58 protein-coding genes, 1 tRNA gene and 1 other RNA gene (2 of these 60 cut by a window edge) are annotated in these 56021 nt (G+C 62.5%); 24 read left to right on the top strand and 36 right to left on the bottom strand.

Features of this window, described 5'->3' with window-relative positions; translation table 11 throughout:
• Together CYG48_RS15605 and CYG48_RS15610 are read left to right on the top strand one after the other, a co-directional pair.
• Positions 1–38: the 3' portion of a MarR family winged helix-turn-helix transcriptional regulator gene (locus CYG48_RS15605; RefSeq protein WP_118851210.1), read on the top strand. It extends 478 nt beyond the left edge of the window; only the last 38 of its 516 coding nucleotides appear in the window; its start codon lies beyond the left edge, outside the window; it ends in the stop codon at positions 36–38.
• Between the two features lie 30 nt (positions 39–68).
• Positions 69–998, top strand: a complete 930-nt coding sequence (locus tag CYG48_RS15610) for a glutaminase (RefSeq protein ID WP_118851211.1) — start codon at positions 69–71, stop codon at positions 996–998.
• 71 nt (positions 999–1069) lie between these two features.
• Here the strand turns inward: CYG48_RS15610 and CYG48_RS15615 are convergent, their stop codons facing one another.
• From CYG48_RS15615 to CYG48_RS15630, 4 genes are all read right to left on the bottom strand, one after another.
• Complete coding sequence (locus tag CYG48_RS15615) at positions 1070–2587, bottom strand: tripartite tricarboxylate transporter permease (protein ID WP_118851212.1); 1518 nt, start codon at positions 2585–2587, stop codon at positions 1070–1072.
• 21 nt (positions 2588–2608) lie between these two features.
• Positions 2609–3103, bottom strand: coding sequence for a tripartite tricarboxylate transporter TctB family protein (locus CYG48_RS15620; RefSeq protein ID WP_118851213.1), 495 nt, complete (start codon positions 3101–3103; stop codon positions 2609–2611).
• Positions 3100–4044 carry a Bug family tripartite tricarboxylate transporter substrate binding protein gene (locus CYG48_RS15625; RefSeq protein ID WP_118851214.1) on the bottom strand — a complete coding sequence of 315 codons (945 nt, stop codon included), beginning with the start codon at positions 4042–4044 and terminating at the stop codon, positions 3100–3102. Before CYG48_RS15625 ends, CYG48_RS15620 begins: the two co-directional genes overlap by 4 nt.
• A gap of 215 nt (positions 4045–4259) precedes the next feature.
• Positions 4260–5330: an ABC transporter substrate-binding protein gene (locus CYG48_RS15630; RefSeq protein WP_118851215.1), complete on the bottom strand. Its 1071-nt coding sequence runs from the start codon at positions 5328–5330 to the stop codon at positions 4260–4262.
• On the opposite strand from CYG48_RS15630, the gene CYG48_RS15635 reads away from it, so the two are divergent.
• From CYG48_RS15635 to CYG48_RS15645, 3 genes are all read left to right on the top strand, one after another.
• Positions 5329–5988, top strand: coding sequence for a DUF1993 domain-containing protein (locus CYG48_RS15635; RefSeq protein WP_245450353.1), 660 nt, complete (start codon positions 5329–5331; stop codon positions 5986–5988). The two genes, CYG48_RS15630 and CYG48_RS15635, sit on opposite strands and share 2 nt — an antisense overlap.
• Before the next feature lie 68 nt (positions 5989–6056).
• Positions 6057–6734 carry a response regulator transcription factor gene (locus CYG48_RS15640; protein ID WP_118851217.1) on the top strand — a complete coding sequence of 226 codons (678 nt, stop codon included), beginning with the start codon at positions 6057–6059 and terminating at the stop codon, positions 6732–6734.
• Entirely contained in the window at positions 6731–8122 is a 1392-nt protein-coding gene (locus tag CYG48_RS15645) for a sensor histidine kinase (RefSeq protein ID WP_118851218.1), read from the top strand. Before CYG48_RS15640 ends, CYG48_RS15645 begins: the two co-directional genes overlap by 4 nt.
• On the opposite strand, the gene nagA is transcribed toward CYG48_RS15645, so the two are convergent.
• The 4 genes from nagA to CYG48_RS15665 are packed head-to-tail and all read right to left on the bottom strand — an operon-like array spanning position 8123 to position 11988.
• Positions 8123–9295, bottom strand: coding sequence for an N-acetylglucosamine-6-phosphate deacetylase (nagA, locus tag CYG48_RS15650; protein ID WP_118851219.1), 1173 nt, complete (start codon positions 9293–9295; stop codon positions 8123–8125).
• Positions 9292–10323, bottom strand: coding sequence for an SIS domain-containing protein (locus CYG48_RS15655; RefSeq protein WP_199925159.1), 1032 nt, complete (start codon positions 10321–10323; stop codon positions 9292–9294). Before CYG48_RS15655 ends, nagA begins: the two co-directional genes overlap by 4 nt.
• A 16-nt stretch (positions 10324–10339) precedes the next feature.
• Positions 10340–11104, bottom strand: coding sequence for a GntR family transcriptional regulator (locus CYG48_RS15660; RefSeq protein ID WP_118851220.1), 765 nt, complete (start codon positions 11102–11104; stop codon positions 10340–10342).
• Positions 11101–11988, bottom strand: a complete 888-nt coding sequence (locus CYG48_RS15665; RefSeq protein ID WP_118851704.1) for an N-acetylglucosamine kinase — start codon at positions 11986–11988, stop codon at positions 11101–11103. The genes CYG48_RS15660 and CYG48_RS15665 overlap by 4 nt, the downstream gene beginning before the upstream one ends.
• 206 nt (positions 11989–12194) lie before the next feature.
• Between CYG48_RS15665 and CYG48_RS15670 the strand changes: the two genes are divergently transcribed.
• The 7 genes from CYG48_RS15670 (at position 12195) to CYG48_RS15700 (ending at position 18858) form a co-directional block, all read left to right on the top strand.
• Complete coding sequence (locus tag CYG48_RS15670) at positions 12195–13109, top strand: N-acetylmuramic acid 6-phosphate etherase (protein ID WP_118851221.1); 915 nt, start codon at positions 12195–12197, stop codon at positions 13107–13109.
• A gap of 23 nt (positions 13110–13132) precedes the next feature.
• Positions 13133–14383: an ABC transporter substrate-binding protein gene (locus CYG48_RS15675; RefSeq protein WP_118851222.1), complete on the top strand. Its 1251-nt coding sequence runs from the start codon at positions 13133–13135 to the stop codon at positions 14381–14383.
• Between the two features lie 199 nt (positions 14384–14582).
• Positions 14583–15533 (top strand): carbohydrate ABC transporter permease, encoded by a 951-nt coding sequence (locus tag CYG48_RS15680; protein WP_118851223.1) that lies wholly within the window; start codon positions 14583–14585, stop codon positions 15531–15533.
• A 12-nt stretch (positions 15534–15545) separates the two neighbouring features.
• Positions 15546–16385 (top strand): carbohydrate ABC transporter permease, encoded by an 840-nt coding sequence (locus CYG48_RS15685; RefSeq protein ID WP_118851224.1) that lies wholly within the window; start codon positions 15546–15548, stop codon positions 16383–16385.
• Positions 16382–17443 (top strand): Gfo/Idh/MocA family protein, encoded by a 1062-nt coding sequence (locus tag CYG48_RS15690; RefSeq protein WP_118851225.1) that lies wholly within the window; start codon positions 16382–16384, stop codon positions 17441–17443. Before CYG48_RS15685 ends, CYG48_RS15690 begins: the two co-directional genes overlap by 4 nt.
• Positions 17444–17457: 14 nt before the next feature.
• A complete protein-coding gene (locus tag CYG48_RS15695; protein ID WP_118851226.1) occupies positions 17458–18468 on the top strand; it encodes an ABC transporter ATP-binding protein in 1011 nt (336 codons plus the stop codon).
• Positions 18469–18561: 93 nt separating this feature from the next.
• On the top strand, positions 18562–18858 hold the full coding sequence (locus CYG48_RS15700) for a hypothetical protein (protein ID WP_118851227.1): 297 nt from the start codon (positions 18562–18564) through the stop codon (positions 18856–18858).
• Positions 18859–18869: 11 nt separating this feature from the next.
• Here CYG48_RS15700 and CYG48_RS15705 read toward each other — a convergent pair.
• Both CYG48_RS15705 and CYG48_RS15710 read right to left on the bottom strand, forming a co-directional pair.
• Positions 18870–18945: transfer RNA gene (locus tag CYG48_RS15705), tRNA-Ala, on the bottom strand.
• Between the two features lie 158 nt (positions 18946–19103).
• On the bottom strand, positions 19104–19490 hold the full coding sequence (locus CYG48_RS15710; RefSeq protein WP_118851228.1) for a TIGR02300 family protein: 387 nt from the start codon (positions 19488–19490) through the stop codon (positions 19104–19106).
• Between the two features lie 225 nt (positions 19491–19715).
• Here CYG48_RS15710 and CYG48_RS15715 point away from each other — a divergent pair, with 225 nt between their 5' ends.
• From CYG48_RS15715 to rpsA, 3 genes are all read left to right on the top strand, one after another.
• Positions 19716–20357: an FMN-binding negative transcriptional regulator gene (locus tag CYG48_RS15715; RefSeq protein ID WP_118851229.1), complete on the top strand. Its 642-nt coding sequence runs from the start codon at positions 19716–19718 to the stop codon at positions 20355–20357.
• Positions 20358–20378: 21 nt separating this feature from the next.
• A complete protein-coding gene (gene cmk / locus CYG48_RS15720; protein ID WP_118851230.1) occupies positions 20379–21005 on the top strand; it encodes a (d)CMP kinase in 627 nt (208 codons plus the stop codon).
• Between the two features lie 139 nt (positions 21006–21144).
• Entirely contained in the window at positions 21145–22851 is a 1707-nt protein-coding gene (rpsA, locus tag CYG48_RS15725) for a 30S ribosomal protein S1 (RefSeq protein WP_118851231.1), read from the top strand.
• A gap of 78 nt (positions 22852–22929) precedes the next feature.
• Here rpsA and CYG48_RS15730 read toward each other — a convergent pair whose 3' ends face one another.
• From CYG48_RS15730 to rimP, 12 genes are all read right to left on the bottom strand, one after another.
• Entirely contained in the window at positions 22930–24627 is a 1698-nt protein-coding gene (locus CYG48_RS15730) for a hypothetical protein (protein WP_118851232.1), read from the bottom strand.
• A gap of 171 nt (positions 24628–24798) precedes the next feature.
• Positions 24799–25674: a hypothetical protein gene (locus CYG48_RS15735; protein ID WP_150132732.1), complete on the bottom strand. Its 876-nt coding sequence runs from the start codon at positions 25672–25674 to the stop codon at positions 24799–24801.
• Between the two features lie 89 nt (positions 25675–25763).
• Positions 25764–26387 (bottom strand): ribonuclease D, encoded by a 624-nt coding sequence (locus CYG48_RS15740; protein WP_118851234.1) that lies wholly within the window; start codon positions 26385–26387, stop codon positions 25764–25766.
• Positions 26388–26775: 388 nt separating this feature from the next.
• Positions 26776–27765 carry an Ldh family oxidoreductase gene (locus CYG48_RS15745; protein WP_118851235.1) on the bottom strand — a complete coding sequence of 330 codons (990 nt, stop codon included), beginning with the start codon at positions 27763–27765 and terminating at the stop codon, positions 26776–26778.
• Between the two features lie 53 nt (positions 27766–27818).
• On the bottom strand, positions 27819–28814 hold the full coding sequence (locus tag CYG48_RS15750) for an energy transducer TonB (protein WP_118851236.1): 996 nt from the start codon (positions 28812–28814) through the stop codon (positions 27819–27821).
• Positions 28811–29314 carry a TonB system transport protein ExbD gene (gene exbD, locus CYG48_RS15755; protein ID WP_118851237.1) on the bottom strand — a complete coding sequence of 168 codons (504 nt, stop codon included), beginning with the start codon at positions 29312–29314 and terminating at the stop codon, positions 28811–28813. Before exbD ends, CYG48_RS15750 begins: the two co-directional genes overlap by 4 nt.
• A 6-nt stretch (positions 29315–29320) precedes the next feature.
• Positions 29321–30430, bottom strand: a complete 1110-nt coding sequence (gene exbB, locus CYG48_RS15760) for a tonB-system energizer ExbB (protein WP_445304308.1) — start codon at positions 30428–30430, stop codon at positions 29321–29323.
• 143 nt (positions 30431–30573) lie between these two features.
• Positions 30574–31335, bottom strand: a complete 762-nt coding sequence (gene kduD, locus CYG48_RS15765; RefSeq protein ID WP_118851239.1) for a 2-dehydro-3-deoxy-D-gluconate 5-dehydrogenase KduD — start codon at positions 31333–31335, stop codon at positions 30574–30576.
• 78 nt (positions 31336–31413) lie between these two features.
• Complete coding sequence (infB, locus tag CYG48_RS15770; protein ID WP_118851240.1) at positions 31414–34137, bottom strand: translation initiation factor IF-2; 2724 nt, start codon at positions 34135–34137, stop codon at positions 31414–31416.
• 103 nt (positions 34138–34240) lie between these two features.
• Positions 34241–34924, bottom strand: a complete 684-nt coding sequence (locus tag CYG48_RS15775) for an RNA-binding protein (protein ID WP_199925160.1) — start codon at positions 34922–34924, stop codon at positions 34241–34243.
• A gap of 17 nt (positions 34925–34941) precedes the next feature.
• Positions 34942–36552, bottom strand: a complete 1611-nt coding sequence (nusA, locus tag CYG48_RS15780) for a transcription termination factor NusA (RefSeq protein WP_118851242.1) — start codon at positions 36550–36552, stop codon at positions 34942–34944.
• 66 nt (positions 36553–36618) lie between these two features.
• Positions 36619–37215, bottom strand: a complete 597-nt coding sequence (gene rimP / locus CYG48_RS15785) for a ribosome maturation factor RimP (RefSeq protein ID WP_118851705.1) — start codon at positions 37213–37215, stop codon at positions 36619–36621.
• A 245-nt stretch (positions 37216–37460) separates the two neighbouring features.
• On the opposite strand from rimP, the gene CYG48_RS15790 reads away from it, so the two are divergent.
• Together CYG48_RS15790 and CYG48_RS15795 are read left to right on the top strand one after the other, a co-directional pair.
• Positions 37461–39092: an MFS transporter gene (locus tag CYG48_RS15790; RefSeq protein ID WP_118851243.1), complete on the top strand. Its 1632-nt coding sequence runs from the start codon at positions 37461–37463 to the stop codon at positions 39090–39092.
• Between the two features lie 5 nt (positions 39093–39097).
• The gene (locus tag CYG48_RS15795; protein ID WP_118851244.1) at positions 39098–39553 is read left to right on the top strand and encodes a GNAT family N-acetyltransferase; all 456 of its coding nucleotides are present in this window, start codon (positions 39098–39100) and stop codon (positions 39551–39553) included.
• Here CYG48_RS15795 and CYG48_RS15800 read toward each other — a convergent pair whose 3' ends face one another.
• On the bottom strand, positions 39554–40828 hold the full coding sequence (locus CYG48_RS15800) for a lytic murein transglycosylase (protein ID WP_118851245.1): 1275 nt from the start codon (positions 40826–40828) through the stop codon (positions 39554–39556).
• 15 nt (positions 40829–40843) lie between these two features.
• Entirely contained in the window at positions 40844–41449 is a 606-nt protein-coding gene (gene recR, locus CYG48_RS15805) for a recombination mediator RecR (RefSeq protein WP_118851246.1), read from the bottom strand.
• 69 nt (positions 41450–41518) lie between these two features.
• On the opposite strand from recR, the gene CYG48_RS15810 reads away from it, so the two are divergent.
• The gene (locus CYG48_RS15810; RefSeq protein WP_118851247.1) at positions 41519–42130 is read left to right on the top strand and encodes an MOSC domain-containing protein; all 612 of its coding nucleotides are present in this window, start codon (positions 41519–41521) and stop codon (positions 42128–42130) included.
• Here the strand turns inward: CYG48_RS15810 and CYG48_RS15815 are convergent.
• Together CYG48_RS15815 and CYG48_RS15820 are read right to left on the bottom strand one after the other, a co-directional pair.
• A complete protein-coding gene (locus CYG48_RS15815) occupies positions 42127–42738 on the bottom strand; it encodes a LysE family translocator (RefSeq protein ID WP_118851248.1) in 612 nt (203 codons plus the stop codon). The two genes, CYG48_RS15810 and CYG48_RS15815, sit on opposite strands and share 4 nt — an antisense overlap.
• A gap of 55 nt (positions 42739–42793) precedes the next feature.
• Positions 42794–43375, bottom strand: coding sequence for a TetR/AcrR family transcriptional regulator (locus CYG48_RS15820; RefSeq protein ID WP_118851249.1), 582 nt, complete (start codon positions 43373–43375; stop codon positions 42794–42796).
• A gap of 84 nt (positions 43376–43459) precedes the next feature.
• Here CYG48_RS15820 and CYG48_RS15825 point away from each other — a divergent pair, with 84 nt between their 5' ends.
• Complete coding sequence (locus CYG48_RS15825; protein WP_118851250.1) at positions 43460–44350, top strand: alpha/beta hydrolase family protein; 891 nt, start codon at positions 43460–43462, stop codon at positions 44348–44350.
• 4 nt (positions 44351–44354) lie between these two features.
• Here CYG48_RS15825 and CYG48_RS15830 read toward each other — a convergent pair whose 3' ends face one another.
• From CYG48_RS15830 to ffs, 3 genes are all read right to left on the bottom strand, one after another.
• Positions 44355–44678, bottom strand: a complete 324-nt coding sequence (locus tag CYG48_RS15830) for a YbaB/EbfC family nucleoid-associated protein (protein ID WP_118851251.1) — start codon at positions 44676–44678, stop codon at positions 44355–44357.
• A 15-nt stretch (positions 44679–44693) separates the two neighbouring features.
• Positions 44694–46568 carry a DNA polymerase III subunit gamma/tau gene (locus CYG48_RS15835; protein WP_118851252.1) on the bottom strand — a complete coding sequence of 625 codons (1875 nt, stop codon included), beginning with the start codon at positions 46566–46568 and terminating at the stop codon, positions 44694–44696.
• A 75-nt stretch (positions 46569–46643) separates the two neighbouring features.
• An RNA gene (gene ffs / locus CYG48_RS15840) (signal recognition particle sRNA small type) lies at positions 46644–46740 on the bottom strand.
• A gap of 87 nt (positions 46741–46827) precedes the next feature.
• Between ffs and CYG48_RS15845 the strand changes: the two genes are divergently transcribed.
• Positions 46828–47238 (top strand): HIT domain-containing protein, encoded by a 411-nt coding sequence (locus tag CYG48_RS15845; protein ID WP_118851253.1) that lies wholly within the window; start codon positions 46828–46830, stop codon positions 47236–47238.
• Positions 47235–48194: an NAD(+) diphosphatase gene (nudC, locus tag CYG48_RS15850; protein ID WP_118851254.1), complete on the top strand. Its 960-nt coding sequence runs from the start codon at positions 47235–47237 to the stop codon at positions 48192–48194. The genes CYG48_RS15845 and nudC overlap by 4 nt, the downstream gene beginning before the upstream one ends.
• Positions 48195–48305: 111 nt before the next feature.
• On the opposite strand, the gene CYG48_RS15855 is transcribed toward nudC, so the two are convergent.
• Positions 48306–49169: a prephenate dehydratase gene (locus CYG48_RS15855; protein ID WP_118851255.1), complete on the bottom strand. Its 864-nt coding sequence runs from the start codon at positions 49167–49169 to the stop codon at positions 48306–48308.
• Positions 49170–49187: 18 nt separating this feature from the next.
• Positions 49188–49946, bottom strand: a complete 759-nt coding sequence (locus CYG48_RS15860; RefSeq protein ID WP_118851256.1) for a 3-deoxy-manno-octulosonate cytidylyltransferase — start codon at positions 49944–49946, stop codon at positions 49188–49190.
• A 161-nt stretch (positions 49947–50107) separates the two neighbouring features.
• On the opposite strand from CYG48_RS15860, the gene CYG48_RS15865 reads away from it, so the two are divergent.
• A complete protein-coding gene (locus CYG48_RS15865) occupies positions 50108–50686 on the top strand; it encodes a c-type cytochrome (RefSeq protein ID WP_118851257.1) in 579 nt (192 codons plus the stop codon).
• Between the two features lie 71 nt (positions 50687–50757).
• Here the strand turns inward: CYG48_RS15865 and CYG48_RS15870 are convergent, their stop codons facing one another.
• Complete coding sequence (locus tag CYG48_RS15870; protein ID WP_118851258.1) at positions 50758–51702, bottom strand: AEC family transporter; 945 nt, start codon at positions 51700–51702, stop codon at positions 50758–50760.
• A gap of 230 nt (positions 51703–51932) precedes the next feature.
• On the opposite strand from CYG48_RS15870, the gene CYG48_RS15875 reads away from it, so the two are divergent.
• Entirely contained in the window at positions 51933–52925 is a 993-nt protein-coding gene (locus tag CYG48_RS15875; RefSeq protein ID WP_118851706.1) for an adenosine kinase, read from the top strand.
• Between the two features lie 18 nt (positions 52926–52943).
• Here CYG48_RS15875 and CYG48_RS15880 read toward each other — a convergent pair whose 3' ends face one another.
• Positions 52944–53468 (bottom strand): SH3 domain-containing protein, encoded by a 525-nt coding sequence (locus CYG48_RS15880; RefSeq protein ID WP_118851259.1) that lies wholly within the window; start codon positions 53466–53468, stop codon positions 52944–52946.
• 151 nt (positions 53469–53619) lie between these two features.
• Here CYG48_RS15880 and CYG48_RS15885 point away from each other — a divergent pair, with 151 nt between their 5' ends.
• Positions 53620–54624, top strand: a complete 1005-nt coding sequence (locus tag CYG48_RS15885; RefSeq protein ID WP_118851260.1) for a 2-hydroxyacid dehydrogenase — start codon at positions 53620–53622, stop codon at positions 54622–54624.
• Positions 54625–54626: 2 nt separating this feature from the next.
• On the opposite strand, the gene CYG48_RS15890 is transcribed toward CYG48_RS15885, so the two are convergent.
• The 3 genes in view from CYG48_RS15890 to recF are tightly spaced (at most 43 nt apart) and all read right to left on the bottom strand, a layout consistent with a single transcriptional unit that may run on beyond the window.
• Positions 54627–55097, bottom strand: coding sequence for a GNAT family N-acetyltransferase (locus CYG48_RS15890; RefSeq protein ID WP_118851707.1), 471 nt, complete (start codon positions 55095–55097; stop codon positions 54627–54629).
• Complete coding sequence (gene moeB / locus CYG48_RS15895) at positions 55097–55882, bottom strand: molybdopterin-synthase adenylyltransferase MoeB (RefSeq protein ID WP_118851261.1); 786 nt, start codon at positions 55880–55882, stop codon at positions 55097–55099. Before moeB ends, CYG48_RS15890 begins: the two co-directional genes overlap by 1 nt.
• 43 nt (positions 55883–55925) lie before the next feature.
• Positions 55926–56021, bottom strand: partial view of a DNA replication/repair protein RecF gene (recF, locus tag CYG48_RS15900; protein ID WP_118851262.1) — the 3' end only. 1041 nt of this gene lie beyond the right edge of the window; the window shows 96 of its 1137 coding nt (coding positions 1042–1137); the start codon falls outside the window, past its right edge; the stop codon is at positions 55926–55928.

Here is a 56021-nt window from a genome sequence, read left to right on the forward strand (position 1 = left end):
CCAGAAACCATCTGTCGGGCAGCGCCTTCGAACAGTAGGCGCCCCAACGCCGCGCTCAAGAGATTCCCATGCCAGACCTGCAGGCCATCGTCGACGAGATCCACGAGAAGCTTCAGCCGCGTCTGGGCGAGGGCAAGGCCGCCGATTACATCCCCCAGCTCGCGCATGTCGACCCGAAGAAGTTCGGGATTGCGGTCATCGATGTCGATGGCCAGACCTACAAGGCCGGCGACGCCGACGTTCCCTTTTCCATCCAGAGCGTCTCGAAGGTCTTCACGCTGACACTGGCGCTCGGCAAGCACGGCGAAACGACCTGGAACCGCGTCGGGCGCGAGCCTTCGGGTTCGGCCTTCAACTCCATCGTGCAGCTCGAGCATGAGGAGGGAAAGCCTCGAAACCCCTTCATCAATGCTGGCGCGATTGCCGTGAGCGACCTTGTGCTCGCGGGCCACACACCGCGCGAAGCGATTGGTGAAATCGTCCGCTTCGTGCGCTACCTCGCGGATGACGATACGATCGCGATTGATCCGGAAGTGGCAAAGTCGGAGCACGCCACCGGCTATCGGAACTTTGCGCTTGCCAACTTCATGCGCTCCTTCAACAAGCTTACCCATCCGGTGGAGCATGTACTGGGCGTTTATTTCCACCACTGTGCGCTCGCCATGACCTGCACCCAGCTTGCCCGCTCCGGCCTTTTCCTCGCGGCTTCCGGCCGCAATCCGCTGACGGGCCACACGGTCGTATCGCGCCAGCGGGCGCGTCGCATCAACGCACTGATGCTCACCTGCGGCCATTACGATGGCTCCGGCGATTTCGCCTACCGCGTCGGCCTGCCCGGCAAGAGCGGCGTTGGCGGTGGCATCCTGGCGGTAGCGCCCGGCAAGGCGTCGGTCGCCGTCTGGTCGCCCGGCCTCAACAACCACGGCAACTCGCTGCTCGGCTCACTGGCGCTGGAAATGCTGGCGCATCGCACCGGGTGGTCCGTCTTCGGACCGTGAGGAATTTCCCAACACCCCCAAAAAAAAGCCCGGCGTCGAGCCGGGCTTTTTTTTGGTGTCCAAACTTAACCTTAGTCTTCGCTGGCTGCCATCTGGGTCAGCACATTGCCGCGTCCGCGCAGGCGAAGCACCAGCGGCAGGATCAACGCGATGGCTGCCAGACCCAGGAGCACGGCTGCAATCGGCGACTGCACGAGTGTCGTCACGTCGCCCTGGCTGATCGACAGCGCACGGCGAAGCTGCTGTTCTGCAAGCGGGCCGAGGATCAGGCCGACGATCACAGGCGCGATCGGGTAGTCGAACACGCGCATGACATAGGCGACGAGGCCGAAGACCAGGAGCATGCCGAGCTCGAAGACCGACGGGTTGGCGCCGATCGTGCCGAGCGTCGCAAACACCAGGATGCCGGAGTAAAGCCATGGCTTGGGGATCGTCAGCAGCCGGACCCAGAGGCCGACGAGCGGCAGGTTCAGCACCAGCAGCATCAGGTTGGCGATGAGCAGCGAGGCAATCAGACCCCAGACGAGCTGCGGGTTGGTCGCAAACAGAAGCGGACCCGGCTGCAGGCCGTATTGCTGGAAGCCGGCGAGCATGATCGCTGCGGTGGCGGAGGTCGGCAGGCCAAGCGTCAGCAGTGGCACGAGCGTACCGGCAGCCGATGCATTGTTGGCAGCTTCCGGACCTGCAACGCCTTCAATCGCACCATTGCCGAATTCTTCAGGGTGGTTCGAAAGGCGCTTTTCAGCGGCGTAAGAAAGGAAGGTGCCGATTTCGGCGCCGCCGGCCGGCATGGCGCCGATCGGGAAGCCGATCACGGTGCCGCGCAGCCAGGGCTTCCAGGAGCGGGCCCAGTCCTTCGCGGTCATCCAGACAGAGCCACGGATGGCCTCGACCTTGTCGGGTGCCTGGGCGCCCTGGGCGGCGATAAACAGCGTCTCGCCGATCGCGAACATGGCAACCGCCATGGTCGTGACTTCAATGCCGTCGAGCAAGTCGGGGACGCCAAACGAAAGGCGGTTCTGGCCCGTCAGCTGGTCGATGCCGACAAGCGAGAGTGCCAGGCCGATGAAGAGCGACGTCAACCCGCGCAGGGCAGAATTACCGAAGGCGGAGGAAACGGTGACGAAGGCCAGCACCATCAGCGCGAAATATTCACGCGGTCCGAAGACCAGCGCCAGCTTGACGATGTAGGGAGCAACGAAGGCAAGCGCCAGCGTCGCGATCAGGCCGGCCACGAACGAGCCGATGGCGGACGTCGCAAGGGCCGGACCACCGCGCCCGGCGCGGGCCATCTTGTTGCCCTCGAGAGCGGTGATGATCGAGGCGCTTTCGCCCGGCGTGTTGAGCAGGATCGAGGTCGTCGAGCCGCCATACATGCCTCCGTAATAGATGCCGGCGAACATGATCAGCGATCCGGTCGGATCGAGCTGATAGGTCACGGGCAAGAGCAGCGCCACGGTCGTCGCCGGGCCGATGCCGGGCAGGACGCCGACCATGGTGCCGAGCGTCACGCCGATGAGGGCGTAAAGCAGGTTGATCGGCTCCATAGCCGAAACCAGACCCTGCATAAGGAAGTCGAATGTGCTCATGATCTCAATCTCGAAGCCTGATCAGTGGATCAGGTTTTCCAGTGGGCCTGCCGGCAGGGAAAGCTGCAAGACGACGGCGAAGAGCCAGTAAATGGCAAAACAGAGGACGATGCCGACCGGAATGCTGATCCAGATCCGGCGTGCACCGAAACCTGCCGCAGCAAGGCCGAAGAGGACGCCCGTCGCAATCGAGAAGCCGACGAGGCGGATCAGCACCATCTGCGCCAGGAGACCTGCGACCACCCAGGCGACCGGCTTGATTTCCTGCCGTTCTCGCTGGGGGAAGTCACCCTTGAAGGAGGCAACGACGGTCCAGATGGCAAGGCAGATCAGGACGATGGCGATCCAGTCGGGAACCGTGGCCGGTCCCACCTGCGAATAGCCGCCCATGTCGCGCAGGCGGGCGACATCGAAGAAGATGATGGCCGCCATGATGGCAAGCACGGCGGCAATAGCAAGCGCCGCCCAATCAGGGCGGCGCTGCGAACGTGTCTGTTCGTTGTGGTCCAGGCTCATTTAACCAGTCCGATATCCTTCAGGATGGCTTCAGTCGCCGTGATATCCTTGGCGAGCTGTTCTTCAAATTCCGGGCCGGCGAGGTAGGTGTCGATCCAGCCCTTGGTCTTCAGGTTGTCCTGCCAGGTCTTGGACTTGGCGAGCTTTTCGATGTCAGCCGTGACGGCTGCCTTCTGCTCGTCGGAAAGGCCCGGGGCAGCCGCAACCATGCGCCAGTTCTGGATCACGACGTCGAGGCCGGATTCCTTCAGCGTCGGGGCGTCGATGCCTTCGATCTTCTCGTCGGACGAGATGGCGAGAACGCGCAGCGCACCGGCCTTCACCTGGCCTTCGAATTCGCCATAGGAGGAGATGCCGGCCGTCACCTGGCCGCCGAGGATAGCAGCAAGCGCTTCGCCGCCGCCGGAGAAGGCGATGTAGTTGACCTTGGTCGGGTCGACGCCTGCAGCCTTGGCAACGAGGCCAGCGGTGATGTGGTCGGTACCGCCGGCCGAACCGCCGCCCCAGGAAACCGCGCCCGGATCAGCCTTCAGCTTTTCGACGAGGTCGGCCATGGTCTTCACTTCGGAAGCCGCCGGAACCACGATCACTTCATATTCGCCGGTCAGGCGAGCGATCGGGGTTACGTCCTTCAGCGTGACGGGAGACTTGTTGGTCAGGATCGCGCCGACCATGACGTAGCCGCCAACCATCAGCGCATTCGGGTTGCCCTTCTGCTGGCTTGCGAACTGCGCGATGCCGATCGTGCCGCCCGCGCCCGGGACGTTCATGACCTGCACCTTGTCGGAGATCTTCTCCTGCTGCATGGCCGTCTGCATCGTGCGGGCGGTCTGGTCCCAGCCGCCGCCAGGCGCTGCCGGAGCCATGATCGTGTAGTCGGCTGCAGCAGCCGGAAGAGCGATGGCGCCCGCGAGAATGGATGCGAGGAAGAAATGTTTCAAGGATGTGTCCTCCGTTGAGCGTCTTGAGTTGACGCGACATTATTTGACATGCGGCGGTGAAGCGTTTGCAAGGCTGGAAGCCTGCCTGTCATCCTCCGCAATCGGGTCCCGCCTCCAAACGGGGCCGAATGTGTCTAAGCGATCACAAAAACCTGACATCAACCTGACATCCCGCGTCGCTTGTTCACGAGGATGTCACGGAAATGCCCGATTTGCTACTGCAGTCGCAGCACCTCGTTCCAACGCGAGATGAGCCGGGCGCGCTTCACCTGGTCGAGATAGACCATCAGCCCGAGGCTCACCGGAACCGGCTTCAATTGGCCGCCCAGCATCTCGCGCATGGTGGTGGCCGTATTGTTGCCGGCCACTTCCGGGCTCACCGCCGGGATTTGCAGTTCGCGGGCCATGATCGTCTGGCCTTCCTTCGACATGAAGAACTGCAGGTAGCGCTTTCCAAGCTCGGGTGAGGCTGCTGCCTGCGGCACCAGCCCGATGCGCGACATCACGACGGTATAATCCTTCGGCAGCACGATCCCGACATTCGGGTCGTGCTTGGCCCAGTCTGCGGCATAGGAGCCGACGATGTTGTAGCCCAGCAGGAAGCGCCCGTCGGCCACCCGTTCCAGGATCGCACCGCTTGTTGAGTAGAGCTTGACGCCGGCCTTGCCCATGGCGCCGACCACCGACCAGATGTCGCCGAACTGCTCCTGGTCGCGTGACATGAACAGGAAGCCGACGCCGGATCGCTCGATGTCATAGGTGCCGATCCGCCCGTGCACAGCGTCGCCACGCTCCTTCAGGAACTGTACGAACTCGGCGCGGGTCGAGGGCGGCGGCCGGTCTTGGAAGCTCGGCTTGTGGTACACGAAGACGGCCGGCTCGAAGGTCAGTGCGTAGACTGTGTTGCGCCAGTTCGCCCAGCTTGGCCAGAGCCCGCTGTTCGGCAGGTCGCTCTGTTGCGCATAACCATCATTGGCAAGCTTCACCTGCAGGTCCATGGCGGAGGAGAAGGCAAAGTCGGCGGTCTTTTGTCCGGCATCCGTTTCCCGCACGATCCGGTCATAGATCTCGCCGGTCAGCATGTCCTCGTAACGCACCGCGACATCCGGGTTGGCGGCCTGGAAACTGGTGATCATCGGCTTCGCAAGTGGCGCGTCGAGCGACGAATATACCGTCAGCACGGGTGCGTCGGCCCGGCCCGACAGGGCGGGAAACACCGTTGTATCGGCTGCGGCAAACAGGGGCAGGAGCGCAAGGTAAAGCGAAAGGAACAGGAGCCTTTTCATGGGCGCGAAGAATGCCTCATCGGCGCGTGGTGGGCAAGCTGAACGAGCGCCTCCGCCGATACGCCGCACCGCTTGTATTTCTCCATCCTCTGCCTACCTCTGCACCGCCTGCGCCAAGCCGGCGCTCCACCTGAACCCAAGGTTTCGCCCCATGTCGCTTTCGCTCTACGATGTCACGATCCCCGTCTTCCTCCGCAACTTCGCCAACCTCACCGAAATCCTGAAGAAGGGCGAGGCCTTCGCGGACGAAGAAGGCATGGCGCATGAGGAGCTACTTGGCGCTCGCCTCATCGAGGACATGCACCCTTTGACGGCGCAGGTTCAGCGCGCCAGCGACACCGCCAAGTTTGTCGCGGTCCGGCTCGGCCGGGTCGAGAACATGCCGATGGCCGATGACGAAAAGACCTTCGCCGATTTGCATGCGCGCATCGACAGGACCGTCGAGTTCCTGAAAAGTGTCGACCGCGCCAGCATGGATAACCGCGAAGATGCTGAAGTGGTGCTCACCACCCGTACCGGTTCCACCACCTTCACCGGCACCAGTTACGTGTTGAACTTCGCGCTGCCGAACTTCTTCTTCCACGTCACGACAGCCTACGACCTGCTGCGCCACAAGGGGGTGCCGATCGGCAAGATGGACTATCTCGGCCGCGCGTAACCATCTGTCCGCCCTGGCCGTGACATCCCCGCTTCATCCGGTATAATTGCTGGGAAACGGGGTATTTCGTGCGCATTCTTCTGGTCGAGGATAATCAGGCTCTGGCCGAAGGGCTGACGGCAATCCTGCGCGGCAGCGGTTATGCTGTCGATGCGGTTGCCGATGGCGCATCGGCGGAGGCGGTGGTGGCCGCCGAGGCTTATGACCTCGTCATCCTTGATCTCAACCTTCCGGAAATGGACGGTTTGGACGTGCTGCGCATGATGCGCGCCCGCCAGAACAAGGCGGCCGTGATGATCCTGACCGCGCGCGGCACCCCGGAGGAGCGGGTGAGGGGGCTCGATCTCGGCGCCGACGACTACATGATCAAGCCCTTCGATATTTCCGAGTTCGAGGCGCGGATCCGCGTGCTGCTGCGCCGCCAGGCTGGCTTGCGAAGTTCGATCGTCAATTACGGCGGCGTCACCTTCGACCTCACCTCGCGCAGCTTTTCGAGCAATGGCGTGCCGCTCGATATTCCCGCCCGCGAAGTCGCCCTGCTCGAACTGCTGTTTCTGCGCGCCGGCAAGGTCGTCTCCAAGGATGCGATCGTCGGCTCGCTCACCGGTTTTGACGAAGACCTTTCGGCCAATGCGATCGAGCAATATGTGAGCCGGCTTCGGCGTCGCCTCGCACCCCACGGGCTGACGGTGAAGACTGCCCGCGGCATCGGATATTACCTCGAAATGCTCGCGCCCGCCTCATGATGGCGCCGCCGCGGTCCCCAACCTATTCCCTGCGCCGCTGGCTGCTGGCCTGGCTGTTGCTCGCCACCGCCTTCATCGGCACCATCGCCATGATCGACACCTGGGATGAGGCGGTCGATACAGCCAACGAAGTCTCCGATCGTGTTCTTGCCGGGTCGGCGCTGGCAATCGCCGAACGTGTCGTTGTTGCCGAAGACGGCTCGCTGCAGGTCGACATCCCTTATGTCGCGCTGGAGATGCTGACATCGGCGGCGCAGGATCGGGTTTTTTATCGCGTGGATGGGCCGCCCGGCCACTTCATCACCGGCTATGGCGACCTGCCGTCGATTCCACGTCGTGAAGGGCAAGCGGCGGCTTACGAGGATGCGCATTACCGCGGCGAGCCGATCCGCATTGCGGCGCTCGCCCGCTCCGCCTCTACCGGTATCAATTCCGTGCCCTTCATTGTCACCGTGGCCGAGACCACCATCGCCCGCCAGCAGCTGACCCAGACCATCCTCATCCGCTCGGCGCTGCGCCTGCTGTTCATGATATTTGGTGCTGCGGCCATCGTCTGGGTGGCCGTCACGCTTTCCTTGCGGCCGCTCTACCGCTTCAGCGAGGCGATTGCGGAACGCAGCCCGGACGACCTTCACCCAATTGATGAACGTGTACCGAACGAGGTCCAGGGCCTGGTCGATACCGTGAACTCGTTCATGGTGCGGCTTGAAAACGCGCTCGACGCTCTGCGCCACTTCACCGGCAATGCCAGCCACCAGTTGCGCACCCCGCTGACGATCATCCGCACGCAGCTGGCGCTCGCCGCCCGCGCCCCGACTGTGGAGGACGCAAAGGATGCCGCGCGCAAGGCCGACGAGGCCGTTGCCGATGCCGAACGTATCCTCGCGCAACTGCTGCTGATGGCAAAGATCGATGCGGCAAAGCGCTCGACCGCAATGCAGGCGATCGATCTGACGACGCTCGCTCGCCAAGCGACCGCCGATCATATTCCGGCCGCGGCTGACGCCGGGATCGATCTGGGTTTTGAAGGCGAGGGCGAGGTATCTGTTCTAGCCGAACCGCTGCTGATCGGCGAACTCATCAAGAACCTGATCGGCAACGCGCTGCTTTATGCCGGCAGCGGCGCGGAAGTGACGGTGCGGGTGCGAGGGGAAAATCAGGCAGCTGTGCTGGAAGTCGAAGACGATGGTCCCGGCATTCCTCCTGCCAAGCGCGATGCGGTGCTCGAACGGTTCGACCGCGGCGGCCGAACGGATCATGCCGGCACAGGCCTTGGCCTGCCGATCGCGGAAGACATTGCCCGGCTGCACAACGCCAGGCTTTCCCTGTCCGACGGCCACGCGGGCAGGGGCTTGAAGGTGGAGCTCCGGTTTCCGGAGCGCCCCTGATTATTCCTGATGCACCTTCTGGCCGTCGATCCAGGTGCTCTTCATCTGCAGGCCGTCGGTCAGCAGCACGAAATCCGCGTCGAGCCCCGGCCGCAGCGCGCCCTTGCGCTCTGAAAGCCAGGCCGCTTCCGCCGGATAGGTGGAGGCCATGCGCAGTGCCTCCTCGACCGGCAGGCCGAGTTCGCGATGCACGAGCCGGATCGACGAGATCATGTCGATATCGGCGCCCGCCAATGTGCCGTCGGCCAGCGTCAGACGGCCGTTCTGCCGCAGGATTTCGCGTCCGTTCAGCGTAAAGCTCGTCATGTCGGTGCCGATCGGCGACATCGCGTCGGTGACGATGAAGATCTTGCCCGGCCCCCGTTTTGCGCGAAGCGCAATACCCATCGCGGCGGGATGCACATGCACGCCGTCGCAGATCATGCCGGCGTAAAGCGAACCGGTATCAAGCGCCGTGCCGACCATTCCAGGTTCGCGGTGCGCGAGCGGGCTCTGGGCGTTGAACAGGTGGGTTACGGTGCGGATGCCGGCCTTAGCGTACTGCTTCGCCGTCTCGTAACCTGCCTCGGTATGACCAAGGCTCACCATGAAGCCGGCGTCTGCCAGCCGCCGCACCTGGTCAACCGTGACGTTTTCCGGTGCGATTGTGATCATCATCGCGCCAAAGGCTCCCTTGCAGGAGAGCATCAGCTCGATGTCCTTCTCTTCCATCGGCCGGATCAGCTTTGGATCATGCGCGCCCTTGCGAGCGATCGAAAGATGAGGTCCTTCGAGGTGAAGCCCGAGGAAACCAGGAACGCGCTGCGCACTCGCCTGCTTGCCCGCTTCCACCGCAGCGCGGGTGGTCTCGTAGGTATCGGTGATGAGCGTCGGCAGAAGGCTCGTCGTGCCGAACTTGGCATGTGCCGAGCACATCTGCCGCAGGCCCTCGACGCTCTGGTCCTCGTTGAGCAGAACGCCACCACCGCCATTCACCTGCAGGTCGATGAAGCCGGGCACGACCATGCCGCCACCTGCATCGACCGTCTTGATGTCAGGCTCAAGCTCGGCGACCGGCTGGATCGCCTTGATCTTTCCGTCTTCGATCAGGAGCGCGGAATCGTCGTGCCAGAAGGTCCCGTCGAAGATGCGGGCTCCGACAATCGCCGTTCTGCTGGTGCTTGGCTCGTTCATAACGTTTCCGTCACTTTCTTCAGCGCAACCGGTGCGTCCGGATTGAAGCCCTTGGCGCGCGACCAGGCTTCCACGAAGCCGTAGAATGGCAGGATCAACGCAAGTGCATCGGTGATCGGGTGGCCGGTTTCGATGAACGGCAGCTTGTGCGCCGTCTTCGCCCCGTTCGAAGTGATGAAGGCCAGCGCCCCCTTGGCCGCGAGCCTATCGGCAACCTCGAGTGCCGAACCTTCCGCAGCGTCGCGCGCCGCAAAGGTCACGACGGGGAAACGCTTTTCCACCAGCGCCACCGGACCATGCAGCACTTCCGCCGCGGAATAAGCTTCCGCATGCATGTTGGAGGTTTCCTTGAACTTCAGTGCCGCTTCGCTGGCGATGGCAAGGGCGGGGCCGCGACCGAGCATGTAGAGCGATTCTGCTTCGCCAAGCTCCTGCGCAAGTGCGCTCCAGTCGAGTTTCACGGCCTTCTCGAAGTGACCCGGCAGCGCACGCACGGCCGCCTTCAGCGCCTCGTCATTCACCCATTCCGAAAGCAGCGCGAGGCCAGCGACGATGGAGTTGACGAAGGACTTTGTCGCAGCGACGGCAAGTTCCGGCCCGGCATTGATGTCGACGGCATGGCTCGATGCACTGGCGATCGGGGAAGGCAGCGTGTTCGTGAGCGCAACGGTCAAGGCGCCTGATTTGGTAGCAGCTTCGGCCATGGCAACGATGTCCGGGCTCTTGCCCGACTGCGAAATGGCAATCGCCGCACCGCCATCGAGCTTCAATGTCTTGCCATAGATCGAAGCGAGCGACGGCCCGAGCGAGGCAACCGGACGGCCGGCCGTCAGCTCGACCGCGTATTTGATGAAGGTGGCGGCATGGTCCGACGATCCGCGCGCAATGGTGATCAGGAAGGCTGGATCCTTCTCCCGCAGTGCCAGACCGGCGGCAGCAAGCTGAGCGGCCGAACCATCCAGCAGTCGCGCTGCCGCTTCCGGTATCTCGTTGATCTCCTTGCGCATATTCGTCATGTTGGTCTGCATTGCATCATCCTTGTCGTCATTTGGAGCCAAGCGAAAGCTCGGCCACGAAATCATAAGCATCGCCGCGGTAAAGCGAGCGGGTGAGTTCCACCACGCGGCCGGATGCGAGGTAGGAGACCCGCTCGATCGACAGTCCGGCCGCCCCGACCGGAACCGCCAGCAGCCCGGTTTCCGGGTTCTTCATGTTGCAAGCGGAGATTCGCTGGATGGCCCGCACCGGCCGGGCGTTCTTCTTCTCAAGCTCGGCATAAAGGGAACCTGTGACAGACATTGGATCCGGCAAGAACTCGGCGGAAATACTGGCGTGTTCGATGGCAAGCGGCAGGTCGTTTCCCATGCGCAAGCGCCCGAGTCGCGCCACCCTGGTTCCGGGCGCCAGCCCCAGCATCATCATTTCCTCGGGTGAGGGGTGAAACAGCCCCCGCTCCAGCCATTCGGAACGCGTCACCAGGCCGCGCCGCGCCATGTCTTCCGTGAAGGAGGTCAGGCTCGTCAGCGGCTGTTCCACCCGTGGCATCGGCTTCACGACAAAGGTGCCGGAGCCATGTTTTCGGGTCAGAAGCCCATCACGGACCAGATCATCCACCGCCTTGCGCACGGTGACGCGGCTCACATTGGCGTAGTCCGCGAGATCGCGTTCGGGCGGCAAGGCATGTCCGTGCTCCAGCCGGCCGGACCGGATCGCCTCTTCGAGGCTTCGGCGCAGCTTCACATAAAGCGGCCCGGTCCCCGCAGATTGCAGGCTCTGAAGCGGCAGCAATGCGGCGAGCGTCTCGTTCATGCCGTGAGCGTCTCTTTGCGTCCAAAGGTCTGGATGGCGAGCGTCACCGCGCCGGTCAGCGCATCGGCGAGTGGAGCGGAAATTCGGCCACGATGACGTTCGGCAAGATAGGGCGGGTATAGCGGCCCGAGACCACCAAGCAGGCAGAGCCGGCCGGTGTTCCGCGTCAGCCGGCAAACGGCATCGAGCGCTTCATCAATGCAGGCGGCACCCTGGCGCAGGATGCGCAGCGCCGTTTCGTCGCCACGTGCCGCATGTTCGAACACTTTCGGTGTAAACCGCCCGAAATCGCCGGGCCTCGCCAGCCGGGCAAAATCCACCACGGTTTCCGGGTTGTTGCCGAACTCGGCAAGGATCGCTCGTGTGAGGTCCGTCGGCGGGCGGATCGCGTCATGCGCGAGCAGGCTTTCCTGCAGTGCCATCTGCCCCAGCCGCGCGCCGGAGCCGAGATCGCTGACCTGGAAACCCCAGCCGGCAATCGAATGCAGCTTGCTCTGATGGCGCGCGATGTAAACCGTTCCAGTACCGACGATGCCGATCGCGCCGTCCTCGTCGCCGATTGCGCCCTGGAGCGCGATCACGCCGTCGGACACGATGTCAGACTGCCGGAAAGGAAGACGGGCCGAAACGTAGCTTACTGCATCGCCGACATTGTTGCCGGCAAGGCCAAGGACGGAGGAGGTTGAAGCGAGGTCCGGTACCAGCCCGGCTTCCTCGAAGGCGCGGCGCGACGCTTCCTCGATATGCCGCAGCGCCGTGTCAGGGTCGGTCAGGATATTGGAGGCACCGCTTTTGCCCCGACCGATGATCCGGCCAGTCTCGTCTGCCAGCGCTGCCCGGCAACTGGTGCCGCCGCCGTCAATGCCCAGGAAATAGCGCGTCATGAAGACCTCCGACACAAACAATACCAAAACAACACCAATAGCCAAGCCCGTTTTCATTTGCCGCAGAGACGCGATGCTAACAGATTGAGCGAGCTGAAAAATTATTGCGTCTGGGCGCGCGCGTTTGCTTTCTGTTCATCGCGGTTAACTTTCCCTCTGGACAATTGGTATTTTTTTGGCATCAATTATAGAGAGGGAGAAATCGGATGAGCGAAAAAGCCACCGAAGCAAGACATGGGAAAGCGGAGGGGCTGGATCGCCTGCCTCCGATGGAAATCCTTGCGCTCCTCGCCAAGGGCCAACAGGCGGCGTCGCACGCTGTCGATGCGGCCATTCCAGAGATTTCGAAAGCAGCAGATCTCGTCGCGACCTCGTTGAGAGCGGGCAGGAAACTCATTTATGCCGGTGCCGGCAGTGCAGGCCTTATGGCCGCCGCGGATGCCATGGAACTACCGGGTACCTATGGCATCTCGCCTGAGCGCATCACCATACTGCTTGCCGGTGGCTTGCCGCAAATCGCTGATATCCCGGGCGGTCCGGAAGACGATGCCGAACTTGGGGAACGCGATGCCGCGGTAATCGAAGCCGGTGACTGTGTGCTCTGCGTTTCCGCCAGCGGCACCACGCCTTACACCTTGGCCGTTGCCGAAACCGCCCGTCGCCATGGTGCAAGCGTCGTCGCCATTGCCAACAATCCCGGCGCGCCACTGTTTCGCGATGCCGATGCCGCGATCCTGCTCGCAACGCCTCCGGAAGTCATTGCCGGTTCCACCCGCATGGGCGCCGGCACGGCGCAGAAGATCGCTTTCAACATGCTGTCGACGCTCGCGGCCATCAAGCTTGGCCACGTGCATGACGGCCACATGGTCAATCTGCGTGCCGATAATGAAAAGCTGCGTATCCGCGCTGCTCGCATGGTCGCCGACATCGTTGCGGTTCCATCCGATGAAGCGCGGATCTGGGTCGATGCCGCTGACGGCTCGGTGAAAGTTGCCGTGCTGCTCGCCGCTGGCGTCGAGCATGCGGAGGAGGCGCGGGCGATGCTTGCCGAGAATGGCGGATTGCTTCGGACCGCGCTTGAAGAAATACAGCTGAAAAAGAGTTCCATGAAGCGCGCCTGAAGGCGCAGAAGAGGGAGAACATCATGACTCGCATTTTGAAGGGTGTGCTTTTTGCCACGACGGTGCTGGCGCCGGGCATGGTTTTTGCACAGACCAACCTGACGATCGAAAGCTGGCGCAACGACGACCTGTCCATCTGGCAGGAAAAGATCATCCCGGCGTTTGAAGCAAAGAACCCCGACATCAAGGTCACCTTCGCGCCGATGGCGCCGACCGAATACAACTCGGCCGTCAACGCCAAGCTCGAGGCGGGCACCGCCGGCGACCTCATCACCTGCCGTCCGTTCGATCTGTCTCTTGGCATGTTCCAGAAGGGCCAACTCGCAGCGCTGAACGACCTGCCGGGCATGTCGAATTTCTCCGACACGGCAAAGTCCGCCTGGACCACCGACGACGGCAAAACCACCTTCTGCGTGCCGATGGCGTCCGTCATCCACGGCTTCATCTACAACAAGAAGGCTTTCGAGGAAGTCGGCGTCGAAGTGCCGAAGACCGAAGACGAGTTCTTCGCGGTTCTCGAAAAATTCAAGACGGACGGCAACTACATCCCGCTCGCCATGGGCACCAAGGACCAGTGGGAAGCCGCCACCATGGGCTACTACAACATTGGTCCGAACTACTGGAAGGGTGAGGAAGGCCGCAAGGCGCTGATCGCCGGCGAACAGAAGCTCACCGATCCGCAGTGGGTCGAGCCTTATGCAACGCTTGCCAAGTGGAAGCCCTACCTCGGTGATGGTTTCGAAGCCCAGACCTATCCGGACAGCCAGAATCTCTTCACGCTTGGCCGCGCCGCCATCTATCCGGCGGGCTCGTGGGAAATCGCACCGTTCCGTGCCCAGGCTGATTTCGAGATGGGCGCCTTCCCGCCGCCGGTAAAGAACGCTGGCGACACCTGCTACATCTCCGACCACAACGACATCGGCATCGGCTTGAACGCCAAGGGCAAGAACCCGGAAGCCGCCAAGAAATTCCTTGAATGGGTTGCTTCGGCGGAATTTGCCGAACTTTACGCCAATGCACTGCCGGGCTTCTTCAGCCTCAACTCCACGGCGGTGAAGATGGACGATGCACTGGCGCAGGAGTTCGTTTCCTGGCGTGAAAACTGCAAGCCGACCATCCGCCCGAGCGCAGCCATCGTCGGCCGCGGCCAGCCGAACCTCGATTTGGAAATGTGGCGCGTCTCGGCCAATGTCATCAACGGCACGCAGACCCCGGAAGAAGCTGGCGCCGAGACCCAGAAGGGCCTCGACAGCTGGTACAAGCCGGCGAAGTAACGTCGTTATCCATGATTGTCCCTCACCCTGACCCTCTCCCGCATGCAGGGAGAGGGGAATTGGGCAGCGAACTCTGATCTCCGAGAATAGGTGGAGAGGGCGCGGCATATTGTTTCTCCCCGGTTGACGGGGAGAAGGTGGCGGCAGCCGGATGAGGGGTATCTCAAACGTCTTGAATAGAAATACCGGAACCAGATCCATGAGCGATACCGACAGCACCGATCCCGCGATCGCTCCGGTGCGACGCCACATTCGGTGGCACGTCCTGGTCTTCCTCGCGCCGGCCTTCTTGGTCTACACGGCGGTGATGATCCTGCCGTTGATCGAGACGCTGCGGCTTTCGCTCTTCAACATGGTCGAAGGCCAGCTGTCCTTCGTCGGCTTCAACAATTTCCGCGTCCTGTTTACCGATCCACGCCTGTCGGCAGATTTCTGGAACGCGTTGTCGAACAACGTCATCTTCTTCATCATCCACATGCTGGTGCAGAACCCGATCGGCATTGCACTTGCCGCCATGCTGTCGGTGCCGAGCCTGCGGTTTGCCGGCTTCTATCGCTCGGCCATCTTCGTGCCGACGCTGCTCTCCTTCGTCATCGTCGGCTTTATCTGGAAGCTCATCCTGTCGCCGATCTGGGGCATTGCGCCGAGCCTGATGGACTGGGTCGGCCTCAAATGGGCCTTCTCGCCCTGGCTTGGAAAGCCGGAATCGGCGCTGATCACCGTCTCGCTCATCTCGGTCTGGCAATATGTCGGCATACCGATGATGCTGATCTATGCCGCCCTCCTCAACATCCCGGACGAGGTGCTGGAAGCCGCCGAATGTGACGGCATCACCGGCTGGAGCCAGTTCTGGAAGATTAAGCTGCCGCTTATCCTGCCCTCGATCGGCATCATCTCGGTCCTGACCTTCGTCGGCAATTTCAACGCCTTCGACCTGATCTACACGGTCCAGGGCGCGCTCGGTGGCCCGAATGGGTCGACCGATATTCTCGGCACCCTCTTGTACCGCACCTTCTTCGGTTTCCAGAACCAGCTCGGCGACCGCTCCATGGGCGCCACCATTGCCGCGGTGATGTTCCTCATCATCCTCGCCGGCGTCTCGCTTTATCTTTTCGTCATCCAGCGGCGCATGCGCCGTTACCAGTTCTAAAGGGCGGATCTGATGTCCAAGGCACGCTCAGCCCCGCTTCGCTCCGCGCTCATCCATCTGGCGCTCCTGTCCTACACGCTGCTGGCGCTCTTTCCCGTCTTCCTGACGCTGGTCAACTCGTTGAAGAGCCGCAACGCGATCTTCCGTGAGCCGATGGCCTTGCCCACGCCGTCCACGTTCAGCCTGATCGGCTACCAGACGGTCCTGCAGCAGGGGGATTTTGTCGGCTATTTCCAGAACAGCCTGATCGTTACCGTCGCGTCCATCGCGCTCGTGCTGCTGTTCGGCGCAATGGCGGCTTTTGCGCTGTCGGAATACCGGTTCCGCGGCAACACGCTGATGGGGCTATACCTGGCCCTCGGCATCATGATCCCGATCCGGCTTGGCACCGTCGCCATCTTGCAGGGCATGGTCTCGGCAGGCCTCGTCAACACGCTGACCTCGCTCGTCCTCGTTTATACCGCGCAGGGCCTGCCGCTGGCGATCTTCATCCTGTCTGAATTCATGCGCACCGTCTCCGACGACCTGAAGAATGCCGGCCGCATTGATGGCCTGTCGGAATATTCCATCTTCTTCCGCCTCGTCCTGCCACTGGTCCGTCCAGCCATGGCAACGGTGGCGGTCTTCACCATGATCCCGATCTGGAACGACCTGTGGTTCCCGCTCATCCTGGCGCCTGGCGAAAGCACCAAGACGGTGACGCTCGGCGCGCAGATGTTCATCGGCCAATACGTGACCAACTGGAATGCGGTGCTGGCGGCCCTGTCGCTCGCCATACTGCCGGTCATGGTCCTTTATGTCATTTTCTCGCGGCAATTGATCCGCGGCATTACCTCTGGAGCCGTCAAGTGAATTCGAATACCCCCATCCGCGTCCTCGTCGCCGGTCTTGGCAATATGGGCATGAGCCATGCGCTCGCCTATCACAACAACCCGGGCTTCGAGATCGTCGGCCTCGTCAACCGGTCGAAGCGCGAGCTGCCGCCGGAACTCCAGGGTTATCCGCTTTATCCGGAGTTCGAGCCGGCGCTGAAGGAAACCAGGCCGGCGCTCTGCTCCATCAACACCTATTCCGATAGCCACGCCGACTATTCGGTCATGGCTTTTGAGGCGGGCTGCGACGTCTTTGTCGAAAAGCCGCTCGCGACCACGGTTGCCGATGCGGAACGCGTCGTGGCGGCCGCGAAGAAGCACGGTCGTAAGCTCGTCGTCGGTTACATCCTGCGCCACCATCCGTCCTGGATGCGGCTCATCGAGGAGGCCCGTCGTCTCGGTCCCCCGTACGTCTTCCGCATGAACCTCAACCAGCAGTCCTCCGGCTCCAAGTGGGACGTCCACAAGGCGCTGATGCAGACAACCCCGCCGATCGTTGATTGCGGTGTGCATTATGTCGATGTCTGGTGCCAGATCACCGATGCCAAGGCTGTCGAGGTCCGCGGCATGGGCTTGCGCATGACCGACGAAGTCGGGCCGAACATGTATAACTACGGCCACATGCAGGTGCTCTTCGAGGATGGCTCGGTCGGCTGGTACGAGGCAGGCTGGGGCCCGATGATGTCGGAAATGGCCTTTTTCGTGAAGGATGTCATTTCGCCCAAGGGTTCGGTCTCGATCCTGGTCGATGCCAACGCAAAGTCGGATGACATCGACACCCATACCAAGACCTCGGTGATCCGCGTCCATTCCGCCGAAACCGGACCGGATGGTTCCTTCATCCGCCCCGACCAGGATCTTTCCATGAGCGGCGAGCCGGATCACCAGAAGCTTTGCGACCTGGAACAAGCCTATGTGCTGAAGGCAATCCGCGAGGATATCGACCTGACGCGGCACATGAACGACGCGGTACAGTCGCTGCGCATCTGCCTTGCGGCAGACGAAAGCGTCCGCACCGGCCAGCCTGTACGTCTGTAAAAAGGGAAACGCTTGTGGGTTCTCTCCAGCTCAAATCCATCCGCAAGGCCTTCGGCACCCACGAGGTGCTGAAGGGCATCGACCTTGAGGTCGCCGATGGCGAGTTCGTCATCTTCGTCGGTCCGTCGGGCTGCGGGAAGTCGACGCTTCTGCGGGTGATAGCGGGTCTTGAGGACGCAACCTCGGGCAGCGTGCGCATTGATGGCGCGGAGGTGGTCAACACCCCGCCCGCCAAGCGCGGCATCGCCATGGTCTTCCAGTCCTATGCGCTCTACCCGCACCTGACGGTGAAGGACAATATGGGGCTGGGCCTTAAGCAGGCGGGAACCGACAAGGCAGAGATCGAGACACGCGTCGCCAAGGCATCCGCCATGCTGTCGCTTGATCCTTATCTCGCCCGCCGTCCCGCGGAATTGTCCGGTGGCCAGCGCCAGCGGGTGGCGATCGGGCGCGCCATCGTGCGCGAACCCAAGCTTTTCCTGTTCGACGAACCCCTGTCGAACCTCGATGCGGCGCTGCGCGTCCAGACGCGGCTGGAGATCGCCGGTCTCCACCGCCGCCTCAAGGCGACGATGATCTATGTCACGCACGACCAGGTCGAGGCGATGACGCTGGCCGACAAGATCGTCGTGCTGAACGCGGGTGCTGTGGAGCAGGTCGGTTCTCCGATGGAGCTTTATAACCGCCCGGCGAACATCTTCGTCGCGGGCTTCATCGGCTCGCCGCAGATGAACTTCATCCCGGCCGAGCGCCTAGGCGATTCGTCCGCCAAAACGATCGGCATCCGTCCCGAGCACATCGCCCTGTCGCGCGATAGCGGCGAATGGAAGGGCAAGGTGATTCACGTGGAGCACCTGGGCGCCGACACGATCGTCTACCTGGAGACGGAGCAGACCGGCCTGCTGACGGTTCGGCTGTTCGGTGAGCATGCCTATGCCCCCGATGACATCGTCTTTGCCACCCCGGACAGGGCGCACCTGCACCGCTTCGACGCACACGACTGCGCCATTGTGACCGAGCGCTAGAACTGAGGGTCAGTCGCGCCGATGTGAAGGAGCGGGCCCCGAGTTGAACGGGGCCATCTGGGAAGGGCAGAACTTTCCAACGATATAAGCGTTATGATCCTCAAGGAGGCGCCCATGTTCGCTTTATCGCTCATCATCGCGCTGATGGCAGGAATGGCAGGGCTTTTCGCCACCATCGTTTACCAGATCGCCCAGGCGCGTCGCCAGCAGTTTATCGAGGAAGCCTCGCTCAACGGCTATGCGACCCATCGCGCGGTCGAACTGGAAAAGAAGGCGGCGGAAAAGAAGGTTTTTCGAGGCAAACCCCAACGGCTCGCAAAACAAACGCCAAAATGCGTTCCGGCCCGGCGCCCGCACCGATGCTTGCCCGTTAATTTATCAATTCACTAACTTGGGAAGTTTGGTGGAGCTAAGCGGGATCGAACCGCTGACCTCTTGCATGCCATGCAAGCGCTCTCCCAGCTGAGCTATAGCCCCATCAGGGTGGTCCGGTATATTCCGGTCCTGGGAAACTCCGTTCGGCGCTTTGTCCGGGGGAGTGGCGGCTTCTTACTTCCGGTTCGGAAAGAGTGCAAGCCGAAATTTGAGAGCCCGCCAATTTTTATCTAATTGCCGGGCCCGAAAGCGAAAATCGCTTAAACGTCGTCGTCGTCGCCGCCAACGCCGATGATGCCCGAAACGTCGTCGTCATCTTCGTCTTCGTCGGCTTCGAGGAAGGTATCGTCGTCGTCATCGCCGAGATCAACGTCGTCGTCACCGATATCGGGGATGTCATCGCCGCTGTTGCCGTCGTCGTTATCGTCGGTCGAAACCATTTCGATTTCGGTGTTTTCGGTATCGACTTCCTGAACGTCCTCTTCCTCGGCCTGTTCCATCTTCTTGGCAGCGCTGTTCTCTTCGAAGAAGGAGAGCGGCCAGGACTTGCCGGTATAGGGCGATACAACCGGATCGCGGTTCAGGTCGTAGAATTTTTTGCCGGTATCGGGGTCGGTGCGCTTGGTGCCGAGTTCCGCTTTTGCCACAGTCAGAGCCTCATGGGATGGCCGATAATATCGGCATGCCGCCGGATGAGCGGCTAATTTCGGTGAAAATCTAAGCCGGTCCCCATAAGGCCTGAGCACTATGATGTCAAAGACAAACTTTCATGAGGCCCATCAACCACCGCGTGATGACCGCCTGACGGCTTTGTGCTAGGCAGCCCATCGGCAGAGCCTTTGGGAACAAGGCATCATCGGGAGGGACAGGACGTGTATCAACCGCCGCATTTTCGTGAAGACGATCTTGCCACGCAGCACGCGTTGATCCGCGCTCATCCGCTCGCCCTTCTCATCACCGCCGGTGCCTCCGGCCTCACCGCCAATCCGGTTCCCTGCCACCTTGATGCCGGAGCATCGGAGAAGGGCACCTTGCGGCTGCATCTTGCCCGGGCAAATCCGCAATGGAGCGGGATCCGCGATGGTGCGCCAGTGCTTGCCGTCTTCCAGGGTGCAAACTCGTATGTGACGCCGTCCTGGTACCAGACCAAGCAGGAGACGGGCAAAGTCGTGCCAACCTGGAATTATGCCATCGTCCAGGTCCGCGGCACTGCCCGTGTCATCGAGGATGCCGACTGGCTGCTGGCGCAGGTCGAGGCGATCACTCGCCAGCATGAGAGCGATCGTCCCGAGCCTTGGACCGTCAGCGACGCGCCGCCGGATTTCGTCCGCGCTCAGTTGAAGGGCATCGTAGGCATCGAAATCGAGATCGCGGATATCGACGGCAAGTGGAAAGTCAGCCAGAACCGGTCCGCCGGTGACCGGGAAGGTGTTGCCGCAGGCCTAGACGAGCTAAAGACCGGCGATGGCATGGCAGAACTGGTGCGCCGTTACGGCGCGATGCGAATTTCATAAGGTGAACGAGTGAACGCAGGAATGATTATCGCCATTGACGGACCCGCGGCAGCCGGCAAGGGCACGCTGTCGCGCCAGATCGCCGAGACCTATGGCTTCCAGCATCTGGATACCGGGCTGACCTATCGCGCCACCGCCAAGGCGCTGCTGGATGCCGGCCTGCCGCTCGACAATGAAGAGGTGGCGGAAAAGATCGCTCGCGAAGTCGAGCTTGCCGGCCTGGATCGCGAAGTCCTGTCGGCGCATGCGATTGGCGAGGCTGCGTCGAAGATCGCGGTGATGCCCGCAGTTCGCCGCGCGCTGGTCGAGGCGCAGCGGACCTTCTCGCAGCGCAAGCCCGGCACGGTGCTCGACGGTCGCGACATCGGCACCGTCGTTTGCCCGGATGCGGCGGTGAAGCTTTACGTCACCGCCTCTCCCGAAGTCAGGGCGAAGCGCCGCTACGACGAGATCCTCGGCCGCGGCGGCGAGGCGGATTTCGCAGAGATCTTCGCCGACGTGCAAAAGCGCGACGAGCGCGACATGGGACGCGCCGACAGCCCGTTGCGACCCGCCGAGGATGCGCACTTGCTAGATACGTCGGAAATGAGTATAGAGGCGGCGTTTCAGGCGGCGAAGGTCATCATCGATGCTGCCTTGAAGAAATAGCATTCCAGAATAGCTCGAAGCTCAGTCCCCGCGCCGGATTGCCTCCCCGTTTGATGAGAGAGGCGGACTTGAGTCTTTGGGCATGTACAACTCGAACCCCCGGCGCGCTATGTGCCCCCGCGGCACTCCAGGAGATTTTATGGCAGTATCAACCCCCACGCGGGAGGACTTCGCAGCCCTCCTCGAAGAATCCTTCGCTTCCAACGATCTGGCAGAAGGCTACGTCACGAAAGGTCGCGTCACGGCGATCGAAAAGGACATGGCCGTTGTTGACGTCGGCCTCAAGGTCGAAGGCCGCATCGCCCTGAAGGAATTCGGTGCAAAGGGCAAGGACGGTTCGCTGAAGGTCGGCGACGAAGTCGAAGTCTATGTCGAGCGCATCGAGAATGCACTCGGCGAAGCGGTTCTGTCGCGCGAGAAGGCTCGCCGCGAAGAAAGCTGGGTCAAGCTCGAAGCCAAGTTCGAAGCTGGTGAGCGCGTTGAAGGCGTTATCTTCAACCAGGTCAAGGGTGGCTTCACCGTCGATCTCGACGGCGCCGTTGCCTTCCTGCCGCGTTCGCAGGTCGACATCCGTCCGATCCGCGACGTTACCCCGCTCATGCACAACCCGCAGCCCTTCGAAATCCTCAAGATGGACAAGCGCCGCGGCAACATCGTTGTTTCGCGTCGTACGGTTCTTGAAGAATCGCGTGCCGAGCAGCGTTCGGAAATCGTGCAGAACCTCGAAGAAGGCCAGGTTGTTGACGGCGTCGTCAAGAACATCACCGATTACGGTGCGTTCGTTGACCTCGGCGGCATTGACGGCCTGCTGCACGTCACCGACATGGCATGGCGCCGCGTCAACCATCCGTCGGAAATCCTGAACATCGGCCAGCAGGTCAAGGTTCAGATCATCCGCATCAACCAGGAAACCCACCGCATCTCGCTCGGCATGAAGCAGCTCGAGTCGGATCCGTGGGATGGCATCTCGGCCAAGTACCCGGTCGGCAAGAAGATCTCCGGTACCGTCACGAACATCACCGACTACGGTGCGTTCGTTGAGCTGGAGCCGGGCATCGAAGGCCTGATCCACATCTCCGAAATGTCCTGGACCAAGAAGAACGTACATCCCGGCAAGATCCTGTCCACGACGCAGGATGTTGACGTTGTCGTTCTCGAAGTCGACCCGTCGAAGCGCCGTATCTCGCTTGGCCTCAAGCAGACGCTGGAAAACCCGTGGCAGGCATTTGCCTACACGCATCCGGCTGGCACTGAAGTCGAAGGCGAAGTCAAGAACAAGACCGAGTTCGGCCTGTTCATCGGCCTCGAAGGCGATGTCGACGGCATGGTGCACCTGTCTGACCTCGACTGGAACCGTCCGGGCGAGCAGGTCATCGAGGAATACAACAAGGGCGACGTCGTCAAGGCTGTCGTTCTCGATGTAGACGTCGAGAAGGAGCGTATCTCGCTCGGCATCAAGCAGCTTGGCAAGGACGCTGTCGGCGAAGCCGCAGCTTCGGGGGAACTGCGCAAGAATGCTGTTGTTTCCTGCGAAGTCATCGGCGTCAACGACGGTGGCGTGGAAGTGAAGCTCGTCAACCACGAGGACATCACCTCCTTCATCCGCCGCAACGACCTGGCCCGCGATCGTGACGATCAGCGTCCGGAGCGTTTCTCGGTTGGCCAGGTATTCGACGCCCGCGTCGTCAACTGGTCGAAGAAGGACCGCAAGGTCATGCTGTCGATCAAGGCTCTCGAGATCGCAGAAGAGAAGGAAGCAGTTGCTCAGTTCGGTTCGTCCGACTCGGGCGCTTCGCTCGGCGACATCCTCGGCGCGGCTCTGAAGAACCGCAACAACGCCGAGTAATCGACGTCAAGAACAATAAGAGCCGCCGGACCCAGGTCCGGCGGTTTTGTCATGTCCGCTTTTCAGGCTTCGGGTTGATCAAGCCCAGCCGGCCATGCGCCAGTAAAGATCATTGGCGGGCGAGGAGCTGTCAGTTTCCTCGTCATCTTCTGAAACATCCGCCTCAGGCTCGTCCTGCCGGTCATCCTCCTCAGCGTGATGAAACGCCTGGCCATCCTGGCCCTGCTGGCTCTCGCCATCTTCATCGGTGGCCGACACGGCGCGCGTCTTGCGCTCTTCCGGATCCCGCTCCCGCTCTTCCGGCGGATAGGGCGCATAAGCGAGCGGCACCCCGTCGCGCATGACAGGCGGTAGCGTCATCGGCACCACCATCTTGTCAGACACCTCGGTCGTGACGGGACGCGGCATGGCCGTGGCGTCCTGTTGCGCACGGGTGGCCTGTGGAGACACGTCGTCGGCCAAGTTTTCGGATGTCGTGGCTGACGGCGCGCGCATGCCCGCCTGGCCATCGGTCGCTGTGGCGCGTGCCTGTACCACCTCTGCCGTGGGCTGGTCCGCATTCAGAAGTGCCCGCAACGCCTGTTGTTCAGGCGAAGCATTCCTGGATGCTGCCGCTGTGGCAACCGTTGGAAAACCGTCTTCGTCAAAGGTCTCTGCCAGCCACTGCGCCACCGCGGAGATCGATGCCTTGTCGGCGGGCGTTTTCCGCAGAGCTTCACCGCGATGCTCGGGCAGGCGCGCGGCGGCTGCTTGTTCCTGCCGTTTCGGCTCCAGCGACCACTCCTCACCCGCCTGTTCGTAAAGCAGGAGACCAGGATCGGCGACCTGGGCCGCGTAAGCCTGTTTAGACGTGCTTTGCAGCATCGATGCCGGCAACGCAGCCGCCGGCTCTCCAGCATCGGGCGTCGTAACGGTGGTCGGCACCGGGCGACCGCCAGCTGGCGTCCCACGAGCTTCCACAGCCTGCTTTGCAAGCTGGCCAGCCTTGGCGGCAGCTGCATCGGTGTTTGCGCCATCAGGCAGGTCATCGACGGTCTCCCCTGCGGGGGAGGAATGCTGCGGCACGGGCGCCTCATCCGCCTCGACGGCTTCTGTCGCAAGCTCAGCGGATGCCGAAGTGGCCGATGGACTAGCCACCGCCTGGACGGCGCCGCTGTTGGCAGGCGCGGTTGGCGCAGCATTCTGGGCTGGCGCCGTCGTGCCCGCCCGTATTGCATCTGCCGGTTTTGGGGTATTGGCGGCCACACGCGGCGCCATACCGGGTGCAGGCTCCGCGCCTTCGTTCTGCTGGTAAGAATTGACGGCCGCCTTGGCGGCAAGATCGCCTTCGACAAGCTTCGCAGTTTCGAGGTTCACCGCAAACCGAGCCGCCTCCGGTCCGGCCGGGTTGGCGAGCACCTGGTTCAGCAACTGCAGCGTGATACCGCGCACCAGCTGGTTCAGGCTGCGCTCCAGTGCGGCGCGCTCTGCCGGGTTCAGCGCCTTGATTGCCTCGAACAGCCGCTTGGTATAATCCGAGAGTGTCTCGCCTTCGCGCCGTGGCAGCTTGATCAGCCGGCCAACCGTTTCGGCAAACACCGAAGTCCCCTGCGCGAGTTGCACCTGCGCCGAAAGCGCCAGCGCATTGCTGCGACCACCGGACAGCGCGTTCGACAGGCTGACGACTGCTTCCTGTGCCGGCGCGTTTGCACCCATTCGCTGGCGCAACAATGTGTGCGGCGGCAAGGGCTGCTGTTCGGAGAAAGATGTCGAAGTGGTACGCACCAGAGGCAGCATCGGTCGCTCCTTCTGTTGGCGACGATAAAGGCAGCTCGGCTAAGCGATCACTCTGTTTTTTCGCAACGAACGGCGTTGCGACCGTAACGCCTCATGGCGTACCCGATGCCGATGGATTCGCCCATTCTGGCCAGGCATGGTTAATAATTTGCAAACCGAAGCAGGGGCGGCTTAAGCCGCCTGCTTGCGATCCCGAAGTTCGTAGAGACCGATCTCGTCAACGTAGACTGGCACGATCCCGTCGGTCTTCTTCTCAGCTTCCGCCTCGTCATCCACCGAAATGGCTTCGTCTGTCACCGGGGCCGCAGCGTCGGCGTCATCAGTCAAGGGCAAGCCGTTTTCGTTGTCTTGCCTCACGGCCTCCTGCAGCTTGCGCACCTCTTCCAGGTTACGGCCCGCCTCGGCGGCCTTGATGTCCTCGCGTCGCTCGGCGCGCGCTTCACCATCCTCCACGCGGGCCGGATCGCCACCCTGCGGCCCAAGCTTCAGTTCCTCAAGCGTCTTTGGATCGGCAACATCGTCCATCCGCTGCAGCACGCGGCCGAGGTCAGCGTCGATCCTGCCGCCGTTGACCTTTCTCGTCAGCGCGTCCTTCAGCCGCTCGCTGTCGTCGCCATAGGGGTTCTTGATCGCCGCAATCAGCGTGTCCATCGAGATATCGAGTTCGGAAAGCCCGATATCGTCAGAAAGCGCGCGAATCTGGTCCGGCCGCATGTCCTTGACGAGGTCTTCCACCGCCTTGCCGAACTTGAACGAGGAGCGCGCTTCGTCGGTGTCGAGGCCAAGCTTCTTTGCCAGCCGCTCCAGGAGATCCATCTTCAACTGGTTGGCATCGGCCTGGTTGGAGCCGAAAAGCGCCGAGGCAATCTTGTCCCGCGTCCGTTTGGCGTCCTCGCTGGCGCTGATCCGCGCTTCAAGAAGGCGGTCCTTCTCCTTGCCAGTGCGTTGTTCTTCCTCCCGCTTGCGCTGCTCCTCAATGCTGTCGAGCATCGACTGCATCTGTGAAGTGGCGGCAAGTCCATGAGCTTGCTGGGTCGGAAGCAACATCGGCGGGTCCCGGTCTGGTTGAACCACCAGGAACCATAGGTTCCGACGGTTAATCAGGCTTTAACCGCGCGTGCCTGGCTCCGGCCGGCTCAACTATGGGCGAAGATGTCGGTATCTTCCCAGCCGAGCAGGTCGAGCTTGGCGCGGGTCGGCAGGAAGGCAAAGCAGGCTTCGGCAAGTGCGGCACGGTTGTCGCGCACCAGACGCTCGGTCAGCTTGTCGCGCAGCGCATGCAGATGCAGCACGTCGGACGCGGCATATTCCAGTTGCGCTGGCGAGAGCACGGCAGCCGCCCAGTCGGTCTGCTGCTGCGCCTTCGAGACGTCGACGTCTAGCATCTCCTTGAGATTGTCCTTCAATCCGTGCCGGTCGGTATAGGTGCGCGTCAGGCGAGAAGCGATCTTGGTGCAGAACACAGGCGTCGCCGTGACGCCGAAAGTATGGAAGAGCACCGCGATGTCGAAGCGGCCGTAGTGGAAGATCTTCTGCTTGGTGGTATCCGCTAGAAGCGCAACGAGATTGGGTGCTGCGGTCTGCGATGCTGCGATGCGAATAACGTCTGCCGTCCCGTCGCCGGGCGACAGCTGCACCACGCAAAGCCGGTCACGCCGCGGAACGAGCCCCAGCGTTTCGGTATCGATCGCGATCGCATCGGTGTAACGGGCGGCATCCGCTGCCGAAATATCGCCCTCGTGGTATCTGATCTCAGCCATTCCGCGTCTCCGCATGCCATTCGTCGTGCAGTTCGCAACCGCTATAGCCCAGGCGCCGGCCGAAGAACAGCGTTTGTCCCGATCGCGGTGCTCTGAGCATCGGTGCATATATTGGGCAAATGCTCAGCTCTGCGTCCGGCGCATTGCTGCATTGCAATAGCCGCTCTTGGCCTGCTTAATCGATTAGCTTATACACTCACTCATCGAACGACGCACTCCTCCTCCCAGCGTCGTGCGATATGGATCGACAACATCCTCCTCCTCCCAGTTGTCGATCAAGTTTAAAGCCTGGCGCACCTCCTCCCGCGCCAGGCTTTTTGCATTTCAGGCTTTCAGAAAACCATGCCCGTCGCCGCCGGCATCACCGGCGGCTTTAGCTTATCAGCGTTCAGGCGAGCGCCTTGATTGCGGCGATCACCGCATCATCGATCTCCAGGCCTTGGGCGATCGCCCGCTGGCGCGCGTTCTGGCCCCTGCGGCCCGGCAGGCGCACGCCGTCTTCGGACGCCAGTTCGCTCGCAAGCTCGGCAATGCGTTCCGCCGCAGCTGCCGTTCCGGCCACGGGATCAATGACGATCAGCGTCTGCCCGACCGAAGGCGGTGGGCCATCCTCGGCCATGAAGGAGCTCGCCTCGTAGGAGAAGCTCGAACCCGTCAGCCCCGCCGCCAGCACTTCCACCATCAGCGCCAGCGCCGCGCCCTTGGCGCCGCCGGAGGGCGCCATCAGGCCCTTCAACGCCTTGTCCGGATCGGTCGTCGGTTGTCCGTCGGAATCGAAGGCCCAGTCGGCGGGGATCTGCTGCCCCTGCTGCTTGGCGGCCATGATCTTGCCGGCGGCAACAGTCGAGAGAGCGAGGTCGATCACCAGCGGATCAGTGCCTGCCACCGGCGTCGCGAACGCGATCGGGTTGGTGCCGTAAAGCCGCTTCTTGCCGCCCCAGGCTGCCATGGAAGCCGGCGCATTTGCGAACATCATCGCAACCAGCCCCTGTTCGGCAAACCGCTCCACGGTCAGCGCCATCACGCCCGCATGGTGGGAACGGTGCACCAGCCCGAGCGCGATGCCCTGCGCGCGTGCGATCGCCGGCAGTTTCTCGACCGCCAAATCCAGGGCGGGGTAAGCGTAACCGAGTGCGGCATCGATTGTGAGCACCGCCGGCTTCGGCTGCAGGCTGCTTACGCGCGCCTTGCCGTCCACCTTGCCGGTCCGCGCCTGGCCGATATAGACCGGGACCCGCCGCAGGCCGTGGCCATATTGCCCGGCGGCTTCCGCCTGCACCAGCGCATGCGCCACAGAGCGGGCGGTGTCGGGGAGGACGCCATTGGCTTCAAAAACGCCTGCGACAAGCGTTTCGGCTTTAACGAGAGAAATATGCATGCTGCGGATCCGGCAGGTTCAGGAAGGGCGGGAGCCGCGCTGATGATAGGCGGCTACTGGCACTTTACCGGCTGGCTCAGCGAACTTCCAGCACCCGGTGGTGGTGCGGGAATGGGCGAGGCCTTGCGCACGGCGGACGCGACATATTCATCGATCGCCGGATTGCCGGATGAACGCGCCACGGCCACGCTGCCGATATTGCCGCTGCCGTCGAAGCTGAAGCGCACGGTGACAACGCCGGTGTCGTTGCCGGGGCAACGGCGTGCATAACGTGCGATCTTGGTCCGCACCTTCGTCATCCACTGCTGCGGCGAAACCTTTGAAGAAAACAATCCTGCCGAGGTCTGGCTGGCGGCGGTACGGTCGGAATCGCGAGCCTGCACCCGTGCTTCGGCCTGTTCCTGGCGCGCCTGCGGCTGTTGCTTCGGCTTTTCCACCTTGCGAACGGTCTGCTGCTTCTTCGGCTCCGGCTTCTTTTCTTCCGGCGGCTTCTCGTCAACCATCGGCGGACGCATGGCCGGCAACGGCACTTCGACGTTCTCGAGCATCGCCGTCTGTTGCGCTTCGATCGGGTCGGGTTCCTCGATCGGTTCCAGCGGCGGCTCGGGGATCGTCTGCGTCATCTCCGGCGCAGGTTCAGGTTCCGGCGGTTGTTCCTCCACCACCGGCTCCGGTGGTGTTGGCTCCGGTGGCAGCTCAGCCATTTCCGGGGGAGGCGGCTCCACCGGCTCAGGCGGCATCGGCTCCGCCTGCTCAACGGGTTCCACCGGTTCGTCCACCGGCTCCACCTGTTCGCTCAGCACCTCCTGCTGGTCCTGCACGTCGGTGGCAATCTGCTCTTCTTCGGTATTGGCCGCTTCCGGCTCAGCCGCGAGTTCGATCATGATGGCCGCCGGCGGGCCGGTATCGACAACCTCATCCGGCACCTGACGCATGAGGTAGGCAGCGCCCGCCACATGCACGGACAGCATCACAAGGCCAGCCGCGCCCCAGAGCGCCAGTTCGCCGACGCGTCCACCCGGACCTGCCTGCGAGACAACGAGACTCATGGCGTGGTTCCTGCCGGTGCCGCGGGTGTTGCAGGCTGCGTCTGTCCTTCGGCTGGCGCGGCGGCGGGTGCCTGTGGACCCGGCAGGGTTTCCAGGCCCACCAGCGCAATCTTCAGGTAGCCCGCATCACGCAGCAGGTTCATCACTTCCATGAACTGGCCGTAGTCGACAGTCTTGTCGGCGCGCAGGAAGACGCGCGTGTCCTTGTTGCCCTCCGTCACGCGATCAAGCGTTGCGGCAAGCTGTTCGCGCGCCACAGGATCATTGCCAATATTGAGGCTTAGGTCGGTCTTCACCGTCAGGTACAGCGGCTCGTCCGGGCGCTCGGCAGGCTTGGCGCTGGAGGCCGGCAAGTCCACATTCACGTCAACCGTCGAAAGCGGTGCCGCCACCATGAAGATGATCAGCAGCACCAGCATGACGTCGATGAACGGCGTAACGTTGATCTCGTGGTTTTCGGTCAGCTCGTCGCCGTGGTTTTCGCGGATGCCACCAGCCATGATCGATCAGCCTCCGGAAACAAGCGAAACGGGCGTCTTGCGCGCGTCCGGCGGCACCTTGCGGAAGTCGAGGTCGCGGCTCACCAGCCGTTCCACGCCCGCCGCAGCATCGGCCAGCAACTGCCGGTAACCGGTCACGGAGCGGGCAAAGACGTTGTAGATTACCACCGCGGGAATAGCTGCAACAAGGCCAATGGCGGTCGCCAAAAGCGCTTCGGCAATGCCGGGCGCCACGACGGCAAGGTTCGTCGTCTGTGTTTCCGAGATGCCGATAAACGAGTTCATGATGCCCCAGACCGTGCCGAGCAGGCCAACGAAGGGCGCGGTCGAGCCGATCGTGGCGAGCACGCCCGTGCCGCGCGACATGCGCCGGCCGGCAGACGCTTCGATGCGCAACAGGGCGGAGGAAACACGTTCCTTAACGCCATGCCCGTCTGCGTGGTCGAGGGCGGCTTCCGACATCTGGATCTCTTGCGCTGCAGCACGCAGCATCAGCGCTGCCGGGCCACCACGGCCGTCCGTCTCGCGGTAAGCCTCGGCGAGCGACCGGGCCGACTGGATCACCTTCAGTGTCCGGCTGGCGCGGGTGCGGGCACCGGCAAGTTCAAGCGACTTGGCAAGCCATACGGTCCATGTCACCAGCGAGGCAAAGGCAAGCCCGATCATCACTGCCTTCACGACCCAGTCGGCGGCCATGAACATGCCCCAGGGCGAAAGGTCATGCGGCAGGTCGGTGCGCTTTTCCGGGTTCAGGAACTGGGTCAGCACATCCATCGGCTCTGCCGGCTCGGCACTTTCGGCGGGGGCTTGCGCCGGTGTCATCTCAGCGGGCGCGGCCTCAGCAGTCGTGGGCTGTGCAGGTGCTGTCTCCGCAGGTGTAGTTTCGACCGGTGCGGCAGCCGATGGTTCTGCGGGTGCAGCCGGCTGGGCCGGAGCCGTTACTTCCGGCTGCGCAGGTGCAGGAGACGTTGCATCCGGGGCAGGGGTTTGCGCAACCGCAGCCGAAGCGGCAAGCAGCAGCCCGGCCAGTGCGCCTAGAGACCGGTTTCCGATCGGCAGGTGCTTGAAGGAAACGGCGGTGCGGGCAGCGGACATGGTTGCGATACTCCGGGTCATCGGCAATGCGTCTGCTGGCGTTGCCGGAACAGCACAAGAAGCCGCGAGACTTCAGGTTCCGCTACCCGATAATAAACATGAGTACGGTTGGCAACATATAATTCCGCCGGCGCGATTAAATCACCTGCGCCGGCGAGGGGCGCTTACCGTGCCAGCCAGCCACCATCCACCGGCAGCACGATGCCATGCACGTAATCAGACGCCGGAGCAGCGAGGAACACCGCGGCGCCTCCCAACTCTTCCGGCTCGCCCCAATGGCCGGCCGGGATGCGGCCGAGGATTGCCGCATTACGATCCGGGTCGTTGCGCAGCGCCTCGGTGTTGTTGGTCGAGAAGTATCCGGGAGCGATCGCGTTGACGTTGATGCCCTTGCCGGCCCACTCGCACGCAAGCAGCCGCGTCAGGCCCGCAAGTCCGCTCTTCGAAGCGGTATAGGAAGGAATGCGGATGCCGCCCTGGAAGGAGAGGAGGGAGGCGATGTTGATGATCTTGCCGCGCTCGCCCTTGCCGATCAGTTGGCGCGCAAAGGCTTGGGACAGGAAGAACACGGTCTTCAGGTTGACGTCCATCACCGCGTCCCAGTCCGCCTCGGTAAAGTCGATTGCGTCAGCGCGGCGGATGATGCCGGCATTGTTGACCAGGATGTCGGCGCGACCGGTCCAGTCAACGGTCTCGGAAATCACTCGCTCCACCGGCTCGAGGGTTGAAAGGTCGGCCTGGATCGACAGGCTGCGTCCACCACCGGCCTTTGCAACGGCAGCTTCCGTGTCGGCCATCGACGAGCGGCCGACCAGCGCCACGTCCGCACCGGCGCCAGCAAGCGCCACGGCAATTGCCTGACCAAGGCCAGTATTGGCGCCGGTTACGATCGCCGTCTTGCCGGTCAAGTCAAACGAAACTGCCATGTCTTCCTCCAAATTGCAGACAAAATAAAACCGCCGGGAATTTCTCCCCGGCGGTTGGTAACACTATCGCGGACGGGCTTAAAGCGTCCGGGTGATGTGTTCGACGCGGAAGCACTCGATGGTGTCCCCGGCGCGGATGTCTTCGTAGTTCTCGAAGGCCATACCGCATTCCTGGCCCATCGGCACTTCGGTGACTTCGTCCTTGAAGCGCTTGAGCGTCTTGAGCTTGCCTTCGTGGATGACGACGTTGTCGCGCACCAGGCGCACGCCTGCACCACGTTCCACCTTGCCTTCGACGACACGGCAACCAGCGACCTTGCCGACCTTGGTGATGTTGAACACCTCCAGGATCTCGGCATTGCCGAGGAAGGTTTCGCGGCGTTCCGGCGACAAGAGGCCCGACATCGCTGCCTTCACGTCATCTACCAGGTCGTAGATGATGTTGTAGTAGCGGATTTCGATGCCGGCGCGTTCTGCGGCGGTACGAGCCTGGGCATTGGCGCGAACGTTGAAGCCTATGATGGCTGCGTTCGAGGCTTCGGCAAGCGAGATATCCGACTCCGTGATGGCGCCGGCGCCCGAATGCACGATGCGTGCCCGAACTTCGTCGGTTCCAAGCTTGTCGAGTGCACCTGCAATGGCTTCGATCGAGCCCTGCACATCACCCTTGATGACGAGCGGAAACTCCTTGAAGCCGGTGTTCTGCAGCTGGCTCATCATCTGCTCGAGCGAACCGCGCTGGCCGGACTGGCGGGCAGCGGCCTTGTCACGAGCGAGACGCTGGCGGTACTCGGAGATTTCGCGAGCACGCGCTTCGTTCTCAACGACCGCAAACCGGTCACCGGCCGCAGGCGTTCCCGAAAGACCAAGCACTTCCACCGGCATGGCAGGACCGGCTTCCTTCACATGCTCGCCCTTGTCGGTCACGAGCGCGCGAACACGGCCCCACTGGTCGCCGGCCACGATGATCTGGCCAGGCTTCAGCGTACCCTTCTGGACGAGCACGGTTGCCACCGCACCACGACCGCGGTCGAGCTGCGCTTCGATCACCGTACCTTCTGCCGTCCGGTTCGGATCAGCCTTCAGGTCAAGAATTTCGGCCTGCAGCAGGATCGCCTCGAGCAGCTTGTCGAGGTTGATCTTGTTCTTGGCCGAAACTTCGACGTCGAGCACTTCACCGCCGAGCGATTCAACGAATACCTCGTGCTGCAGAAGCTGCTGGCGAACCTTGTCAGGCTTTGCTTCGTGCTTGTCGATCTTGTTGATCGCCACGATGAGCGGCACGCCGGCCGCCTTGGCGTGGTTGATCGATTCAATCGTCTGCGGCATCACGCTGTCATCAGCCGCAACGACCAGAACGGCAATGTCGGTTGCCTGTGCACCGCGGGCACGCATGGCCGTAAAGGCGGCGTGGCCGGGGGTGTCGATGAAGGTGATCTTCTGGCCGTTCTGCTCAACCTGGTAGGCGCCGATATGCTGCGTAATGCCGCCGGCTTCACCGGAGGCCACGTTCGCATGGCGGATGGCGTCGAGCAGCGAGGTCTTGCCGTGGTCGACGTGACCCATGATGGTCACGACCGGCGGACGCGGCATCATTTCGCCTTCGTCGTCGGCCTTGTTGAATATGCCTTCTTCAACGTCGGATTCCGACACGCGCTTGACGGTATGGCCAAATTCGGTTGCGATGATTTCGGCGAGATCGGCGTCGATGACGTCGCCCGGCTTCATCATCTGGCCTTCCTTCATCAGGTACTTGATGACATCGACGGCGCGTTCGGACATGCGCTGCGACAGTTCCTGAATGGTGATCGTCTCCGGCAGGATGACTTCGCGCATGACCTTTTCGCGCGTTTCCTGCATCTGGCTGCGGCGGAACTTCTCCTGCCGGCGGCGGATGGAGGCGAGCGAACGGCCACGTGCATTGCCGTCGTCATCGGTGCTGACGGTGGTAACGGTCAGCTTGCCCTGGCGGCGACCATCATCGGCCTTCGGACGTGCCGGGACCTTGGCCGGAGCCGGAACCGGTGCGCGACCGCGACCCGGAATGGTGCGTGCAGGGCCACGATCATCATCGTCCTCGCCAGCGCGGCGGCCACGAACGGCACCTGGCTGAGCAGGTGCTGCCGGTGCGGCACCCGGACGGGTAGCCTGTGGACGTGCGTCAGGACGACCTGCCGGTGCAGCCGGAGTGCGTGCAACAGCAGGCGCAGGCTCTTCAACCTTGGGCTCTTCCTTGGGCGCAAGCTTCGCTTCTTCGGCACGACGAGCAGCTTCGGCGGCTTCTTCAACGCGACGACGCTCTTCCTCGACCTTGCGGCGGGCTTCTTCCTCGGCGCGCTGCTGCGCTTCGATTACTTCGCGGGCCTGCGCTTCTGCAAGCGCGCGGCGACGGGCTTCCATTTCGCCTGCGGACAGGTCGTGCAGAACCGTGCCGGTGCGCTGCTGCGGACGCTGTGGCTGGGCAGACGGTGCCGGGCGGCGGTCCTGGCTGTGGGCCGGGCGCTGGTTCTGCGATGCGGGCTGGTGAACGCGCGGAGCCGGGGTCGCCGGCTGCTGCGGCCGTGGTGCGGCCGGCTGCGGTGCTGCCGCTTCAACCTGGCGTGGTGCTGCTGGGGTCGGGGCCGTGAAGGCGGGCTTCTCGTCCAGTGGTCGCGTTGGCCGCCGCTTTACTGTTTCGACAACGACTGCCTTGGTGCGACCGCGCCCCATGTCCTGGCGTACAGTACCCTGCGTCACGCCTGATGGTTTCAGGGTGAGGGTCTTCTTTACGCCGAGCGTCTTGTCGTCTTTGTTATCGGTCATTCCGTTCCTGTTCCTTCGGGCAGGAACGGATGGTCAAGCCATCAGAACCTGTCGTTCAAATTGTGGTCTATCGACTTGCGTCCGGCTGAAGCCGGTGACCGCGTCATTGTTTCGGCATGTCAGCGACACCCTTTGTCTGGCACAGATCGCCACCGCGATACTGTTCAAGTAGGTTTGCGCGCTTCACTACACCCTCACCTGCCTGCCCTGCAAGCGCGCAGGCATGGATAAAAGCGTTCTGGCCCATCACTTCGTCCATTTCGGCGCTCGTGAAGAGCCGAAATGACGGAATATCGTGCTCGGCATCGTTGCCGAGCTTCCAGGCCTTGCGCGCCTGGTCAATCTTGCGGATCCCGTCGGGACTCGCATCTGCCGCATGGAAAACGGCGAGAGCGGCACCGGAACGCACGGCTGCGTCCACCTTCATGGCGCCGGTGATGAACTGGCCCGCCTTGCGCGCCATGTTCATCATGCCGATCAGGTCGGCTGCAATGAGCCGGTCCACCAAGGCACCAAGATCGGCATCGGCCTTGACGTCTTTCTTGAACGCCCGGGCAAATAGCTTCTTGGCCACCGCCCGGTCGATCAGCGCCCGTTCGGGCTTGATCCAGCATCCCCGGCCGGGGAGCTGGCGTTTCAGGTCCGGAACAACCTTGCCGTCCGGACCCGCCACGAAGCGGATCAGCGTCTCCGGCGAGGCAGCTTCCCGCGTCACGATGCAGGTACGGTCGTTCACGATGCTATCGTCCCATCCGTCCTCATCTGGGGCCTGCCTGCCCGGTGTCAACTCATCCGCCAGTGGGATTACTCCTGTTCTGCGGCGTCGGTGTTCTCGTCCTCAGCCTCTACGGCTTCGCGTGCGAGATCCTCTTCCGTAATCCAGCCGGCCAGAAGGCGCGCCTGGACGATCATGTTTTCGGCTTCGGCGCGCGAAACGTCCATCTTCGAGAACAGGCCGTCGAACTTCTTGGTTTCGCCGTCCTTGCGTTCGCTCCAGCCAACCAGGTCGTCAGCGGCGCAGCCTGCAAAGTCCTCGACAGTCTTGATGCCGTCTTCGCCGAGTGCCACCAGCATCTGGCCGGTCAGGCCGTTGATCTGGCGAAGCTCGTCCTGGACGCCCAACTCTTTGCGCTTGGCATCCATTTCGGCTTCCACGCGCTCCAGGTATTCTCGGGCGCGGGTCTGGATCTCGGTCGCGGTGTCTTCGTCGAAGCCGTCGATCGAAGCGATTTCGTCGAGGTCGACGTAAGCCAGTTCCTCAACCGCCGCGAAGCCTTCGGACGCCAGCACCTGGCCAACCATCTCGTCAACGTCGAGCGCTTCCATGAAGAGGTTGGTGCGCTCGTTGAACTCCTTCTGGCGGCGCTCGGACTCTTCCTGCTCCGTCATGATATCGATGTCCCAGCCGGTCAGCTGCGACGCCAGGCGAACGTTCTGGCCGCGACGGCCGATCGCAAGCGACAGCTGCTCGTCCGGAACCACGACTTCGATGCGCTCTGCATCCTCGTCGAGAACCACCTTGGCGACTTCAGCCGGCTGCAATGCGTTGACGATGAACGACGCCGGGTCCTGCGACCACGGAATGATGTCGATCTTTTCGCCCTGCAACTCGCCGACGACGGCCTGGACACGGCTACCGCGCATACCGACGCAGGCGCCGACCGGATCGATCGAGCTATCGTTCGAGATCACGGCGATCTTGGCGCGCGAACCGGGGTCACGGGCAACCGACTTGATCTGGATGATGCCGTCGTAGATTTCCGGCACTTCCATGGTGAACAGCTTCACCATGAACTGCGGGTGCGTACGCGACAGGAAAATCTGCGGGCCGCGCTGCTCGCGACGTACATCATATACGTATGCACGGACGCGATCGCCATAGCGCATGTTCTCGCGCGGGATCATTTCGTCACGACGGATGATGCCTTCGCCGCGGCCGAGGTCAACGATGACGTTGCCATATTCGACGCGCTTGACGGTGCCGTTGACGATTTCGCCAAGGCGATCCTTGAACTCGTCGAACTGGCGGTCACGCTCGGCTTCGCGCACCTTCTGCACGATGACCTGCTTAGCCGACTGGGCGGCGATACGGCCGAAATCCATTGGCGGCAGCGGGTCTGCAATGAAGTCGCCGATCTTGGCGTCAACATTGCGGTCGCGCGCCAGTTCCAGCGGGATCTGCGTGCTGTAGTCCTCGGCGTGCTCGACGACCTCGAGCAGGCGCTGGAGGCGGATTTCGCCGGTCTTGGAATTGATGTCGGCGCGGATGTTGGTTTCCGAACCGTAACGGGAACGGGCAGCCTTCTGGATGGCGTCGGCCATCGCAGCCAGCACGATCTCGCGGTCGATGACCTTTTCGCGGGCTACAGCGTCTGCGATCTGCAGAAGTTCAAGCCGATTTGCGCTCACTGCCATTGTCGTTGGTCTCCGTCATTCGCATGTTTTGCGAGGGGGTGCTTCGCGGCACCGGGTTTGTCTTGGTTATTCTTCGTCTTCGTTTTCGTCGTCGTTCTGGTTTGCAGCCTGCTGCTTGGCGAGCTTGTCGGCCCGCAAAGCCTCACGGATCAGGTCGTCCGTCAGGATCAGCTTTGCTTCTGCCAGCGCCGAGAACGGGATCGTCACCCGCGGTTCCTCGCCATAGGCGACCTGGTCCCGCTCGATGGTGAAGCCTTCACTATCCGTGTTCGTGATCTTGCCGCGGAACCGCTTGCGGTTGTCGATGATGATCGACGTCTCGCATTTCACCAGATGGCCTTCCCAGCGGGAGAAATCCGACTTGCGGACCATCGGCCGGTCGATACCGGGCGAAGACACTTCCAGATGATACTCCCGATCGATCGGATCTTCCACATCGAGGACGGGAGAAATCGCCACCGACACGGCCTCGCAGCCGTCGACGTCCATGGTGCCGTCGTTGCGCTCGGCCATGATCTGCAGCGTCGCGCCGTTCTGGTTCAGCATGCGCACGCGCACCAGCCGAAAGTCCATGGCGGTCAGCACAGGCTCGATGATTTCAGCGATTCTGAGTTCGAGCCCGGTTTCGATGATGAGCCGCGGCTCGTGTTCGGTTTGCGGCATAAGCTCTCCGGCAATCATGGACCCGGATCTGTTTCAAGAGCCGGGAAGGACGATCGCCTAACAAAAAAGAGCGGGTCCGGTCGGGCCCACTCTTCATCGGACGATCAAGAATATGTGCTGCATATACGTCTTTTGGCCGGCAATTGCAAGACTTGCTTAATCTTGCGGCGTGGCGCTGGAATTTGCAGCCGGCCGGTCTATAACCGTCATCAGCACGCAAGAGCAGATGAGCAAGAGGACGCCAAGTGCCCGACCGGATTCCCACCCTGGCACCCTTCCGGCATCAGACTTTCAGGACAATCTGGCTCGCAAGCCTTGTTTCGAACTTCGGCGGCCTCATCCAGGCCGTCGGTGCTGCGTGGATGATGACCTCCATCTCCAACTCGCAGGACATGGTGGCACTGGTGCAGGCCTCGACTGCCGCGCCGATCATGCTGTTTTCGATTGTCGCCGGCGCGCTTGCCGACAATTTCAACCGTCGCACCCTGATGCTGACCGCCCAGAGCTTCATGCTGGTGGTCTCGGTCCTGCTGTCGCTGTTTGCCTATCTCGAGCTTCTGACGCCCTGGCTGCTCTTGTGCTTCACCTTCCTGCTCGGCTGCGGCGTGGCGCTGAACAACCCGTCCTGGCAGGCCTCGGTGGGGGACATGGTGCCGCGCGAAGTGCTGCCGGCGGCCGTCACCATCAACAGCGTCGGCTTCAACATCACCCGCAGTGTCGGCCCGGCGATCGGCGGTGCCATCGTCGCAGCAGCCGGCGCGGCCGCCGCCTTTGCGGTGAATGCCTGCAGTTATCTTTCGCTGATTTATGCGCTGGCCCGCTGGAAACCCGAAATTCGCGAGAACCCGCTGCCGCGTGAAACGCTGGGCCGGGCGCTCTCAGCCGGCCTCGGTTACGTGGCGATGTCGCCGAACATCCTCAACGTCCTGTTCCGCAGCCTGGTCTTCGGCCTCACTGCCAGCGCCATCCTCGCGCTGTTGCCGATCGTTGCGCGTGACCTGGTGGCCGGCGGCCCGCTCACTTACGGCATCATGCTCGGCGCCTTCGGCGTAGGCGCCATCGGCGGTGCGATCGGCAATGCGCGCCTGCGCGAAAAACTGTCGAGCGAATCCATCGTGCGCCTGGCCTTCCTCGGGTTTGCCGCAAGCGCCGCCGTCATTGCGCTCAGCACCGATACGCGCCTGACGGCGGTGGTACTGCTCGTTCCCGGCGCCTGCTGGGTGCTCGCGCTGTCGCTCTTCAACACCACGGTGCAGCTGTCGACGCCGCGCTGGGTGGTTGGCCGGGCGCTGTCCTTCTACCAGACGGCTACCTTCGGCGGGATTGCCGCCGGCAGCTGGATCTGGGGTATCCTTTCCGAAAACCTCGGCGTCTCGGTGTCGCTGACCATCGCGAGCCTTGTCATGCTGCTCGGGGCAGCACTTGGCATGCGGCTGCCGGTGCCGCAGTTCCGCGACCTCAACCTCGACCCGCTGGGCCGCTTCAACACGCCGTCGCTCAAGCTCGACCTGCAGCTGCGCAGCGGCCCGATTGTCTCGCTGATCGATTACACGATCGCCGACCAGGATATTCCGCAGTTCCTGCGGCTGATGTCGGACCGCCGCCGCATCCGTATCCGCGATGGCGCGCGCCAATGGGCGCTGATGCGAGACCTCGAGCATCCGGAGGTTTGGACTGAAACCTACCATGTCGCGACCTGGGCCGATTACGTCCGGCATAACCAGCGCCGCACGCACGCCGATGCCGAGGTTTGGGATGCGATCCGCAAGCTGCACCGTGGCACCGAGGGCCCGCGTGTCCACCGCATGATCGAGCGGCAGACCATCCCGCCGGTCAACGACATCTTCCACAAGTCACCACCTGACCTGCATCATTGAACGCCATGGTTCTGTTCCGGAAGGCATGCTCTGAGGATCTACCCGCCATTGTCCGGCTTCTCGCCGACGACGCGCTCGGCCAGGCACGGGAGGTCGTCTCCGATCCCGTCGATCCGCGTTACGTACAAGCTTTTGCGGCAATTGACGCCGATCCGAACCAGTTGCTCGCCGTTGCGGTTGATCCGCAAGACGAGGTTGTCGGCTGCCTGCAACTCAGCTTCATTCCCGGCCTTTCCCGCACGGGGATGTGGCGAGGGCAGATCGAAAGCGTCAGGATTGCCGCCGGCCAGCGGGGCAGTGGAATGGGTTCGGCATTCATCGACTGGGCTGTCGAGCGCGCAGCCGAACGCGGTTGCAAGCTGGTGCAACTGACTTCCGACAAGTCTCGGCCGGACGCCATCCGCTTCTACGGGAAGCTCGGTTTCACAGCCAGCCACGAAGGCCTGAAGCGCAGCCTCTAGTTACCTGATCTTCCCCTTCAGCCCGGCATCCGGATAGCAGGTCGGCGCAAGGCCATTCTTCGCCTGCCAGTCGCCAAGCGAGCGGCGTGTCTTGTAGCCCGGCAGTCCGTCACCATTGCCAACGTCATACCCCTTGGCCACCAGCGCCTTCTGCATCGCCAGCACGTCGGAACGCAGCATCTTTCCGACATCGCCCCACGGCGCCTTGAACGGGCCTGAGCCATAGGCGATGCGGTCTGCGAGATTGCCGATGAACAGCGCGTAGAGGTCGGAGTTGTTGTACTCTTTCAGCACGTAGAAGTTTGGCGTGACGATGAATTCCGGCCCATGCCGCCCGGCCGGCACCAGCACCATGCCGTCCGCCTTCATCTCGGCGGCCGGGAAAGCCTTGCCGGAAATCCGGGTGATGCCGAGCGCTGCCCATTTCGCGATCGGCTGCGCGCGATCCGGCCCTTCCTGGGCGCATGAAACATTCTGCGGAATACGCGCCTCGAAACCCCAGCTTCGGCCGCGCTGCCAGCCTTCCTTTTGTAGATAGTGCGCTATGGAAGCCAGTGCGTCCGGAACCGAGTTCCAGATGTCGGCATGGCCGTTCTTGTCGAAGTCGACCGCATACTTCAGGTAGCTGGATGGCATGAACTGCGGCTGTCCCAGCGCGCCCGCCCAGGAGCCTTTCATCGCGGATGCGTCCACGTCGCCACGTTCGATCATCGTCAGGGCAGCGAGCAGTTCGTCGCGGAACATGTCCTTGCGGGTCGACATGAAGGCCTTGGTCGCCAGCACCTCGATCGCCGAATACGGCAGCTTGGCACGGCCGAAGCCGGATTCACGGCCCCAGATCGCAACGATGATCTCGGCTGGAACGCCATAAACCGCCTCGATCCGCTTCAGCGTCGAGGCATGTGTGGAGGCAAGGCTGCGGCCGGTTGCCGCCAGTCCCTGCAACCGCTTTTCAGAAAAGTAGGCGCCGGGCGATGAGAACTCCGCCTGGCTCTGGTCCTGCCTCTTCGGCGGCGGCGATCCCGGCGGCACGAGGTCCGGCAGGCTCCAGTTCAGCGTCACGCCCTTGAGTGCAGTCCGCAGCGTCCCCTCGGAGATCCCGGCCTTTTTCGCCTGGGTCGTCAAATCGCTGGCGATCCATCGCTGGAACTGCTTTTCCACATCCGGCTTGTTCTGCGCCAGCGCCGGCAGGGGCAGGAGGGCGAGCAGGGTTGCCGCAACGGCCAGCAATCGGCGCTTGGAGTGATTATTGCAGAGGGGGGTGTGGTGGCGCATGAAGCCCTCCAATCCTTAAATGGCCGTTCGCGCCCGCAGCGCAGCCGTCAGCGTTCCTTCGTCGAGGTAGTCGAGCTCACCGCCAACCGGCACGCCATGGGCCAGCCGCGTGATCTTCACGTCGATGCCGGACAGCTGATCGGTGATGTAGTGCGCCGTCGTCTGGCCTTCGACGGTGGCGTTTACCGCAATGATGATCTCGCGGATCGTTCCTTCGTTCACCCGGTCGATCAGGCCGCGGATGTTGAGGTCGTCGGGACCAATCCCGTCGAGCGGCGAAAGCGTGCCGCCCAGCACATGGTAGGCAGCGTTCATGGCACCCGCACGTTCCAGCGCCCAGAGGTCAGACACATCCTCGACCACGATCAGCATGGACTGGTCACGCTGCACATCGGTGCAGACGGTGCAGGGGTCGGACGTATCGACATTCCCGCAGCGCGAGCAGACCTTCACCTTGTCGTAGGCGTCACCCATCGCGTGGGATAGCGGCCCGAGCAACTGATCTTTCTTCTTGATGAGATGCAGAGCGGCGCGACGTGCCGAGCGCGGCCCAAGCCCCGGTACCTTCGCCAACAACTGGATGAGTTTTTCGATTTCGGGGCCGGTGACTCGCTTTGCCATGTTCTCCCTTTAGCCCATATGCTGCACAAACGGAATCGCGTAAGGACCCGCATCCATGAAGATATGGCTATGAAACTTGTTGCCGTCTGCCTCGGTCACGCCGAAAAGCTCCCAGGCAAGAGCTACAAGACCGGGATCTACAAGATGCCCGTTTCCGCTCCGGTCATGGTCGACAGGCTCGGCCTCGTGGGCGACGCGGTCTGCAACAGCAAGCACCATGGTGGCGAAGACCAGGCAATCCTGCTGGAGGGCTCATTGACGCTCGACTGGTGGGCGGCCGAACTCGGCCATGACGTGCTGCCCGGCACCTTCGGCGAAAACCTCGTGGTGGAAGGCCTCGACAACCGCGACGTTGCCGTTGGCGACCGCTTCCATCTCGGCGAGGTGGCGTTGGAAGCGACCTGCGCCCGCTCACCCTGCAACACGCTGGCGGCCAGGATGGGCGATCCCAAATTCCTGAAAGCCTATACGCAGGCCGGGCGCCCCGGCATCTATTGCCGCGTCATCCAGACAGGAATGGTCGCGACCGGCGATCCCGTTCGTTACGAACCGGTCGCAGGCGATCGCGTCGGCATCGCTGAAATGCTTGCCGCGCTTGGCAGGCGCCTGTCGCCTGCGGAGAAGGATCGTTTCCTCGCAGCGCCGATCGGGAGCCGCTGGCGGCAGAAGTTTTCCGCCTAGCGTGCCGCAATCACCGCGGCCGCGCCCGCCATGGTGCCAGCCGACACACGGTTGGCGAGCCCGACCGCCTTGGGGCTTTTCAGGAACTGGCGAGCCTTGGCGGCAAGCAGCACCCAGAGAAGATCGACCACCATCAGCACGAGCAACATCGCCACCACGAGTTCCGCCCAGCCGGCAAGCGTCACACCACCAAGGTCGATGATCGATGGCAGAAGGGCCACGTAAAACATCATGATCTTGGGATTACCGAGGGTAAGCGTCAGCCCGGTCAGGAACATCTTTACCGCAGAGCGGCTCTCGGGCAGCGCATCGTCAGAGACTGCGGTCTCAGCGGTCCACATCTTCCATGCCAGGTAAAGCAGATAGGCGACCCCAATCCACTTGATGACGAGAAAGAGGGGCTGGAAGCTTTCGGCTATGGCGGCCAGTCCTGCCACCGCAAAGGAAAGCCAGATCGCTTCGCCAAACCACATGGCGGCGACAAACGGCAGCACGTCACGGTACCCTTTGGAGAGTACCCGAGCAACAAGTGCGGCAATGCTCGGTCCCGGCGATCCAGCGGCGACAAACAGTGCCGCAGCGAACACGAAAAGCGATGTCAGGGTCATGGGAGCCTCCCCTCCGCGGGTAGATTAGCGAAGTCTCAGGTGCTCCGGCAAGGCCTCATTTCCGGGTGGCGCTACGGCTCGCCGTTACCAGCGCATAGGCGGCCTCTCCGGCTGTTCGAAAATAGCTCGGGTCCCGGTGCAGCATGACAACGGCAAAGGCGCCGTCGAGCAACAGCCGGATTTGCCGGGCCAGCGCTTCCGGCGTGGCCAGGCCTTCCGCGGTGAAGCAGTTGGCAAACCATCGCTCCACCTTCAGCTTGTGGGCCGCTCCCACCTGGATTGCCGGGTGGCCTGGCAGGTTGGACAATTCGGCCGAGGTGCGTAGAAAGCCGCAGCCCTTCCACTTGGGGTGTCTGGCAGAGGTTGCGAGATGCTCGAAGATCGCAACGATCTTTCCTTCGATCGCCCCGTCATGCTCATCATACCAGCGCTGGAAGGCCTTCAGGTTCGGCAGGTCGCGGTAGTCAAGGTAAGCGGCAATCAGGTCGTCCTTGCTCTTGAAGTGGTAATAGAGCGACCGCTTGGTGATACCGGCTTCTTCGGCCACGGCATCGACGCTGACGGCACGGATGCCGTCGCGGTAGAACAGCTTGTTAGCGGCGGAAACGATCCGCTCGCGCGTCGAGAGGGTATCCATGCGGCGAACGTATACCGACCAGTGAGTGTACACAAGCGACGTGACGAGCGAGTTTAGGGATCACAGTCGCTTCGGAGGGAGCACATGCAGCACGTCGCTATCGAGATAACCTGCGCTGATGATGTCGCCCTGCATGGGCACTGGTGGGCAGCAGATGCAGACCGGCCTCTCGGTTCAGTGGTCATCAACTGCGCCACCGGCGTGCAGGCGCGATATTACCACCGCTATGCATCCTTCCTGGCGCGCCACGGCTTCCACGTCCTGACCTATGATTATCGCGGCATCGGCCTCTCACGGCCGGAAAGTCTGCGTCACCTTCGATGCGGATGGCGGCATTGGGGAGAGCTTGATTTCGATGCGGCGGTGCAACTGGTTACGGAGAAACAACCCAGCCTGCCTGTCCAGGTGGTCGGGCACAGCATCGGCGGTTTCCTGCCGGGTTATGCGGCAAGCGCCTCGCGCATCCACCGCATGCTCACCGTCGGCGCCCAACATGCCTATTGGCGTGATTATCATCCGCCGAGAAGAATGGGATACCTTCTACGCTGGCACCTCGTCATGCCGGCTATCACTGGGATCTACGGTTATTTCCCGGGCCGTCGGCTGGGCTGGCTGGAGGACCTGCCGGCCGGTGTCGCCTACAGCTGGAGTTTCGGCGGCAGGCAGTTGGAATCGAGGCTGGAACAGGAGGAACGGCAGGTCGTCGCGTCGCGCTTTGCCGATGTCCGCGCCCCGATCCTCGCCGTCAGCGTCTTGGATGATCCCTTCGCCACCAAACCGGCGATGCGACGGGCGCTCGGTTATTACACCGGCAGCCGGGCAACCAGTGTAATGCTGGAGCCCGCGGATCTTGGCGTGGAAAAGATTGGTCATTTCGATCTTTTCCACGACCGCCACGCATCGGGCTTCTGGCTGGATACGCTGTTGTGGCTCCGGGACGGGATCAATCCCTGGCCACAGAGGTGCTTCGTCTGATGCCTCAGAACGGCATCTTGAAGCCGGGCGGGATCGGCAGGCCGGCGGTCAGTTCCTTGGTCTTCTCGGCGGCAATCGATTCGGCGCGTTCCTTGGCAGCCTTGTGAGCGGCGATGATCAGGTCTTCCAGGATCTCGACCTCGTCTTCCTTGAACAGCGACGGATCGATCTTGAGGCCGAGCATTTCCCCCTTGCCGTTCATGCGCACAGTCACGAGCCCGCCGCCGGAGGTGCCTTCGACGTCGAGCGAGGCGATCTCCGCCTGCATCTTCTCCATCTTGGCCTGCATTTCCTTGACCTTGCCCATCATGCCCATGATGTCGCGCATAATTCTTTCTCTCCTTTAGAATTCGATGTCGTCGCCGGGCAGGATATCGCCCTCTTCCGATTCGGCAGCCGCCGGTGCCGGCGCTTCTTCAATATCCGCCTGCTCCTCGGCCGCGCGAATGCGCACGTCGATGATCTTTGCGCCGGGAAACTGTGCCAGGATCGCCGCCACGTCCGGGTCGGCCTTGGCGTCTGTCTTGCGCTGTTCGCGCACCTGTTCCTCGGCCTGCGCCAGCGTCGGCGCACCGCGCTCGTTCGACAGCGTCACCCACCAGGTGATCCCCGTCCATTCGCGAAGCTTGGAGGTGAGATCGTTGACGATGGTCTTCGGTGCGTCCGGCTCGAGGCTGATTTCAAGCCGCCCCGGCTCGATCTTGACGAGATGTACGGAGGAGCGCAGCCGGGCGCGCAGCACCGGCTCCTTGTTCTTGGCGCAAAGGTCGGCAATGTCCTCGAGCGATTTGATCGGGACCTTCGGCTCCGGCTTTTCTTCCGTGCGGCCAACCGGCATCTCGCGCGGGCCCGTGTTCGGCACCGCCTGCAGCATCGCGGTCGGACCGCCGGCAGGCATCCGCCCGCCCGTCATCTCCGAACCACGCGCATTGAGCATCGCCGAGGGCTGAGAGCCCATCCGGCCGCCGCCGTTTCCATTGCCGTTGCCGCTCGGTGACCCACCCTGCGCACCGTTGCCGGCAGACATGTCGAGCAGCCGGCGTGCGGCATCTTCCGGGGAAGGGAGGTGGGCGGCATGTGTGAGCCGGATCAGCACCATCTCGGCCGCACCCGCCGACCGCGACGAGTTTTCCGCTTCCGGAATGCCCTTTAGCAGCATCTGCCACATGCGCGACAGCGTGCTCACCGCGACGTTTTCGGAAAATTCGCGTCCGCGCACCCGCTCCACTTCGCTCAGCGATGCGTCAGCGGCAGCCTCGGGAATATATTTGATCCGGGTCACGAGATGCGTGAAGTGGGCAAGGTCCGTCAGCACCACCACCGGGTTGGCGCCAGCCTCGTATTGCGCCTCGAATTCCTGCAGCGCCGCCTTCACGTCGCCGCGCAGGATGTGTTCGAAAAGGTCGACGATGCGGGCCCGGTCGGCAAGCCCCAGCATGCCGCGCACGGTGTCTGCCAGCACCTGGCCGCTGCCATGGGCAATCGCCTGGTCGAGCAGCGACAGGCCGTCACGCGCCGAACCTTCCGCGGCGCGGGCGATCATCGACAGCGCTTCCGCTTCGGCCGGAATGCCTTCCTTTTCGAGAATGGTGGTGAACAGGCCAACCAGGTCCGAGGCGCTGATGCGGCGCAGGTCGAACCGCTGGCAGCGCGACAGCACGGTGATCGGGACCTTGCGGATCTCGGTCGTCGCGAAGATGAACTTCACATGCTCGGGCGGCTCTTCGAGCGTCTTCAACAGGCCGTTGAAGGCCTGCGTCGAAAGCATGTGCACTTCGTCGATGATATAGACCTTGTAGCGTGCCGACACCGGGCGGTAGCGCACCTGCTCGATAATTTCGCGGATGTCGTCGATCCCGGTATGGGAGGCGGCGTCCATCTCGATCACGTCGACATGCCGGCCTTCCATGATCGGCTGGCAGTGCTCGCCGGGGATGCGGAGGTCGATCGTCGGCTTGTCGATCTCGGCGGTCTTGTAGTTCAGCGCCCGGGCCAGGATGCGCGCCGTCGTCGTCTTGCCCACCCCGCGAACGCCGGTGAGCATATAGGCCTGGGCAATGCGGCCGGTTTCGAACGCGTTGGTCAGCGTGCGAACCATCGGCTCCTGCCCGACCATCAGGTCAGAGAAATCCTTCGGGCGGTATTTGCGAGCCAGTACTCGATAACCGCTGCCTGCCGTGGCGGGGATGTTGGAATAGGTCGGCCCGTTATCGCTCATTCGTCCTGCCAGCCTGCACGGGCCATTCCTGAGCGCGGTCTTGACCGGGCCGGAAGCTGACCAAGATGGAAGAAGGTGGGAGGCTGGCACGGCGACCCGTGCCTGGCTCGTTAGGGCTGCTTCCTTCCGGACCTGACCCGGTTGGCGAGTGGCTCGTCCACCACCAACCTCCCACTGCTCATATCGTCAATAACGCTTCCAAATGCAAGCCAAGCCTGTAAAAAACTGGAAGGGAAACATGGGAAGATGGAGGACAAGTGTGGACGCTTTTCAACTCGACGCGCGAATCGAGCGCGATTCCACGCTGATCAAGCAGCTCGGCCTGTGCCAGCTGCGCCTCCAGAACGACAGCCGCTGGCCCTGGCTCGTCATGGTGCCGGAGCGCGCCGGGATGACCGAGATTTTCGAACTGTCGAGTGAAGACCAGGCGCTGCTCAATGCCGAAGTGGCCAAGGTTGGCGCGGCGCTGAAGCAGGTTACTGGCGCCACCAAGATCAATATCGCGGCGATCGGAAACATCGTCCGCCAGCTCCACGTTCATGTCATTGCCAGGTTCGAGGGTGACCCCAACTGGCCGGGACCGGTCTGGGGCTTTGGACAGGCCGTGCCCTATGCCGATGCCGCGGAGAAGACGATGTTTAACGACAAACTGATCGAAGCCCTTTCATGACCTCATCCATGTTCGACAGCCAGGCACCGCATTCTGAACCGAGCGAGCTTACGGCCTTTTCCGGCAATAAGCTCGACCGGCAGGCCGAATACCGCACCGATGATTGCGTCGAAAAGGCGCTTGCGGTGGAGGGCGCGCATATCTTTGCCTTCACCGGGAGCCGGGTCATCCTCAAGCACGACGGCCAGATCCTCGATCCTCTGTTTGCAGCTTATGAGCTTGCCGGACTGCAACCGGATTTCGACAATGCGATCCTGCTCGGTTACCGCGAAACCGGCGAACCGCGCATCGCCGTGCCGGTGCTTATTCCCGCGGACGACCTCGCCAGCCAATACAAGCCGACCGAGCCGCGCGCGCTGTTCCGCGACCGGCTGATGGAAGGCGAGTTGCAGGGGGAGGTGGCGCAGGCCGTGTCGCTCCTCAACTGGAACGCCGCCAACAGGTTTTGCGGCAAATGTGGCTCGCCGACGCTGACCCAGCTTGGGGGCTACAAGCGCACCTGCACGCAGTGCCAGCACCTGATGTTCCCGCGCACAGATCCGGTGGTCATCATGTTGACGGTGGATGTCGAGAACGACCGCTGCCTGCTTGGCCGCAGCCACCATTTCCAGGAAGGCATGTATTCCTGCCTGGCAGGTTTCGTGGAGCCCGGGGAAACGATCGAGAACGCGGTGCGGCGCGAAACTGTGGAAGAGTCAGGCATCGTTGTCGGCCGCGTCCGCTACCATGCCTCGCAACCCTGGCCGATGCCGCATTCGCTGATGATCGGCTGTTACGGCGAAGCCCAGTCGACGGAGATCAAGATCGACAGCCAGGAAATGCAGGACGTGCGCTGGTTTTCCCGCGCCGAAGCGGCCGCCATGCTGAAGGCTGGACCTGACTCGCCGCCCTTTGCCCCGGTCGAGGGCGCTATCGCCCACCGCCTCCTGCGCGACTGGGTGGAATGGCCCTCGTGATGGGCGGTTAATCGCCCCATCGTCTCGATGTCGTCGAGGCCAAGGTCTCAGCCCCAGCCGTTCAACAGAAAACCAGGATCATCAAGGATCAACCGGTCTGCTTGCCAGCGCTTACCGTTTTTGTAGCGTGCCGCGCATCGGATGGCCCTTGTAGGAGCCGAGAATGCGAACCTTTTCGGAGAAGAACCGCAGTTCTTCCAGCGCCCGGCGTACCGGCGCATCGTCCGGATGGCCTTCGATGTCCGCATAAAATTGCGTCGCCACGAACTTGCCGCCGAGCTGGTAGCTTTCGAGCTTCGTCATGTTGATGCCGTTTGTCGCAAAACCGCCCATCGCCTTGTAGAGTGCGGCGGGAATATTGCGGACATTGAACACGAAGGTGGTGACGATCAGGTCTTCCGGGTCATTGCGCTGCACCCATTTTTCGTCGCGCGACAGCACCACGAAGCGGGTGACATTGTTTTCGGTGTCCTCGACGTTTTCAGCCAGGATCTCGAGGCCATAAAGTTCCGAGGCGAGCCGTGGCGCCAATGCCGCCATCGTCCGGTCGCCCTTTTCCGCAACCATCTTGGCAGCGCCGGCGGTGTCGCCCGCCACGACGCCCTTCCAGCCGTTCGAGCGGATGATCTTGCGGCACTGGCCAAGCGCATGGATATGGCTGTGGACGGTGCGGATCTCCTCATGCGCGACACCCGGCAGCACCATCAGCTGGAAACGGATCGGCATGAAATATTCGCCGACGATATGCAGCCGCGATTCCGGCAAGAGATAATGAATGTCGGCGACGCGGCCGGCGATCGTGTTCTCGATCGGGATCATCGCCAGATCGGCCTCACCGCTGTCGAGCGCCTGGAAGGCATCTTCAAAGGTCGGGCAGGGCAGCGGCTCCATGGTCGGAAACATGTCGCGGCACGCCATATCGGAGTTGGCGCCGAAGTCGCCCTGGAAGGCGATGCGATTGGTGATGGCATTCATGGCTATGTCCGGAGTTCGCTACGAGGCGCGGGACGACAGGATGGCGCGCGCCTTTTCAAGGTCGGCCGGAGTATCGACACCGAGCGGCACCGAGTCAACGATCTCGACGCCGATGCGCATGCCGGCCTCAAGCGCCCGAAGCTGTTCAAGCGATTCGCGCTTTTCGAGCACAGAAGGCCCGAGCGACACGAATTTTTCGAGCGCGGCGCGGCGATAGGCATAAAGACCGATGTGGTGGTAGAGCGGCCCGTTGCCGTGGGGTGCTGTGGCGCGGGTGAAATACAGCGCCTTGAGTCGCGTCGGCGAAAGCGGCGAACCGACGACCTTCACGACGTTCGGATTGGTCTTTTCGTGTTCGTCGGTGATCTCGACGGTCAGCGTTGCGATATCGGTCGCCGGATCGTCCTGCAGTGGCCGAAGCGAAGCGCGCACCGCTTCCGGCTCGATCGTCGGCAGGTCGCCCTGCACGTTGACGATATACTCCATGTGCGCCTCGGGGTCGGCCTTCCGGACCGCCTCGAAGATCCGGTCGGACCCGGACTGGTGGTCAACCCGCGTCATCACGACATCGAAGCCCGCCGCAGATACCGCGTCGAACACGTCCTGATGGTCGACAGCCACGATGATTCGCCCGATCTGCGCTTCCTCTGCACGCTTGGCCACCTGCACGATCATCGGCAGGCCCGCAATGTCGGCAAGCGGCTTGCCGGGCAGTCTCGTGGAGGCCATTCGGGCCGGGATAAGCACCAGCGTCCGGTCAAAAGCCGTATTCTTCATGGAGGCCCCTCTTCGCAGGTCCCGACAGTGTCAAAAAGTCTCACGGACGGAGCGATAATCGTGTTGCAACAGGCATGCAAAAGACATAGGTTCCGCGCAATTTCAAGATGGTCCGCCTGCGCGTCAAAGCGTGTGGCGCGGTTGCTAAGGAGCGGTTGCGGATGAATTCCTATACAAACATGGCGGCAGGCGCCCTGCTTGCAACGGTCTTCGTCATGATGTCGGTGTCCATTGCCTCGGAAGGCATTTTCCATTCGGAAGTTCCGGAAAAGCCTGGCTTCGCCATTGTTGCAGAGGAAGAACCCGCGGGCGGTGAAGCCGCTCCGGCTGCGGAAGCCGTTCCGGTTGCCCAGCTTCTGGCCAATGCCGATGCTGCCGCAGGCGCAAACGTCTTCAAGAAGTGTCAGAGCTGCCACTCCATCGAGAAGGGCGGCCCGAACAAGGTTGGTCCGGATCTGTGGAGCGTTGTAGACCGTCCAGTCGCCTCGCATGAAGGTTTTGCCTATTCGGCTGCCATGAAGGATTTCTCCAAGGGCGGCGAAGAAAAGTGGACCTTCGATCACCTGAACAAGTTCCTCACCGCGCCGAAGGCCTATATCAAGGGCACGGCCATGGGCTTCGCCGGCCTGAAGAACGACACCGAGCGTGCCAACCTGATTGCTTACCTTCGCGAACAGGCCGACAGCCCGGTTCCGCTTCCGGATCCGAATGCCGAAGCTCCGGCACCGGCGACCAACTGATCGCCAGAACATTCCAGATGAAAATAGCCCGGCATCGTCCGGGCTTTTTTCATGCGCTGAGGTGGAAGGGGCTAGCTCAGCAACCAGGCCCAGAAGCTCACCGTCACGACACCGATCGCCGTGGTAATGCCGATCACCGAAGCAGCCGTGCTGTGACCCGAGCGGAAGCGCTGCGCGATCAGCCAGGCATTGATGCCGGTCGGAACCGAGGAGGTGAGGACAAGTGCGGCCGACCAGTCCTGCGGCAGGCCCATCACCTTGCTGACGACAAACACGACGGCCGGAAGCAGCACGAGCTTCAGCACCGAGCTTGCACCGGAAAGGCCAAGGTCGCCTCGGATCTGGTAGCGCGTCAGCGCCATGCCGATCGAGATGAGGGCGACCGGGCTTGCAGCACTCGCCAGCTGGGTGACAACGATGCTGATCGCCGGGTTCAGCGAAATCTGCGCGAAGTTGAAGGCAAGGCCGGCAATCATCGCCATGATCAACGGGTTTTGCGCGAGGTTCACAACCACCTGCTTGACGATCGCGCCGACGCTGCGTTTCGCCCCTCCATCGACCTTTGCCGCCGCACCTTCCATGAGGATCGTGCCGGCAATCATCATTAGCGGCAGGTGGATGGCAAGCAGGATGGAAATCGCCACCAGCCCATCCTTGCCGACCACATGGTCCACCAGCGGCAGACCGATGAACACGTTGTTTGCGAATGAGGCCGACATGCCGGTGATGACGCCAACCTTGGCATCCCGCTTGAAGAGCCGCGTCGCCATCAGGTGCCCGACCGTCCAGGTAAATGCGACGCCGGCGAAATAGGCGATCCAGAGCTTGAATGGCGAAACGCCCTCGAAATGCGCATGGGCCAATGTGCGGAAGATCAGCATCGGCACGGCGATCTTGAAGACGAACTCGCTCAGCGCGTCGCCCGTCCCCTCCCGCAGTACCCCAGATTTGGAGGTCAGCCACCCGATCAGAATCAGGATGAAGACGGGAACGACATTCACGAAGACGGTAGACAAGGGCGCGCTTTCACTGGCGGTGTTTCCATGCGCTTAACGCATGCCGTCCCAGCCGACAAATGCATTTGCTGCAATGGGGGTGACGCGGTGCTCAGCCGCCATGCCGCAAAAGGCCTGGCAGCGCGCTGTTTCTCCTGATCTACCGCAGGAGTAATTTTTTCTTCCACTGCACGGAAAAGGGGTTTACCCGTTCTCTCAACTTGAAACGCGAAGAGACGGATCACAACCGGATGTCCAAATTTGACGTGCTCACCATCGGCAATGCCATCGTCGATATTCTCGCCCGCTGCGACGACAGCTTCTTGAGCGAGAACGCCATCACCAAGGGCGCGATGAACCTGATCGATGCCGAGCGCGCCGAACTTCTCTACTCGAAGATGGGCCCGGCGATCGAAGCCTCTGGTGGTTCGGCCGGCAATACCGCAGCGGGCCTGGCAAGCCTTGGCGGCAAGGCTGCCTATTTCGGCAAGGTCGCAGAAGACCAGCTTGGAGAGATCTTCCAGCACGATATCCGCGCCCAGGGCGTGTATTACGAGACCAAGCCGCAAGGCGACAACCCGCCCACTGCGCGCTCGATGATCTTCGTGACGCCCGATGGCGAGCGCTCGATGAATACCTATCTCGGTGCCTGCGTCGATCTGGGGCCGGAGCACGTCGAGGAAGACGTGGTGGCCAACGCCAAGGTTACCTATTTCGAAGGTTACCTGTGGGATCCGCCGCGCGCCAAGGAAGCCATCCGCGAAGCTGCCCGCATTGCCCATGCCCATGGCCGCGAAGTCTCGATGACGTTGTCGGACGCCTTCTGCGTGGGCCGTTACCGCGCCGAATTCCTGGACCTGATGCGCTCCGGCACGGTCGACATCGTGTTTGCCAACAAGCAGGAAGCACTTTCGCTTTACGAAACGGATGATTTCGAACTGGCGCTGAAGAAGATCGCCCCGGACTGCAAGCTCGCCGCCGTAACCATGAGCGAAGAAGGTGCCGTCATCCTGCGGGGCGACGAGCGCTTGCAGGTTTCTGCCTATCCGATCGAGGAACTGGTCGACACCACCGGCGCCGGCGACCTTTTTGCGGCCGGCTTCCTGTATGGCTATACGCAGGGCCGTTCGCTGGAAGATTGCGGCAAGCTCGGTTGCCTCGCAGCCGCCATCGTCATCCAGCAGATCGGCCCGCGGCCGCAGATTTCGCTGAAGGATGCCGCAAAGGAAAAAGGCCTCATTTGAGGCCTCGATCCAAAGGACTTACTTGAACGCCTCGCCGGGATAGGCGCCCCAGATCTCTGCCTGGGAAACCCAGCCCTTGGTGCCGTTCGCTTGCGCGCGGCACCAGTCACCATTGCATTCGTCGAGTTGAACGACGACGCCGGGCTGCAGCTTGGCGACCACCGCGGCGGTGCTTTGCGGGTCGCGCCGCAGGTTGACATAGATGTCGGTGCCCTTGCTGCGCATCCAGGGTGCTGCAACGGCCGTCCGCTCGCCGGAGAGAAGCGCCTGGTTGACCCAGCCTTCGGTGCCGTCGGCATCGCGCACGCGGCGCCAGTTTTCGTATTCCTGGATGATTTCCATCGGTGTGCCGGATTTCATATACATCCATGCAACCGGGTAATCAGTGCTCGGGCCGATGCGGATGTTCACCTTGCGGGACTTCAGGCTGACGAACCGCGGCAGCGGCAGACCGCTTGCACCCTTGGCACCCTGCGCGAAAACAGGCGCGGCCGGGAGGGCGACGGTGAGGGCAAGAAGGCAACGGAGAATGAGTTGGCGCATGATGATCAGGTCCGGCTGTCCATCTGGGCTTTCCGAACCCGCGAGGTTTTGTTTGTCTTCGCCGACGGGTCTGGTAGAAAACGCCCTGGATCGTCGAACTATCGCGCGACTTGGTTAAGGACCTCCTAAAAGGCGTCAGATAACAGAGCTCATGACTGCAAAGAAAAAACCCAAGGTCTACATTACCCGTAAGCTGCCGGATGCGGTCGAAACCCGCATGCGCGAACTGTTTGACGCTGAGCTCAACATCGACGACACGCCGCGCTCGCGTGATGAACTGGTGGCCGCGGTGAGGACCGCCGACGTTCTGGTGCCGACGGTGACCGACCGCATCGACGAGTCGCTGATCGAGGAAGCCGGGCCGCAGCTAAAGCTGATCGCGAGCTTCTCCAACGGGTTTGACCATATCGACATCGAGGCGGCGGCGCGAAAGGGTATCACCGTCACCAACACCGCCAACGTGCTGACCGAAGACACTGCCGACATGACGCTCGCGCTGATTCTGGCGGTCAACCGTCGGCTCGCCGAAGGATCGCGGATCCTGACCGACAAGCCCGGCGAGTGGGACGGCTGGAGCCCGACCTGGATGCTCGGCCGGCGGATTTGGGGCAAGCGGATCGGCATCGTAGGTATGGGCCGCATCGGCACCGCTGTCGCGCGCCGCGCCAAGGCCTTCGGGCTTTCGATCCACTACCACAACCGCAAGCGCGTAAGCCCGCAGACGGAGGAAGAGCTGGAAGCGACCTACTGGGACAGCCTCGACCAGATGCTGGCCCGCGTCGACATCGTTTCGGTCAATTGCCCCTCAACGCCGGCGACCTTCCATCTCCTGTCAGCCCGCCGGCTGGCGCTGATGCAGCCGACCTCTATCATCGTCAACACGGCCCGTGGCGACATCATCGATGAAGCAGCGATGATCCAACTGTTGCGCGACCACAAGATCGCCGGCGCCGGTCTTGACGTCTACCAGAACGAGCCGGCGGTCAATCCGAAGCTGGTCAAGCTTGCCAAGGAAGGCCGGGTGGTGCTGCTGCCGCATATGGGCTCGGCCACGATCGAAGGCCGCATCGACATGGGCGACAAGGTGATCATCAACATCCGCACCTTCTTCGACGGCCACCGGCCGCCGAACCGCGTCCTGCCGGGCCGCAACTGAGGTCAGGCGAGCTGCTTCTGCATCTCGATCGTCGTGGTGCGGGTAAAGCCGGGATGGCTGGTTTCGGCCGTCTTGACGAAGCCCCAGCGTGCGAAGGTTGCGTGGTTATCCGTGAGCTCGATGCGGGTTTCGAGACGCAGCCTGGGAAGGCCTTTCTCACGCGCCACCTCTTCGGCGACGGCAAGCAGTTTTGCACCGATGCCCTTGCCCTGGTGCGACGGTGAGACCGCGAACTTGCCGACGTAAAGCGATTCCGGCTCCGGTCTGCAGAAGATGCAGCCGACCAGCCGCTCACCCTCCACGGCCACGAAGGCGATCTCGTCCCGGGCCTTGTAGGCGAGGGCGGCGAGCGTCAGGCGGGTCGCCGAAGACGGCGGGTCGATGACGCCCTCCATATAGGCAAAGGAGGACAGGATGAGCGCCAGCAATTCATCCCAGCGGCTGAAGCTTTCATCAATCCGGACGATGTCGATCATTCTGCGGCGGCCCTGGCACTGCGTCTCTTGTATTTGATGGTGTCGAAGCGGGCGGACAGAGAGTCGTAGAGCAGCAGTCGGCCAAGCAGCGGCTCCCCGATGCCGGTGACGAGCTTGATTGCTTCCATCGCCATCAACGTGCCGATCACGCCCGTCAGCGCGCCGACAATGCCGGTCTCTGCACAGGACGGGATGAGCCCTTCCGGGGGTTTTTCGGGAAAAAGGTCGCGGTAAGCCGGATAAAGGTCACCGGCCGCATTGGTTTCATACGGCTTCAGCACGGTGAGCGAGCCGTCGAAGCGGCCGACAGCACCGGTCACCAGCGGGATCCGCGCCGCTTCCGCCGCATCGGCCGCACTGTAGCGGGTGTCGAAATTGTCTGAGCCATCGATGAGCAGGTGGAAACGCTTCAGGTGCTGGGCCGCCCAGTCGAGCGAGAAGCGCTCCTCGAAGTCGACCACCCTGACATGAGGATTGAGCCGGGCGATTGCCTCGCGCGCGCTCCTCGTCTTCATCTCACCCAAGGTTCCCGTATCGTGGATGACCTGGCGCTGCAGGTTGGAGAGCGATACCCGGTCGTCATCGATGATGCCGAGCGTGCCGATGCCGGCGGCCGCAAGATATTCGAGAATGGGTGCGCCAAGCCCGCCGGCGCCGATCACCAGCACGCGGGCGTTCTTCATCTTTTGCTGGCCGGTGCCGCCGATCTCCGGCAGCAGGATGTGGCGGCGATAACGCTCGATCTCCTGCTGGTCGAGCGGTGCGGCTGTCTCATGTTCCATGGAGCGAGCATAACACCACGCCCATGGCCGCGTAAGGCGGAAATCAGGCAGAAGGCTCGGCGGTTATGCCGCCATGCGCGACGGTGAAGAACTGTGCGCGGTCGGCAAGGGCGGAAAACATGTGCCGGTCGGTGCCGGT

The organism is Neorhizobium sp. SOG26 (assembly GCF_003491345.1).
In the GTDB taxonomy this organism is placed as follows: domain Bacteria; phylum Pseudomonadota; class Alphaproteobacteria; order Rhizobiales; family Rhizobiaceae; genus Neorhizobium; species Neorhizobium turbinariae.

Coding starts and splice junctions, on each gene's coding strand:
- moeB (WP_118851261.1), bottom strand. CDS start 55,882: ATGGAACATGAGACAGCCGCACCGCTCGACCAGCAGGAGATCGAGCGT.
- CYG48_RS15630 (WP_118851215.1), bottom strand. CDS start 5,330: ATGAAAAGGCTCCTGTTCCTTTCGCTTTACCTTGCGCTCCTGCCCCTG.
- CYG48_RS15855 (WP_118851255.1), bottom strand. CDS start 49,169: ATGAATGCCATCACCAATCGCATCGCCTTCCAGGGCGACTTCGGCGCC.
- CYG48_RS15665 (WP_118851704.1), bottom strand. CDS start 11,988: ATGACGCGCTATTTCCTGGGCATTGACGGCGGCGGCACCAGTTGCCGG.
- CYG48_RS15635 (WP_245450353.1), top strand. CDS start 5,329: ATGGGCGCGAAGAATGCCTCATCGGCGCGTGGTGGGCAAGCTGAACGA.
- CYG48_RS15685 (WP_118851224.1), top strand. CDS start 15,546: ATGTCCAAGGCACGCTCAGCCCCGCTTCGCTCCGCGCTCATCCATCTG.
- CYG48_RS15745 (WP_118851235.1), bottom strand. CDS start 27,765: ATGCATATTTCTCTCGTTAAAGCCGAAACGCTTGTCGCAGGCGTTTTT.
- rimP (WP_118851705.1), bottom strand. CDS start 37,215: ATGCCGCAAACCGAACACGAGCCGCGGCTCATCATCGAAACCGGGCTC.
- CYG48_RS15880 (WP_118851259.1), bottom strand. CDS start 53,468: ATGCGCCAACTCATTCTCCGTTGCCTTCTTGCCCTCACCGTCGCCCTC.
- infB (WP_118851240.1), bottom strand. CDS start 34,137: ATGACCGATAACAAAGACGACAAGACGCTCGGCGTAAAGAAGACCCTC.
- CYG48_RS15740 (WP_118851234.1), bottom strand. CDS start 26,387: ATGGCTGAGATCAGATACCACGAGGGCGATATTTCGGCAGCGGATGCC.
- rpsA (WP_118851231.1), top strand. CDS start 21,145: ATGGCAGTATCAACCCCCACGCGGGAGGACTTCGCAGCCCTCCTCGAA.
- CYG48_RS15820 (WP_118851249.1), bottom strand. CDS start 43,375: ATGGATACCCTCTCGACGCGCGAGCGGATCGTTTCCGCCGCTAACAAG.
- exbD (WP_118851237.1), bottom strand. CDS start 29,314: ATGGCTGGTGGCATCCGCGAAAACCACGGCGACGAGCTGACCGAAAAC.
- CYG48_RS15680 (WP_118851223.1), top strand. CDS start 14,583: ATGAGCGATACCGACAGCACCGATCCCGCGATCGCTCCGGTGCGACGC.
- CYG48_RS15825 (WP_118851250.1), top strand. CDS start 43,460: ATGCAGCACGTCGCTATCGAGATAACCTGCGCTGATGATGTCGCCCTG.
- CYG48_RS15795 (WP_118851244.1), top strand. CDS start 39,098: ATGGTTCTGTTCCGGAAGGCATGCTCTGAGGATCTACCCGCCATTGTC.
- nusA (WP_118851242.1), bottom strand. CDS start 36,552: ATGGCAGTGAGCGCAAATCGGCTTGAACTTCTGCAGATCGCAGACGCT.
- CYG48_RS15610 (WP_118851211.1), top strand. CDS start 69: ATGCCAGACCTGCAGGCCATCGTCGACGAGATCCACGAGAAGCTTCAG.
- CYG48_RS15815 (WP_118851248.1), bottom strand. CDS start 42,738: ATGACCCTGACATCGCTTTTCGTGTTCGCTGCGGCACTGTTTGTCGCC.
- CYG48_RS15860 (WP_118851256.1), bottom strand. CDS start 49,946: ATGAAGAATACGGCTTTTGACCGGACGCTGGTGCTTATCCCGGCCCGA.
- CYG48_RS15875 (WP_118851706.1), top strand. CDS start 51,933: ATGTCCAAATTTGACGTGCTCACCATCGGCAATGCCATCGTCGATATT.
- CYG48_RS15865 (WP_118851257.1), top strand. CDS start 50,108: ATGAATTCCTATACAAACATGGCGGCAGGCGCCCTGCTTGCAACGGTC.
- CYG48_RS15750 (WP_118851236.1), bottom strand. CDS start 28,814: ATGAGTCTCGTTGTCTCGCAGGCAGGTCCGGGTGGACGCGTCGGCGAA.
- CYG48_RS15810 (WP_118851247.1), top strand. CDS start 41,519: ATGAAACTTGTTGCCGTCTGCCTCGGTCACGCCGAAAAGCTCCCAGGC.
- CYG48_RS15835 (WP_118851252.1), bottom strand. CDS start 46,568: ATGAGCGATAACGGGCCGACCTATTCCAACATCCCCGCCACGGCAGGC.
- CYG48_RS15675 (WP_118851222.1), top strand. CDS start 13,133: ATGACTCGCATTTTGAAGGGTGTGCTTTTTGCCACGACGGTGCTGGCG.
- CYG48_RS15700 (WP_118851227.1), top strand. CDS start 18,562: ATGATCCTCAAGGAGGCGCCCATGTTCGCTTTATCGCTCATCATCGCG.
- CYG48_RS15885 (WP_118851260.1), top strand. CDS start 53,620: ATGACTGCAAAGAAAAAACCCAAGGTCTACATTACCCGTAAGCTGCCG.
- CYG48_RS15800 (WP_118851245.1), bottom strand. CDS start 40,828: ATGCGCCACCACACCCCCCTCTGCAATAATCACTCCAAGCGCCGATTG.
- kduD (WP_118851239.1), bottom strand. CDS start 31,335: ATGGCAGTTTCGTTTGACTTGACCGGCAAGACGGCGATCGTAACCGGC.
- CYG48_RS15735 (WP_150132732.1), bottom strand. CDS start 25,674: ATGTTGCTTCCGACCCAGCAAGCTCATGGACTTGCCGCCACTTCACAG.
- CYG48_RS15615 (WP_118851212.1), bottom strand. CDS start 2,587: ATGAGCACATTCGACTTCCTTATGCAGGGTCTGGTTTCGGCTATGGAG.
- CYG48_RS15670 (WP_118851221.1), top strand. CDS start 12,195: ATGAGCGAAAAAGCCACCGAAGCAAGACATGGGAAAGCGGAGGGGCTG.
- nagA (WP_118851219.1), bottom strand. CDS start 9,295: ATGAACGAGCCAAGCACCAGCAGAACGGCGATTGTCGGAGCCCGCATC.
- nudC (WP_118851254.1), top strand. CDS start 47,235: ATGACCTCATCCATGTTCGACAGCCAGGCACCGCATTCTGAACCGAGC.
- recR (WP_118851246.1), bottom strand. CDS start 41,449: ATGGCAAAGCGAGTCACCGGCCCCGAAATCGAAAAACTCATCCAGTTG.
- CYG48_RS15655 (WP_199925159.1), bottom strand. CDS start 10,323: ATGCAGACCAACATGACGAATATGCGCAAGGAGATCAACGAGATACCG.
- cmk (WP_118851230.1), top strand. CDS start 20,379: ATGATTATCGCCATTGACGGACCCGCGGCAGCCGGCAAGGGCACGCTG.
- CYG48_RS15645 (WP_118851218.1), top strand. CDS start 6,731: ATGATGGCGCCGCCGCGGTCCCCAACCTATTCCCTGCGCCGCTGGCTG.
- CYG48_RS15660 (WP_118851220.1), bottom strand. CDS start 11,104: ATGAACGAGACGCTCGCCGCATTGCTGCCGCTTCAGAGCCTGCAATCT.
- CYG48_RS15730 (WP_118851232.1), bottom strand. CDS start 24,627: ATGCTGCCTCTGGTGCGTACCACTTCGACATCTTTCTCCGAACAGCAG.
- CYG48_RS15620 (WP_118851213.1), bottom strand. CDS start 3,103: ATGAGCCTGGACCACAACGAACAGACACGTTCGCAGCGCCGCCCTGAT.
- exbB (WP_445304308.1), bottom strand. CDS start 30,430: ATGACCCGGAGTATCGCAACCATGTCCGCTGCCCGCACCGCCGTTTCC.
- CYG48_RS15830 (WP_118851251.1), bottom strand. CDS start 44,678: ATGCGCGACATCATGGGCATGATGGGCAAGGTCAAGGAAATGCAGGCC.